Consider the following 57,671-nt stretch of genomic DNA (forward strand, 5'->3'; position numbering starts at 1 on the left):
TTTGCTCTTCACTGAAACGGCTTCTCTTCATCGTCTGTCTCCTTGTTGGAGAACAGGCTAACTCAAAACACCGGACGTTTCAGGGGAGCAGGTCACCAGCAAACTGACATTTGTACACACTGCAGTGTAGCTTTTGGTGGATTGGGCTCTCTGCCGCCATAAAATCGGTCGGAGCATGTTCACAACCTACGCGCGCCATCACCGGGAAGGGACGGCCCATTCCCGACCTTGACGGGGTTGCTAGCCGCCGCAGTGCCGCGTCCCAAAGCAGTCGTTGTTCGACGGCGCAGCATGAACCAGCAACAGATGATTAGATGCTTATAAATCGGCATTGCTCCCGTCAGCCCGCTAGTTTTTCGGTTCCCAAAGCTCGATGGCGTTACCTTCAGGATCGGTGATATGCGCAAAACGCCCAACGCCTTCCATCTTGGAAGTATTGAAAGGCTCGACACCGCCCGCATGTAACTGTGCCAGCATTGCTTTCAGGTCAGAGACCCGAAAGTTGACCATCATCTGCTGTGATTGAGGGAAATATTTGGTATCTGCCGAGAAAGGTGCGAAAACTGTCACACCTCCTTCGCTGATCCAAGGTGGCGTCTCCATATCGGTTGGTGCGAGGTCGATGCCAAGCATATCGCTATACCACGCCGCAAGTACCTCCGGTTCCTTCGCCCGAAAAAAGAGCCCGCCAATCTCTTTAACTCTTTCCATGTCATCACCTGTTTGTTTGTTTCGGTTCAGTAACGTGACTTAGTAAGGTCAGGCAATTCTAAGTTGCACCTGTCGAAATGAGGTGATCGACACAACTAAAACAGAGCCGACATGCGTAAGTGTATCAGATTCGCTGTTTGGGAATGCTGATTGCCTAGTTACCTCCGGCCCTCACCGGCAATTCATCTGACTTTCACGGTGCTGCGGTGCGGCACGTCGAACCAGCCATTTGCGGCGATTTCGAACATCCATTCGCTGGAAACATTCACAATGGCGTCGATCTGTAAGGTCTTGGCAAGTTCTCCCTCCGTAGCCATGTTTGTTGGGCCGCCCATTGGAAGGAGCCCGACTGATGTCCGTTCTACCCAGCAACCTCTCCTCTAGTTATGCTCTTGAGGTCATCGATGTGCCCGGTAACGTCCGCGCACTGCGTGGTGACACACTGCTCGCGCATAGCCGAAACGCTATGGTGGCATTTGAGACACGGCTGGCGCCAGTGGTCTATTTCCCGCCAGAAGACGTCATCGTCCCATTAGGTGAGATAACCGATCTCAAGACATTCTGTCCGTTCAAAGGAACAGCCCGCTACCGTGACATTATTTTGCCTGACGGGCCCGTTCCCAACGCGGTGTGGACCTATTCAAATGCTTTGCCTGAAAGCGTGCGGATTGAAGGCCAGCTCGCGTTCACCCCTGGGGTTGCCGACCAAATTCTGACCGAAACAGGCCCGATTGAGCAGCCCGGTTATGCTTCTGCATCCGGCCCGGTGATTGACTGGTTGCTGAGGGAGGCCGGATTCATTCCAACGCCGGAGGCGCTGACTGCGGCACTTGGTGAGAAGCTGCGCGAACAAGGGGTACACGTTACCCGTATCAGCGTCATGATCTGGTCGCTTCACCCTCTCATCGCGGGCAAGAACTATGTTTGGGACCTTGACGCTGAAGAGGTGTCTACCTTTGCCCCGTCCTATGAAATTCACGACCACCCGGCGTTCGTGAACTCACCTCTCCGTCATGTTTCTGATGGGCTTGGCGGTGTACGCCAACGGCTCGGAACCGACTACGCTGAAAACAGCTTTCCTATTATGGAGGATCTCCGCGCGCAGGGTGCAACTGACTATGTTGCTATGCCGCTGCCATTTTCGGATGGACGCATGAACGTCCTTTCCGTTACCGGCGACCACCCGAACGGGTTCTCCACCGCCAACCTAGGCCTCATTTTCGAATGTATCTTTGTTATCTCGCGCTTTTACGAAGTGTTTATGCAGCGAGAAAACGCCCAGTCTTTACTGGAAACATACGTCGGCAAAAGGACCGGCGCGCGTGTTTTGGGGGGGGAGATCAGGCGCGGCGATGGCGATGAGATCGATGCCGCAATCATGTTTTGCGACTTGCGCCATTCTACGCGACTGGAAGAAGAATTGAGTAAGGTCGCCTATCTGGAACTGCTCAATCACTTCTTTGAAACCACTTCGAGCGTAGTTCAGGATTGTGGTGGCGAAGTGCTGAAGTTTATCGGCGATGCGGTTCTGGCAGTGTTCCCAGCTGGGGACAACGCAAAAGCGGCTTGCGCCAAAGCACTCGCATCTGCGCGTGGAACCATTGATGCGCTCCGCAGTCATTCGCATTGCGAAGGCGCAGTTGGGATCGCCTTTGGCCGTGTCACTTACGGTAATGTCGGCTCGAAAGAACGGCTCGACTTCACCGTCATTGGCCATGCCGCCAATGTTGCGGCGCGGCTCTGCGATCAAGGCAAACACACAGGACATGCGGTCGTTTTTACTGAGGAAGTGCTGGGCGATGCGACGGATGCCGACGATCTTGGATTGTTGCCGCTGCACAATGTCGGCGCACCTGTCCATTGCTACGGGATGTGACAAAGCCTCAAAAAACTCCTAAACCTAAACACGCTGGACCTTGCTCACGTAAGTGCTTCTTGCAAAAATGATCCAGCGCCAACTTTCGGCCACTCCAATAACGGCCCTGAACCGACCTTGGGCGCGGTCTAAGTATGCCGCATTTGCAGCCGGTTTTGCGGCCATTCGTTCAAGTGCGCGATGACGCTACTTAGTGTCGGGAACGCGGACAAACTGGGCTGTCGCTGCGGCTGGCCAAAGGCTTCTTTGGCGTCAGGTCGGAAAAATGCCTTTGTGATATGACGTCAGGTGAATGGGCAAGGACTGAGCGAGTACCAATTTTTCTGACATTTCAAGATTGTGGTTTCCGACATCGAGAAGTGAGCATCATTGCCGCGGCAAACCCAAGTCTATGAGGCGCTCTGTCATGCCACTGCTATCTCCAAGCGCCAATAGTTTTTCTGCAGCGGGAAACTTGAAAACATGCCGGTAAGTTTCCATGGTTAATGTTGGCAACAAGCTTAGCGCTGTCTCGATATGTTTGCGCGCAGCGCCTTCGTCACCTGCTAGTGCCTCGACCTGTGCCGCCTGGAGGTGGACATACCACGGCGCACCGGGATGCCGAGCCGCCGCCCGCGCGGACTCTTGATACGCCGGATGGCCATGATCAAGATGCGCAATTAGATGGCCGATTGTAACGATGTTCTGAAAAGTATGCGCTGTTGGATCTTTGGGGCTCAGACGCATGGCTGTCTCGCCCCCAGCGACCATTTTTGTGGTATCGGGCCGCGCTTTAAACATCTCCGCCAATGCTGTCGCATGATGGCAGAACGCATTGTTTGGATTCAGTGCGATAGCAGTTGCCGCAGCGTCTGCGGCCTCTTCGGCCTGACCGGACATCGCCAACAACACAGCCAAGTTTCCATGCGCGACTTCGAGCCGGTCATCTATTGCAAGCGCTTCACGTGCCCAGACAAGGCCTTCGGCAATTGTTGTCGATGGGTCGGGTAAGCCTATGGCAACCCTTACGTTTGAGACCCGTGCCAGCAGTGCGCGCGGCAGTGCGAAGTTTGGATCAGTCTTTGCGGAAGCTCGAAGAAGAACCGCTGCTTCATCGAGGCTCTCGGGGTTGTATTCCGCCAGCTTTGGCCAACATCTTTGGCACAACTCCCAAGACGTAAGACTATCTGTCGGTCTTGAGCGGGCTAACCTTCGCTCATGCGCTCCCAGTTCCGGCTCGACCGCCGTTACAATTGCGTGTGTCAATTCGTCTTGCAAATCAAAGATGTCTTCCAACGTTCGATCCCACTTGCCTGCCCAGACATGCATGCCACTGGAGGCTTCGATCAATTGCGCTGTGACCCTTAGCCGATCGCCGCCTCTGCGAACGGAACCCTCAACAACATAGCGCGCGTCCAGTTCTTTGCCGATCCGGCGCACGTCCTGAGACGCGCCTTTGTAAGCAAAGGTTGAGTTGCGCGCGATCACCATTAAGGACCTGAAGCGGCTTAGCTCTGTGGTCACATCTTCGACGATGCCGTCGGCGAGAAACTCTTGATCCTGATCTGCCGACATGTTTGCGAATGGTAGCACAGCAATGTAAGGGCGTTCGGCGGCCACCTGCGCCGGCTTTGATGCTTCAGCGCCCTCGACCTCCACCCGCCAGACGTCCACCGGTTCCGGCATATTCTTAACCGCCTGCAGACCAAGTGTCGTCATTTCCGCATCGATCCGATCCTTTACCTGTTCGAACACAGCTCGCGAAATGCAAATCCCACCAACCGGTGCAAGGCTTTCCAGCCGAGCTGCGATATTGACGGCATCACCAAGGACGTCCTCGCCATCGATAACAACGTCGCCCAAATTTATACCGATGCGGAATTTGAGCCGACTTTTCTTCAACTTCTGTGTTCTCGTGAGCGTGCATTTCACGCTGTATCCCAAGTGCCGAACGTAATGCTTGCACTGGAGAGACAAATTCAACGAGTAACCCGTCCCCCATGGTCTTGATTATCCGACCATCGCAGGTCGCAATCGCAGGGTCGATGATCTCTTTACGTGCTGCACGCATCCTATTGATGACGCCTCCCTCATCCGCGGCCATAAGGCGCGAATAGCCTACCAAATCGGCGGCAAGAATAGTCGTCAGCTTTCGATCCATAAGTGGCGGTCGCCGTGTGGAAAAATCAGAGGAGACATAACCTAAAATGAAAGAATGCTGCAAACTTATTCAGAGTTGCCCAATTTGGCCGTTCGCGAACAGCTGACATTTGTGCATCGTGCCGTCTTTTGTTCTACGGGCTCACAACCTCCTCATTGCGGGGACGCAATCTGCGTCTCTTTACTACCAGGGGCTTCGGCAAGAACAGCCTAACGCAGTCTTGAGTAATCGATCTCGGCGCCGCAGCACTGCGCCACGTATGTAGCAATTGGTGTCATAAATTCCCGAGCGTCGAAACTCCCGCGGCGGAGTTGTTCGAATCTCCAAACCGTCGCATGCTTGATGCTTTCATCGACGACCCTTTCGTTGACTTCGCTCAAATACATAAGGAATGCTCAGATGCCTCTCTCCATGAATCGCCGCTATTTTCTTGCTGGAACTGCTGGTCTTGTCGCCATGCACCCGTTTTCGGCCTCTGCCGCCGGCAACCAAGCGCACCTGCGTCTCATGGAAACGACCGATCTGCATGTGCATGTTTTCCCCTATGATTACTATGCCGATAAACCTCGCGACACGGTCGGCCTTTCACGTACTGCGTCCCTGATCCAAGGGGTGCGGGCAGAGTCGACAAATTCATTGTTGTTGGACAACGGCGATTTTCTTCAAGGGAACCCGATGGGCGACTACATTGCATATGAGCGTGGTATGAAAGAAGGCGATAGCCATCCTGTGATCAACGCGATGAATGCACTCGGGTTTGATGCTTCAACTTTAGGCAATCACGAATTCAACTACGGTGTTTCATTCTTGATGAAGTCCTTAGGAGGCGCGGACTTCCCCGTTGTCTCCGCTAACGTGGTCAAAGAAATGGGCGCATCTGCGACCGCCGATACCACGTTGGTAAAACCCTATGTGATTATGGAACGGAAGATCACCGACGGCAGCGGCGCAAAGCATCCGATCAAGATTGGACTAATAGGATTTGTGCCGCCCCAGATCATGAATTGGGATCGCAAGCATCTCGAAGGCAACGTGCAAACCCGCGATATCGTCGCGACCGCCAAAGCTTACGTTCCACAAATGAAAGAGGAAGGCGCAGATCTGATCATCGCACTTTGTCATTCTGGCATTGGTGGCGCGACTGCGGAGGATGGAATGGAGAACGCAGCCATTCCGCTAGCGAGTGTTGAAGGCATCGACGCGATACTTACGGGGCATAGCCACCTTGTTTTCCCATCTTCAAAATACGCTGACTTTGCAGGTGTTAACACCGAAGCAGGCACAATTGGCGGCAAACCTGGGGTTATGGGGGGGGTCTGGGGAAGCCATATGGGTCTTCTCGACCTATTGATCGAGCGGGATGGCAGCAGCTGGCGCGTGCTTTCACATACGGCCGAAGCTCGGCCAATTTCAAAACGAAATGAGGATCGCTCATATACTGCACTCGCGGAGGATTATGCACCCGTTTTGGCTGCTGCAACGAAAGAGCATGAAGAAACTCTCAATTACGTGCGCACAGCCGTTGGTAAAACCGATGCACCATTGCACAGCTACTTCGCACTCGTGGCGGATGATCCATCGGTTCAAATCGTCTCCAACGCACAAACGTGGTACATCAAAGAGCAGATGGTCGGCACAGCATATGAAAGTCTGCCAGTCTTATCCGCCGCAGCACCGTTCAAAGCGGGTGGCCGCGGTGGCCCTGAGTATTACACTGACGTCCCTGTCGGGGATGTGGCAATTAAGAACGTATCTGACCTCTATCTCTACCCCAACACCGTGCGTGCGGTGAAGGTCACGGGGCGACAGGTCAAAGACTGGCTGGAGCGTTCAGCAGGAATGTTCAATCAGGTTGAACCAGGTGCGCAGGATGCGCCTTTGTTGAATCCGAGCTTCCCGAGCTACAACTTTGATGTGATGGATGGTGTGAATTATCAGATAGACCTTTCCCAACCGTCCAAATTTGACAAAGACGGTGCGGAGACCAATCCAGATGCCAACCGCATCACCAACCTCATGTTCAACGGCGATCCACTGGACATGGAAAAAGAGTTCATCGTAGCCACCAACAACTATCGCGCGTCAGGCGGCGGCAGCTTTCCTGGAGCCAAGGGCGACACAGTGGTCTTCGAGGGCCCCGACACCAACCGCGATATCATTGTGCGCTACTTGGTAGATCAAGGCACAGTAAATCCCAAAGCAGACGCCAACTGGTCCTTTGCGCCGCTTGCGGACACTACAGTGATCTTTGAAACAGGTCCTGCGGGAGCTGGGTATGCAGATAGTGTCGAAGGAGTTTCAATTGAGCCTGCAGGTGCATCTGATACAGGTTTCGCGAAATTTCGTATAAAGCTCTGAGATGCTGAAATAGCCTTTCTTCTGCTTCCACCTATATGCAACATCATTCAGCGCATCTCAAAAACATATTCGGCCAATAACGGCCCAAAGCCGCCATTCGAGAGGGTACTCAAATGCCGCGCCAGCACCCCGCATTGCGGACATTCGTGCAGGGCGCAGCATTTCGGCCGACCTGAACTCACAATTCGCGGGACGAAGTGTGAATTCAAAGCTTTCGTTGGAATGTCCGCAACTAAAAGGGCTTGTGGCACAAGAGCGAGTTAAAACCGCGGTCCAGATGTTTCATCGAAAGGTGCCGCAATTCATATTGTTTTGCTTCAATTCCTTCTCGTCTCATGCGGACTTTCTCCAAAACGGCGTTTGTACTCAACCGAGAACCGTCCGAAATGGCCGAACCCGCAGCGTTCGGAAATGTCGCCGATGGTATCGGAGTCCGGTGAAGTGGCCAGAGCGTGACGTGCCTCGCGCAGCCGCTTTTCACGCAGGTATTGCATCGGGGTCAGGCCAAGCTCCGCCTTGAAACCCAATTGCAACGAACGTGGTGAAATCTGCAGCACCTCCGCGATCTCGCCCACCGTAATCGTTTCGCCAAAGTTGTAATGGATATACTGAATCGCCCTGCGCACATGCACGTTTTTCGCCTTTTCGACATCCTCCGATAGAAGCCCGCTAACATTACTTGGCTGGCACAGCAGAAATCCTTCGATCAATTGCTCTTCAACAAGCGCCTGTGTATGCAGATTGCCCTTGGCATAGATTGCGTCTTTCTCGGCAAGGGTGAAGCATGTTCGCAGTCTGCTGACCCATTCGCCGACATTTGAACATTGCTGGTCCACCGATGTTTGAAAGGTTACCGGTCCGGAAAGATCCCGGCCGACAAGACGTTCGGCGACGCGGTTCAACTGCTGCGCATTGATCTGTAACAGCAGTTGCGAACAACCCTCTCGCCAACGCATTGATGTATGACGGTGCGGATTCAGAACACTGCCCAATCCAGGGCCAGTATCGACGTAACCAGCAGAGTTATTGATCCGGGCTTGTCCGGTCAGCGGGATCTGGATGAGATAAAAAGAGCCAAGTTCGCCCGGCTCGATCTCCACATCAGCTCCGTACTGAATGTAGTTGAGCGACGTGACCTGACCTTCAGCACGGTTGTGCACCGCATCGAAACTTCCCGACCGCGAAGCTCGGTCTAGGCGGTGGTCGCAGAATTTCCGGGCGACAACAGCCCGCGCCTCGTCGAGATCGCTGGATTGGAAAAGACGGTTTCGCCCCAAGGGCAAAACGTTGTTTGCGGGTCTTGTCATGTTTTTCGCGCGCTCCTTCGCCCAGAAATATAGCACAAATCCCGACCTGTGCGAATTTGGCGCGCAATTTTGTTTCGCTTTTTGGATAACGGATCCGCGCCGATCTCCGATAGCGTTCTTGCCACCAACAAACAGGGAGGAAGAAATGCAAAACGGAGAAGGGGTCACCAATGCGACCGAAGGACTGGACGGAACCGTCTGGAACGTCGTGGGCCACACCTATACGCCAAAACTTTTGTCGGACAACGCGATGATCTGGCACGCGGTCATTCCGGCCGATACATTCGTGCCACCGCATGTCCATCCGACCCAGGATGAATGGATCTACGTGCTCGAGGGCGATCTCGAGGTCGATTTCGGTTTCGAGTCCGGGAACGTCACCGCCAACAAGGCCGGGCCCGGCGACATGGTGCGGATGCCCATGGGCATGGCGCATGGGGTCTACAACCGGTCAGGCAAAGAAGCGACCTGCGTGTTTGGCGTGTCGCCGGCGCGCAAGCTGTTCGATCTGTTCGGCGCTTTGCACAACGTCACGGATCCCGAGGAACTGGTGCGGCTCTCGGCACTGCACGAAGTCGATTTCCTGCCGCCCCCGCCGGACGCCGGCTAAGGAGGCAGTGACATGGTAAAACGCAAAACTGTCGCCGTCATCGGCGGCGGCGTCTCGGGGCTTGCCGCAGCGAAGGCCTTTGATGAACGTGGCCACAGGGTGATCGGGATTGAACGCAGCCTCGATTTCGGGGGGGTTTGGGAGCTTAGCCGCTCTTACCCCGGGGTCCAGACACAAAGCCCAAAGGATCTCTATCGCTATACCGATATGGCAATGCCTGACGATTACGCCCAGTGGCCCAAAGGGCCGCAGGTGCATGCCTATCTGCATTCCTATGCCGACAAGCATAAACTTGGGCGGTTGTTCCAGCTCAACTCGGATGTTTTGGGTATGGAACGCCGCGCCGACGGGCAACCGGGCTGGACCCTGACGCTGCAAAGCGCCGGACGGACCCGCAAGCAGGATTTCGACTTTGTCGCAATCTGCACAGGGCAGTTTTCCTACAAGAACATCACCAGCCATCCCGGTCAGGATGAGTTCATTGCCCAGGGTGGTCAGGTGATGCACTCGTCGGATTACACCGATCCCGAGATCGCGCGGGGCAAGCACGTCGTGGTGTTGGGCGGGTCGAAATCCTCGACCGATATCGCCGTGAACGCTGTGCAGAATGGCGCAGAACAGGTGACCATGGTCTACCGCAAGAACGTATGGCGGATCCCCTATTTTGTCGGGGGCATCAACTTCAAGCGGCTCCTCTACATGCGGGCGCAGGAGATGCAGTTCAACAGTTGGGATCGCGGGCCGTTGAAACGCTTGTTCGCAGCGATCACCAAGCCGCTGGTCTGGGCCAACTTCCGCGGGTTGGAAACCATGCTGAAGATGCAGCTCGGCCTGAAAAAATGGAACATGGTCCCCGATACGCCGATCGAAAAGGAGGCATCGTGTTCGCTGCCGCTGGTCACTCCCGGCTTTTTCGAAGCCTTGAAAAGCGGTAAGCTCAAGCTCGTGCAGGGCACCTATGATCAGTATGTCGGCGAAGGCATTCTGCTCTCGACCGGCGAAAAACTACGCTGCGATGTGTCGGTATTGGCCGTCGGGTGGAAACTTGGTGTGCCGGTCCTGCCCGAAGAGTACCGGCAGAAGATGATCGAGCAAGATGGGCAGTACAAGACCTACCGCCTGTCGGTGAATCCGGACCTGCCGGACATGGGTTTCGTCGGGTTCAATTCCAGCTTCTGCACGATTCTGTCGGCCGAGATGATCGCCAATTGGCTGGTGCGCTATGCCGATGGTCAACTGGCCAACCAGCCAACCGAGGCAGCGATGCGCAGAAACATGCAGATGATGCTGGATTGGCGGCGCAAGGAACGCCCTGCAGCGCAGGTCTATGGCGGTTTGTGTTCAGCGCCCTTCCACTTCAAGCATTTCGACGAATTGCTTGCGGACATGGGTGCGAAAAAGAACAAGCGGTCCAACCCGCTGGCCGAGCAATTCTCTTATCCGAACGCGGATGCCTATGGAGAGTTCCTGGCCTCTACCCCGCAATACACGGCTGGCTAGCCCCCGTCACAGGAGCCTTCGGCAATGCACGATTGGGACGATGCGTTCAACAATATGGGCCATGTCGAAGGATCCGACGCTTTGCCCGGCCTCTGGGCCGGGCAGGCTGCGGCCTACCGGGAAACCGTCAGGGTTGACACGGATCTCGCCTATGGCCCGTCCGTTCGCGAAAAATTTGACCTGATCTGGCCGGTTGATTCGCCAAAGGGGCTGGTCGTTTTTGTACATGGCGGCTTCTGGATGCGGCTCGATAAATCATACTGGAGCCATTTGGCCGAAGGAGCACGGGCCCAGGGCTGGGCGGTTGCCATCCCAAGCTATACCTTGACGCCCGAGGCTCGGATTTCCGAGATCACAAAGCAGATCGGCACGGCCATCGAAGCAGCGGCCAGCCTGGTTGAGGGCCCGATCCGCCTGATGGGGCATTCCGCCGGTGGCCATCTGGTGACCCGCATGACCTGTGACAATACCCCGTTGTCCGGCGCTATATTGGCCCGTATCGTTCATGTCCTGTCGATCAGCGGCTTGCATGACCTGCGCCCTTTACGGCATACCGCGATGAACGACACCCTGCACCTGACAACCAAAGAGGCGACGGCGGAAAGCCCGGCACTGTTGGTCCCTGTCCCAGGTTCGCAGATCAGTGTCTGTGTCGGTGGCGGCGAACGTCCCGAGTTCATCCGACAGGCACGCCTTCTGGACATTATCTGGAACGGTCTGGACGCGAAGATCGAATTGACGATAGAAGGTGACCACAATCACTTCACACTCCTAGAGGGATTGAAGTCACCGATATCCCAAATCTGCGCAACGCTCCTCAAAACGAAAAAGCAGTTCTGCCCCGAGAAAACCCTATTCTAAAGCGCGGTTGATGGCCAGGGAACGGGCGCCTCGTTGGCCTTGACGGATAGCTGGAATGGAAGCGATCCTCGGATTTTCCCTTTTCCGGCTACTCTTCCTGAATCTCCTTCAATGCCCATTTCCGACCTTCGTACACAGTGCAGAAAAAGGGAGTCTGGGCTCACTGCCGCCATCGGAGGCGGCGCAGCAATCCCGTGATATGGTACCTCGTCAACGTCGGGTTGTCGTTTTGGGAGGGCATGGCGGATCGGAGGATCAGTCATGGAAACACCAAACCTACCAGCCATTCGGGCTCTTCGCCCTGCATGGAACAAAGGCCGCATCGTCGGTCAGAAGCGGCCGCTGAAGCCAAAGCATGTCTGGGCAATCCGTGTGCGGCTTGAACTGGCAGAAAACCATCGCGACCTCGCATTGTTCAACATGGCGATTGACAGCAAGCTACGCGGTTGTGATCTGGTGAAGATGAAAGTCGTCGATGTAATGGCATCAGGTCAGATCAAGGAGCGGGCCTCTGTCCTGCAAAGCAAAACACAGAAACCCGTGCGATGTGAGATATCCGAAGGCACACGCGCCTCAGTCGAGAAGTGGATGGAAGACGAACTCATGGTTGGCTCCGAGTACCTTTGGCCTGGTCGCTTCCACGAGCGTTTGCATATCTCGACACGCCAGTATGCTCGGATCGTCCGCGACTGGGTCACATCTATCGGTCTGGAGGCGAGCGCATATGGTACTCATTCGATGAGGCGAACAAAGGTAACCCAAATCTACAAGAAGACAGGTAACTTGCGGGCGGTTCAGCTTCTGCTTGGTCACACTAAGATGGACAGCACAGTCCGGTACTTGGGCGTCGAACTTGAAGACGCACTAGCAATCGCTGAGGCCATTGAGATCTAATGAAACGGGCCGTCTGCAAGGGCGGCCCGGTCCGGCCATTGCCGATGTAGTCAAACGCTGCGGCGCAGTTTCACCAGACCGGACTTTCGCTGCAGCCGCGAAATCGAGCGTGTGGCGAATTGCTGGTCTTGAGGGACTTTACTGGCAATAGCTGCTTCCGCGCAAATGACCGCTTTCAGTGATTAACCTTTACCGGGTACGACACCAGACTGTTCCTGCGCGGCCTGACTTGCTGCGGCAGAAATCGTTGCTTTGTCTTCTTCACTAAGTTCTGTGACCTGTTCGATACTGGGCAGCGCCACACGAACTTCACGACGCGCAAATTCAAGACCGGCTTCGGCAAAGGCGGCATTCACACGGTTGTAGATTTCTTTGCGGATCATAAATTGTGTGCCGGGTTTACACATAAATTTGCCGCGGATCACCATGCCGACGTCGTCAATTTCCAAAACCCCTTGGGATTTGAACGGGGCTAGGAAATCATCCTTGAATTCCTCCATGACCAGCATCTCTTGACCGATCTTCTTAAAGATCTTCTTGATCTTGTTGGGGTCTGAATTGAACGGCACAGTAAAACGCAGTTTCATGATCACCCAATCGCGGGAAAAGTTAGTGACTTTGGGGATTTCACCGTAAGGGATGGTATGCACTGGCCCCTTGTGGTGGCGCAGCTGCATGGAACGGATCGAGATTTTCTCAACCGTGCCCATGGTGCCCTCGACCTCCACATATTCACCCGTTCTGAAGGCATCATCAATCAGGAAGAATATGCCAGATACCACGTCGCTGACCAGCTTTTGCGCTCCAAACCCAATGGCCAGACCGACGATACCAGCACCAGCCAGCAGCGGGGTTGTATCCACGCCAATGTTGCCGAGGGCCAACAGCAGGAAGATCACCACAATCGCGGCGCGCGACACCACAAGGATCAGCGGCAAAACCGTAGACAGGCGAGAGCCGCCCGCGCCGCCGCCATCCCCGCCCCCAATCTCTTCGCTGTCGGGGTTATAGCCAGAGGCGGTGTATTCTGCTGCCAACTTGCGGTTGATGAACAGGGATACGGCCTCATAAAGGATATAGCCGATTGAAAGGATGATTAGGAATTCCATGCCATTGGCGGCCAGTCGTGCCCCAATACCGGCTGTAGCGATGGCTGTTGGGCTCATCCCCCAAAACTCAGCGATAGCCATGATTACCCCCGCAAAGATTACCACGCGACCAATGCGGATGTAGGACCGCTTGGTAGCGTAATAAGCTTTCTCAGCTACCGGGCCCTCACCGCTCATCGCTGGGGTTAGATGGCGTACCAACCCACGAATGCCGGTGTCCATAGCAGGCGCGAACATCAGCAATATCATGGTCTTGTAGTGCGGTGCAGATCTGAGCAAATCGAAATTGCCGTAGCTCACCACGATGTTAATGATCCACCAGACCGCGACAAACATGAAAATGTTGAAGTAGGGGTACATCTGCGCTGTGCGTTCTTCGGCAGGTGTCACATCTGGGTCAGCGCCGCGCATCATGGTGACGCCGTCCGCGCGGTACTTCCAGAAGATCACGATCAGATAGATATGCATGGCAAGGTTGAGCCAAAACCCGATGCGGGTTTCACCCGCGGGAACGCCATTGGCGGCATTGAAAACCTGGATCGCGGCAGAGAACCCGAGCAACATGGCCAGCCAGAACTGGTGAAAACAAAATGCCTTGGCTGCAGGGGTTGCAAGATTCAGCAGGCGATATTCCGGGTTCAGTGGTGCAAAGAAAAAGAAGGCGACAGCCAGCATCAAACGAGGAAAGGCAATCAGATAGATGCCAACCAGTTGCACCGTCGGTAATAGCATTTCAGGCACAATGCTGTGGTTGACGATACGGGCAACCAGAATGAAGATCAGCACGGCGACCACTTGCGTGCCAAACCGCTGCGCCAACAATTGCAATGTTTCGCGCAGAGTCATGTTCTCTGGGTCTGCAGGGGGTAGAATGCGCCACCCGCTGGTAAAGCGACGGAAGGCCAATTCCGCCAGGCCACCAGCACCAAACACAAGGATCATGTACCCCAACATGACCAACAGACCCTGCCCGTGGCCGATTTTTTCATAGAAGTTGGAAAATGCTCGCGACTGGCCGCTGAACAGGTTCCCTATTCTTTGAAAGGGGACAACAACCGACGACCACGCCCCGCTGGTGGCGTGATAAAGAAAGTCTGAGGTGCCGTCATCTTGCTCAGCCTCAGTGGCCAAGGCTTGGGTGTTCAGCTGATCAATCAAAAGTGCGCGCACTTCGCTGTCTGACAGCCGCGAAATCAGGGCATTTGCAGCCTCCGGCGTCAGCGGGTTGGGCAAGACAGGAGCAGCAGCTTCAGGGACGGCTGCTGTGGGCAGGCCTATTTGCGCCTGTGCCTGCGGTGCGACCAGCAGCCACATCACACACAAAAGACAAATTTGGATCAATCGTGACATATCATTCCCCATGCTGATCTATGTACAATGAAGGTATTTTCATCGGAGAGACAACGGTTGTTGCGATATCCGAACTTGGTAGTGCAATCATTTGTGTGCGGGGACATTCGTTGCCTCCCCCAAATGAGCGGTTGGGTTCAATGCCGCCGTTGGATCAGTCACAGCATGTATGCTCAGGGCATAGTGTAGCATCAGCAGGGACGGCCCTGACCGGACATCCAGCGACGGCCTCGGATGCTGCAACGCGGCCCTTATTTGCAGACCTTCGCTGCGACCGCAAAATTCGGGGGAGGCGAATTTGCAAAGTGCGGTAGAAATGGACGCTCTCATTGCATCCAATCTTGTTCATTGGAGTTTAAATCAAACAGCGGCCAAGTTCGCGCGCTTGCCCGACCGGGCCAGCCACCAACCCAAGAGCGGGAAGGCGACAATTTCCGGTGCCAGAGAAGGGAGGATTGCAGCGCTGAAGATGGCTCCACCTTAGAGGCCGCTCACACTACAGCAGCATTTCCCACGCCGCAGGCGCACGCAGCATGAAAACCGGACTCACAAAATGTGCTCTCTGCTGTCGTTAGCCTTCTCCGCATCTTACAACTCAAAGAACCGTCTCCATGACAGCAAACGAGTTGGTCTGGTGGATGCCTGGCAACTTGTTGATTTTGTCGCCAAGCACCTCACGAAAGTGAGAAATATCACGAGTACGGACAGTCAATAAGTAATCAAATGATCCGGCCACCATAAGACAACACTCGATTTCCGGGATGTCTTTCACAACGCGGTTAAAGGCATCCAGCGAATTGTCTCCGGCGGTCGCAGCAAGGGACACCTGAACAATTGTCAGATGCCCCAGCCCAAGTTTGTCCATGTTCAAGGTGGCCCGATAGCCGCTGATGTAGCCGGATCTTTCGAGACGCTTCACCCGCTCCGAACAGGGCGTATTCGTCAGATTTACCCTTGCCGCAAGATCAACAATCGATAGCCGTCCATTTCCCTCCAGCTCACTCAGTATTTTTTGATCGATTCTATCTAAATCCCCATGCATTAGGTATTTCTCCTGCCATTGCTCGGTATAACACGAAATTCACCTGCTAAATACCTACTTTAATGCACAAACTCTAGTGATTATAACTACACTTATAAGTAGCGGTGTGTCGCTTTTTTGTATCGCCACCTGCCAAAACCGCTGGGAGCATTGCCTCTCTGCTAAGAAAAGAAAATTAAACAAGGAGGACAAAATGACAGCCAAGATTGTCATTGGACTTGATGGGACAGACACAGGCGAACGCGCACTTGCGTTCGCAAAAGATCTGGCGGCCAGAATGGATGCATGCGAGCTGATCGCCATCTATGTCATTGAATGGTCGCCGTTCACGTTTCAAACAGCCGAAGAAAACGCACAACGTCACAAACGACGCGAAGAAGAAATCGCGTTAGCGAAATCTCGGATCGTTGATCCTGCCATTGCCGCACTGACAGATGCAGGTTTCAAGGCCACTGGTCTCGTACGGCACGGTGACGTGGCTGAGACGTTAAATAGGCTTACTGTTGAAAATGGTGCCTCTCAGATCATCGTTGGTCGAGGTTCATCAGATGGTTTCGCCAAACGCGTTTTTGGTAGCTCAACACAAAGCCTTGTGATGCACGCAGACGTGCCTGTCACTGTAGTGGGATAGGAAAAATCATGAATAACAGATCAACCTTCTGGCTGACCTCCGCGGTTGCAGCCATGGCGACAAGTCCACTCGCGGCACAGGAAGCGATGGGCATCGATGAAAAGGTGAACCAAGCCTTTGCAAGTTTGACTGGCCCGTTTGTCAGCCTTATATTTGCGCCCTTCCCGGGAACCAGTTTTCCCTGGATCGTCATGTGGCTGGTTGTCGCCGCTACAATTTTTACACTGTACTTCGGCTTTGTTCAGTTTCGCTTTTTCAAACATGCAATCCAATTGGTCAAAGGGGACTATTCAGACCCGAACGACGCAGGCGAAGTAAGTCACTTTCAAGCGCTTGCAACAGCCCTTTCGGGTACAGTTGGTCTGGGGAACATCGCTGGTGTTGCGGTTGCTGTTGGGATTGGTGGGCCGGGCGCTACTTTCTGGATGATCCTTGCGGGTCTTTTGGGCATGGCGTCAAAGTTTACCGAATGTACGCTGGGTGTTAAATACCGCAACGAATACGAAGATGGGACTGTGTCCGGCGGCCCGATGTATTACATCTCGAAAGGTTTTAACGAACTCGGTCTTCCGGGCGGCAAAATCCTTGCCGTGGTTTTTTCTATCTTCTGCATCCTCGGCGCGCTTGGTGGTGGCAACATGTTCCAGGCCAATCAGGCACATGCACAGATTTCAGGGATCGTCGGCGACTATCCTGGTTGGATCACTGGCATTGTCTTTGCGGCTGTAGTGTTTGCCGTGATTGTTGGCGGGATCAAGTCCATTGCCAATGTGACGGAAAAGGTCGTGCCGTTCATGGGCATCCTTTATGTCGGTGCTGCACTAATCATCCTGCTTGTGAACTATGATCAGATCGGCTGGGCCTTTGGCCAGATCTTTGCCGGTGCTTTCACGGGTCTTGGCGTTGCTGGCGGTTTCGTGGGTGCGTTGATCCAAGGCTTCAAACGGGCGGCGTTCTCGAACGAAGCAGGCGTTGGTTCTGCGGCGATTGCACACTCAGCGGTGAAAACCAAAGAACCGATCACCGAAGGATTTGTGTCCCTGCTGGAACCACTGATCGACACAGTTGTGATTTGTACGATGACCGCCCTGGTGATCGTGATCTCCCAGCAGTTGATCATTGATGAGGCCACAGGCAACTACATGCTGAACGAAGCAGGCACGGCGATTGCGACCATTGACGGCAATTCCGGCGTGTCCTTGACCTCAGCCGCCTTTGCGTCCGGCATCAGCTGGTTCCCCTATGTACTCGCGATTGCCGTGGTTCTGTTTGCCTTCTCAACAATGATCTCGTGGAGCTACTATGGCTTAAAAGCATGGACCTACCTGTTCGGTGAGGGCAAGACGTCTGAATTGGCGTTCAAGGTCATCTTCTGCGTTTTCATCGTGATTGGTGCCGCGGCTTCGCTTGGCCCTGTCATCGACTTCTCAGATGCTGCGATCTTTGCGATGGCTGTGGTGAATATCTTCTGCCTCTACTTCCTGATGAAGTTAGTGAAGAAAGAACTCGCCTCCTATGCTGCACGCCTTGAAAGCGGTGAAATCAAAAAGTACTCGCACTAAGTCAAACAGCCCCAACGCAGCCAAATTGCGTTGGGGCATCCTCGTTTCAACTGAGCTGAATGGAACCTGTTGAATTTAGGGTGTTCGAAAGTCGACACTAGTGCAATTCCGCCAACGAATGTTGCAGCTGCAGCGAAGGCCCGCTTTCCGCCGATTCTGCAGAAAAACAACCTGTTGCGGGCGCAGAAAGTAGCGATCTAGATGGAGCGCAAGCGCTTTTCCTGTTAGGCTCTGCGCGCCTGCTGCGGTGCAGGAACGATCCTGGCTAGTTTGCTGAGGTTTTAGGCGGTGGCGGCGAGAAGGAATTCATCATTTGCGCCACATGGTCCCGGTAATCGCAATCGACCCAACCCGAGGATGCGTTTGAGGTGGGCGAAGAGCATTTCCACCTTCTTTGCAACCGCCTTGAGTTCGCATATTGCTTTGTCTTGGCAATATCATGAGCAACCTATCGGGCATCTTCATGTTCTTCGCGAGTGATCTTGCGCGCATCGACATTCAGGCAGCAATTCATCTTCGATTGGCAAGTGTGTTTCAGAGCGTGGTACTTGGCAACACCTTTGCCTGTGGGTTGGCGTCCGGTCGGTCATGGTCTGGTTGTCAAAAGCAGAACATGACCTAACTCGACAAAGTCGCTTGAGAAGAACTAAACAATCTCGGGCAAACACGGGGCGTTTCTCATCCTTGGTCTTCCGCTTTGTTAACTCTTGGGGGCGGACCACTTCAAAGGGGACGCCCACAAGGAACGACAACTCTTTCAGCGGATGCGCCAAGAGACAGCTACACTAAAGAATACAAACGATAGCCATTATGGCCAAGCTTTAGACTTTCGCGAGGCTCACTTAAGTCGATCCAAACAGGCATCACTTTCACACCGGTCAGTGTGAGGATTGAATGGTGTTTGTAGCGAATAGACTTAAGCTCGTAACCTATGCGCTGAGCGTTGGGTTGTTGTCTGTTCTGGCGTTGCCAGAACAGGCTCTTGCCAAGAAAAAACCACGGGATCATTCGCACCTCGCTTTTGATGCGGACAAGCGCAAAAAGACGAAGTCTAGTATCGGCCAACGCCTGTCCTATTCAGGTAGCATTGGCATAAGCCGCTTGGATGAGCATAATCTAAAGCTCAACGACGGTGTCGATGATCGCTCCCTCCAGATCATCGGCACGCTGAGCTTTGCGTTCAAAGCACAGATTAGCGAAAAGATCCGCGGCTTTGCACATGTTGAGTTGTCTCAGACTGACAAAACCACACATCGGCAGAACTACGGCAGCTATAGTCGCGTCAAAATCAAAGAAGCTCATCTGAGTTTCGGGCTGGCCGACAAGCACACGCTTTCATTTGGTCGGATGCGCTTTGCTGAACCGCGCCGCTGGGGCATGGATGCGTCAGTTGACGGCATACATCTTGGGTGGAGAGACGACAAAACCGCTTGGGAAGCGGCGCTCTTTCGCGATGCCTTTGAGAAGCGCGGCGCCTATGCATTTGTGCACGCGCAGCGGTTTTCTAAGAAATTCGCGATTGGTGCTTATGGTCTGATTGAAAGCCTTGAGGGCAAGCAGCGCCTGCATATCGCTGGGTATCTCGCGACCCTGGGCAAAGAGCGGGGCGGGTACGATCTTTATGCCGCCAGCGTTTTTGGTGATGCGGCAAATGGTCGGTCCTCGGGCTTTGCTATAGACGCAAACCTCGTTAGCCGATTTTCAGGTGTCCGTTGGAAGCCACAATTGATACTGGGCCTGGCAGCGGGAAGCCCCGGCTACGTTCAGCCCGACCTGAACTCCAACAAGGCACGTGATGGGGGCCAAGCCCAGTTCCATCGGTTTGGAACGGTGTTCCAGCCTGACATGTCAAACCTTGTTGTCGCCACCGCAGCGTTGGGGCTGCGACCCTCAAAGACATTCTCCGTCGATCTGCGTGCCCATGCCTATGCCCAGATGCAGGCATCCAATTTTGCGCCAGTCGCCCGCGTTCAAGGGCTGACAACCGGCCAGTCCCGGCATGTTGGCCACGAGTTCAGCATCGTTGGGGCGTGGCGCCCGAACAAGAAAACCAAGATCGAGTTGAGCGCGGGCGTGTTCAAGCCAGGTAATGCCTACTCTGACCGTTCATCTGTCAAGCGCGTCTATCTGCGTATGACCAAATACTTCTAACCCTTTGAAAGGAATGGACCGTTGATTAGTTTGGAATTCAGAATTCTGTGTATCGCTGTCGCCTTTTGGGCGGCCTCCTCGGCACTGGCGCAAGACAATAGCCTCTACACCGAAGCGGCGTCGGATGACGCGAGTTTTGTTCGTTTCGTCGGATTTCAAGGAGGGACCCTAGCATCCTTTGCTGGCAAGACCTTTGATCTTTCACTTGTCGACGCAGGTGCATACATCCCTGTCTCCTCATCCACTTTGGAGGACGTTCCGGCAGGGCGTTTTCAGACAGTGCTGCGAAAAGTCGACGGGTCAGTAGTTACAGTTGTTGAGGCCGCTCGGAACAGACAAACAAAGGTCTTTCTCTTCTTGATCAACACAACCCAGCAACCATTGGAGCTTCGCCTCGCGGACAACTCCGCGACGGTTATTGAAGCTGTCCCTTCTGGTGAGAGCGGCCAGCGCGGGGTTAACCCGGTCAGCGTATCGCTGGGTGTTTTTGCGCAGGGTGCTGATAACCCGCTTGGCGCGTTCGATGTTCAACTGCAGCGCGGCCAAAACCTGTCCTTTGTCGCTACAGAGCAAGGCATCGAACTGATCGAAAACAGTTTTGGTCCCGTGGCCAAATAACTTTCAGACGGACGGAGCATCACCATGATCTTTTCTAGCGCCATCTTTATCTTCGGATTTCTGCCGTTCTTCCTGGCAGTGTATTATCTTGCCCCGCGCCGGGCGAAGTCCTACGTGATCCTGCTGGGCAGCTATGCCTTTTACGGCTGGTGGCGGGTGGATTACTTAGCGGTGGTGTTTGGCATGTCGCTGATCAGCTATCTGGCAGCACAGGTCGCGTTGTACGGCGCAACAGAGCAGCGGCGCACCTGGGCGCTGCGGTTCGGCGTTACATCTGTTCTGCTTGTGCTTGGCTACTTCAAATACACCATGTTTATTCTGGGTGGGTTGGGCGATCTGTCACAAGCCTTTGGCGGCGTCGGTATCACAATGCCGCAGATCATCTTGCCCATCGGGATCAGTTTTCATGCATTTCAGTCGATCAGTTATATCGTAGACGTGAGCCGCGAAGACGCACCGCCAGCGCGCCATATCGTTGATTTTCTCGCATTCGGGTCGTTGTTCCCTCAACTGATCGCAGGGCCCGTGCTGCGCTACAAAGACCTTGCCGATCAGTTTTGCTCGCGCGCGCATTCGGTTGAGATTTTTGCCAACGGCATTGCGCGTTTTGCGCAGGGTTTGGCGATGAAGGTGCTGATCGCTGACAATGTGGCCCCGCTGGCGGATCGTCTGTTTGCCTTGTCAAACCCAACCGCAGCCGAAGCCTGGCTCGCCGCCGGGGCCTATTCCATCCAGCTCCTATTTGATTTTGCCGGGTATTCGGCCATGGCCATTGGATTGGGCTTGATGATGGGCTTCCGTTTTGTCGAGAATTTCGATGCGCCCTACACGAGCCAGTCCATTACCGAATTCTGGCGTCGGTGGCACATCAGCCTGTCGCAGTGGCTGCGTGATTACCTTTATGTGCCGCTGGGCGGCAATCGTCGCGGCACGCTTCGTACCTACGTTAATCTGATGCTGACGATGGTGTTGGGCGGGTTATGGCACGGGGCCAACTGGACCTTCATTCTCTGGGGGGCATGGCACGGTGGTTGGCTTGCCGTTGAGCGGATGTTCGGGGCCAAGGGCACAAAAAGCGTCTGGCCCAAGTCCATTGCATGGCCCGCCACGATGCTGATCGTGATGATTGGTTGGGTGATGTTTCGTGCCCAAGATGTCGCGCAAGCTATCGCCATTTATCGCGGTATGCTGGGACTTCACGGTATAGCGCTGAGCGAGGAAAATTCCTGGCAAATTCAGAACACCGAAATCACCGCCCTGCTATTGGGTTTTGCGCTCAGCCTATGTGGCGCGACGCTGGTCAGCATGACAGCACATTTGCCCGCAATTGCACGGCGCTTTGGCGCAGCGCTGTTGATGAGCTGCGCTTGCACCGCACTGATAGCGCAGACCCATTCACCATTTTTGTACTTTCAGTTTTGAGGAATCCGGCGATGACACATTCAATTTCTTCAGCAGCCTTTGCCTCGGCAACCCTGCTGGCATTGTCAGGCATCGGCCTCTCAGGTCACCTGCAACAATCAGAAAGACTTGCCTTCGGCGATCTTTTGAACGGGACCGCACAAACCGCATATGAAGCCGGCTTCGATGGTGCTAACGCCGCCAGCGCATTTGCCGTCGATGCCGTCGGAGCATTAAAGCTTGCCTTGTTCGGGCAAAGTTCAGACGGAGCTGTTCTCGGGAAAGATGGTTGGATCTTTACCAGCGAAGAGTTTGAAAGCGCTGAAACGTTTGATGCGAACATCATCGCGAGCGCAGAACGTGTGGCGCGCGCAGTGAGTGCGTTGAGGCGTAAGGGCATCACTGTTCTGCCTGTGGTTATACCCGATAAATCTGACGTCTACGTTGATGAATTGGAGTTTGTGCGACCCAGCGCGGTTGAGCGCCGTTTGGATCAATTTCGTATGGCGTTGTCGGTGCGCGACGTTGCATTTCTGGATGCGCGTCCCACGCTGAAGCAGGCCGCACAGATCGGAGATGTGTTCGTCAAAGACGACACCCATTGGTCCCCCCCGGGCAGCCGAAAGGTCGCAGAAGCCATCGCCTCCAATCTGGCACATCTCGACTATTCAAGGGTGGCGGTTAATACGACACAGGGCCCAAGCGTCGCTTACGACGGTGACCTACTTTCGTTTGTGCCAACGGGCCGATGGCGATCACTGATTGGACCAGAACAGTTTGCCATAGAGACCTTCAAAACTGAGGTCGACACCCAGGGCGACCTGTTTGATGCACCGGGGGTTGAGATCGCCTTGGTAGGCACCAGTTTCAGCGCGCGCGCCGCGTTTCATTTTGAGGGCTTTCTCAAGCAAGCGCTGCAAGCCGATATCTTGAACTTTGCGCAAGAGGGCCAGGGTCCCTTTGCCCCGATGGATGCCTTTCTGGCTTCCGAATTTTTGAAATCAACTCCACCCAAAGTCGTCATCTGGGAAATCCCAGTGCGCTATGTTTCAAAGGACCTGTAACGATGAATTTTTTCACCAAGATAATCACCCTAGGCGCTGTTGTTGCAGCAAGCACCGCGGCGGCCGATCCATTTTGTGCAGCGTTGATGGACAAGGATCAGCTGCCCAAGAAATACGCCAAACGTGGCCCATTTTATGCGGATGCCCAAAGCGGTTGGATCGTTGGCGCAGATCAACTGAAGGGCAAATACGAAGTAACTGAAGAGGTGAGTACCCTGTGGCAAGCGATCAATGCGGAGTTTGCCGAGCGTGGTGTGACACTGAGTGTGCTTGCCGCGCCACCTCGACCGCTCTTTGCGCCCTCAGTTGCACTGCCGGAAAGCTATGACCCTGCAGCAGATCGTACTGCGTTCAGTGCGTATACCGAAGAACTGAACGCAGCTGGCATCGTTGCGCCGGACCTGACGCAGGTGCTGGAGTCCGTTTCATCTAGCGACTTTTACTTTAAGCGCGATACACACTGGACGCCCACAGGGGCCTATATGTCTGCCAAGTTCCTGGCAGGAAGCCTCGGCGTTAACGAACCAATAGCCGCTGATTTCTCCTTTGATGCCACCTATAATGAGAAGGGGTCGTTGAGCGCGGTCGTCGAAAAGGTATGTGGCACGCGACCAGAACGCGAAACCGTAGCATCACCCAGTTATGCGAAATCTGGCGGCGCTGACGCCTTACTTGGCAATACGAGCGCGCCCAGTCTCGCGCTTGTCGGGACCAGCTTTTCAGATCGCTACAAGACCGACAGCTATCAGGTCGCCGGCGCGCTGGCGCACGTATTTGGTGAAGAGGTCCAGAACTTCTCGGCCACAGGTGGCGGCATGGTCGGCGCGATGGAGGCCTTTATCTTGAGTGGAGCCCTAAAGACTGGCGATTTCAAAACCGTTGTTTGGGAAACACCTTATACAACCCCCCTGACAAACGTCTCGGGCTTGCGGCAAGTGCTTGGGGCGTTGCAAGCACCAGAAACGCGTGAAAATATCTACTCAGGAGCGATAGGGGATGACTGGCAATCCGCGAAGTATGAAATCGCATCAGATAGTGATGTATCCCTTCAATTCACGACGCCGCGCGTAAAGACCGGAAAGCTCTCTGTCGAACTCTACAGTACGACTGGGGAAAAGCTTCGCATCAAACTTGTCAAATCCGAACGCATCGACCCAGCATTGCAAAGTAACGTCTGGCGGCTCTCGCTTGCTGCTTTGCCCTTCAAAGATGTTAACCGGATCAAGTTTAAGTTGGATCAAACCGTCGCAGGGGTGGAAATCGATCTGTTAAACTGATTAATCACAAACACTTAAAAGGCTCCTATCCTTTCGTATAGGAGCCTATACCCATGCGCGTTCGCGATGTGATCCGAAGCCCGATAGATCAACATTCAACAACTGTGTGAGTTTGGGATATCAACATGAAACTGTTTTGCCTTTCAGCCGCGATCGCCTTTTTCGCTGTCACCTCAGCAAGTGCCGAACAATTGCCAGCACCTGAAGGTGAAGTGCTTTTGACCGTTTCTGGCGCGATTGAAAATGAGACCGCTGATGGCGTCGTTTCGCTGGATCTGGCCCAACTTCAGGCTTTGCCTGAGCAAGTCTTTACGACGTCTACGATCTGGACCGAAACCCCCGTTGTCTTCACCGGGGTAAGCCTGCGCGATGTGTTGGATCATGCGGGCGTTGAAGCAACCAAGATCAAAGCCGTCGCCCTTAACGATTACATAGTGGAAATTCCGCTGGACGGCGTGTCCGATCAGGCACCGATCATTGCCTATCTGATGGACGGCGAACAAATGTCGCCCCGCGACAAAGGTCCGTTGTGGATTGTCTATCCCTATGATGCGGACCCGGACTATCGCACAGAGGTGGTCTTTTCCCGTTCAATCTGGCAACTCAACCGCATCGTCGCCGTGAAATAGACGGATTTATCAGGCATACTGGCAAGATGAGAGTGAACACACTGCGTCGGAACGTCCCGTCAATCATCATCGCGATCAGCATTACCGCCTTGGTGGTGTTATTTGTTCTAATTGGGCAGAAAGTGAACCTGTTACGGGACGCACCTGCGGACAATGTGACGTGGGGGTTGTCCCAGGTTGAGGTAGACCTGCTCACGTTGCGTTCCACTGTGCTGACGGCAACGGAGCAGGCTGACGCAGATGTCGCTCACATCAAACGGCGCTTTGACAACGCTTACAGCCGGGTTTCGAACTTGGAAAAAGGCCTCGTGTTCGCCGCGATGCGCGAGGATGCTGCGTTTGCCGAGACACTTGCAGACCTTCAAGGCGCTATGGATGGGTTGATCCCACTGATCGACGGGCCTGATGATGCCTTGCGGGCAGGACTGCCGGACATGTTGCCGGTGCTCGACAGGCTTGATCAAAGCGCGCGCGCCTTGGCCCTGTCTGGTATCGCGCTGAATTCGCAGTCCTCTGATGCAAACCGAGAGAGCTTTTACCAGCTCTTGACAATCGCTGCCGCGATTACCTTTGCCTTGATCGTCTTCCTTATCGTCATGAGCTATCTGCAGGTCCGCCAGTACCGAGCCTTCCGCAGAGTTTCCCGAGATGTTGAAAAAGCGAACACCCGGCTAAATTCATCCTTTCAGGCCTCGCTGGATGCGATCGTCGTGGCCGATGACCAAGGTATCATTCTTGAGTTCAACGAAGCAGCTGAAGCCGTGTTTGGCTATACACGTCAAGAGGCGGTGGGCGGTCAGATGGCCGATCTGATTGTACCCCCACATCTGCGCGACGCGCATCTAGCAGGTATGCAAAGGTTCCTCGATACGAAAGAACCACACCTTGTCGGCAAAGGGCGTATTGAGATCGTTGCGATGCGGAAATCCGGCGAAGAGTTCACGGTCGAGCTGGCCATCGGGCAGGCGGATGATCCCGGAGGAACGATCTTTATCTCTTACCTGCGCGACATCACAAAACGGCTGCAATCGGAGAGCGATCTCAAGCAGGCCCGCGACGATGCCCTTCAGGCTGAACGCGCCAAGTCAAACTTCCTCGCGGTGATGAGCCACGAGATGCGCACGCCGCTGAATGGCATCTTTGGCACCATCGAATTGATGCGAAAAACGAAGCTGGAGCCAAACCAGACCGAATACCTCGACATCGCGCAGCAATCCGGTGAAATCCTGTTGAACCACGTCAACGACGTCCTCGACATTACGCGCATTGATGCAGGTGAATTGGCGCTTTCTGAGAATGTGTTCAATCTCAGGAAATTCTTTGAAAACGTGATAAAGACGAATGAGCCAACGGCCATTTCGCGCGGAAATCAGCTGGTGTTGCAGGCGGACAGCCTTGATCATCTTTGGGTGTCAGCGGACGAACAACGTCTGCGTCAGGTGGCCTTCAATCTGATCAGCAACGCGTTGAAGTTTACCGACAAAGGCTCAGTTACGCTGAGCGCAGGTGCCACGGCCAGAGACCGAACCGTTGATCTGACGTTCAAAGTCGCGGACAACGGTGTTGGTATCCCGGATCAGGATCAAGCCAAGGTGTTTGACCGCTTCTTCACACAGGAAAAGTCCTATGACCGCATGGCGTCGGGCACGGGCCTTGGCCTCGCCATTTGCAAGCAGATTATTGAGAGGATGGATGGCGTGATCAGCGTGGAGAGCGCGGTCGGGCAGGGCTCGACCTTCACGGTCACGGTGCCCTTGCAGACGGCACAGGAACGATCTCACGACGCGGCGCATCATGTGCCGGAAGCACAGAGGCAAAACCTGAGTGGTGCGCAAATTTTGTTGGTCGAAGACAACGAGATCAACCGCACCATCGTCCGCGAAATGCTGGAAAGCGAAGGGGCGCTGGTCACAGAGGCCATCAATGGGCAAGAGGCGGTGCGCGTGGCCGGTGGTGATCGCTTTAGCGCCATTTTGATGGACATCAGCATGCCGGTCATGAATGGCGTCGACGCAACGCGCCAGATCCGCAGTCAGGTCGGGTTGAACAAGGAGACGCCGATCCTCGCACTGACCGCGCACGCGATGGCGAAAGAACATGAACAGTTCATGGACGCCGGGATACAGGGCTGTCTGAACAAACCCGTTTCGCAATCAAGTCTGGCGTTTGCCCTTAGTGATGTCATCGGACGCATTGATGCCGCGCAAGCACCAGATCATGCGCCCCATCATCACGGTCTGGTTGACGCAGACATCTTTAACGGGCTGAAGTCGGTCCTCAAGCAAGAGAAGCTCGAAACCCTCATCCACAAATTCGACGCTGAAGTTGTGAAGATTATGGCCGATTTGCCTGCGCATCTGGAGGCGGACAGCCTGACGGCCCTTGGCGATCTTTGTCACCGGTCGGTTGGTTCGGCGGGCATGATGGGGGCGTTGTCGTTTCAGGCAGAGCTGCGCAAGCTTGAGCAGGCAGCGCGCAATGGGGATGTCACCGCCGCACAAGACGCAGCGCAGGACGTGACCGAGGCATGGCCCCAGACCCGCACGGCCCTGATGAACCAACTTTAGGCGCTATCCTTTAGGATAGGGGCGCTAGCCTTATTAACTGGTGCTTGACCGCTTGGTACAGCCATCGTGCAGGCGCTCTTTGATAAACAATCCAGGTGAGAGAGCACCAGCGCCGCTGGTCAAAAACCTGGAGTATGCAATGAACATTCGCCACGAATGTCCGCTGCCCGATCTGTCGTATGCAGTCGTTGCCCCGCTGTTTATCCAAACAGCGGACGGGACGATTCTGATCAGCAAAAAGTGGTCGCTTGCGGGCATTTGGATTGATCCCGCTGGTCATGATTTGACCCAAGGCACGGCGATGGCGGTGCCGTTTCAGGGTGTGGATATCTCATTCAACGTAAAACTCGCCCCGACAAGCGATCCAGAACACTTTGTTTTTGCAAACCTTTCGGTCAGACAACGCGAGACGCTCTCGCTGTTTTATCAAGGTGTGTTGTCGGGCAAAATGGTTGCCACTGGCGATATGATTTCCAGCCTCGACACACCTGTCGATCTCGTGCCGATGGGCGAAACCGAAGAGGAAGAAGCAGCAGGAGTTAAAACCGCATCACCCCGCCTGCGGCGGGTCATCTGGAATGTCGTGTTCTATCTGTTCCTCGCCGCCTTTATGGTGCTCTTCGTGGGCGGGCATATTTGGGATCGACTCTCAACAATCCGGCTGGATCATGGTCGCTTTGTCGCGCCGACAGAGCATTACCTGGCCCCAGACACCGGTTACATTGATCGCCTATACGTACGCCCCGGCGAAATGGTTGCGCGGGGCGACATCATCGCACGACTGCAAGATCCAGACCGCGAAAGTGACGTCGAAGAGGTGCGTGCCGAGGTCCTTTTGGCGGAACGGGCGTTGGAAGTCGCGCAGACGGCGTTGGCCGACCACCTTGCCCGGAAACCTGACTATCGCGCGCCCCTTTTGGAGGCGGTTGAGCGCGCTTCGCAGCTATTGCACGACCACCATCCGGGCACCCGCCATGTTTCAGTGGCGCTCTTGCGTGCGCAAAATCGTCTACAGGATTTTGATCAGGGGATCGATGTTGGCACAGCTCGATACCACGCGCTTGCCGCTGACTTTACACGTCAGGCAGAAGATCAATCGCTGATCTTGCGGCGCTGGAAACGCGAGCTGCGCCATAGAAAGTCCGCCGCGAACAAATACGTCATTCGCGCCAAAACGGACGGGACTGTCTTTGCTGTTCATGTGGAAAAGGGACACTTTGTCGGACGCGGTGACCTGGTCGCCGAGGTTGAAGAAGACACGCCGCGAACTGCGGTGGGTTGGCTGGATGACAGCATGGTCACCTCCGTTTCACTTGGGATGACAGGCACGGCAAAGTTCAACTTTCGCGGTGAATATCGCCAGATGGCGGCGACGGTGGTTGATTTGCAGGCGGGCAGCGATACCGCGCGCCCTGATCGGTTCGGCATGATTGTTACGCTCAAGATTGAGGGGGCCGGGCTAAAGACATCCCGCAAACTGTTCCGTCCGAACGCGCCAGCACAGCTTGAGCTGGACCGCGATCTTTTCGCCGGGTCGCGGGCAGGGGGCAACGATGCAGGCTCCTGACAGTGTTTACGGGTTCGAAAAACACTTGGACGCCTGGCTTGCGACACTTGCCGGACCATCTCCCAGTGGTTTGAAGAAATGGACACCCTTGTTTCTGGCGCAATTTACGATCCTGTTCTCGGTCCTAGTCGGGGCGCTGGTTTTCTGGCCCAACAACTTCTTTGATCCGCAACTTGTCCACTTCACCTTTACCCTCGGGTCTTTAGGGGTTTGGCGTTTTGGCTGGTGGTTCACCCATGCGGTACGGGCCGAGATTTACGCGCGGTGCGTCTGGCCCGGCATGCGCGCCAGGGCAAACAGGCTTTGGCGTGAGGGCTGGCGCCCCCAGATGCTGCATATCCAGATGACAACCTATTACGAAGAACCCGCGATCACGCGCCGGGTTATTGGATCAATCATCGGTCAAATCAGGCGGGAAGGGATACCAACGACGATTTATATCGGCACGGGCTCATCCTATGATGAAGAGATCATCACCCAGTTTGTCAAAACCCACGCTCAGGATGTCGACGCGGAGCTTGTCTTTCTCCGCCAAAACCAGCCGGGCAAACGTATGGCAATCGGGATGATCCTGCGCGCGATGAACCGCGCGCAGATTGCCCCGGACGATCTGGTGATCTTTATGGATGGCGATGCGGTCTATGGCATTGATGTGCTGGAAAAGACCTGTTCGATGTTTGGGGCCGACCCTGAATTGCAGGCACTGACCACGAATGAAGAGGTCATCTGCTATGGGCCGCGCTGGATTCAAAGCTGGCTGTCGATGCGGTTTGCGCAGCGGCGGCTGGCGATGCAAAGCCACGCCCTGTCTGATCGTGTATTGACCCTGACGGGTCGGATGAGCGTCTTTCGTGCGCGCAACATCACGAACGAAAAATTCATCCGCACGATTGAGGCGGATCATCTTGATCACTGGCTGTGGGGGCGATTTCGCTTTCTCTCAGGAGACGACAAAAGCACGTGGTATCATTTGCTGTCGTGTCGATCCAAGATGACCTACGTCCCGGATGCCTGCGTCTATACGATTGAACAGATCGAAGGATCAGGAACCGGGCGCATGGTGCAGAATTTTCGCCGCTGGTCCGGCAACATGCTGCGCAACGGCGCACGCGCGATTGCGCTTGGTCCTCGCATTGCAAGACCATTCATCTGGTGGTGCCTTGTCGACCAGCGCATTGCCATGTGGACAATGCTGGTCAGCCCGACACTTGCCATCCTGACCCTGTTTGTCGAACCCATGTATCTGGCGCATTGCCTGATCTGGATTGTCCTGTCGCGCACGATCTTGTGCCTATTCCTGTACCGCTATGCGCGCAGCACCGATCTGAGCTGGCCGTTCATTCTGTACTTCAACCAGATCATCAATGCCTGCGTGAAGGTCTTTATGATCTTTCACCTTAGTAAACAGAAATGGTCAAACCGCGGCAATCAAACTGCGGGCAATGGCACATCCTTTGCCGATAAAATGCAAAACGCGATGGCCAAGTTCCAGTTGGTGACAACAGTTGCTGCATTCATCCTTGCGCTGGCGATCATGATTGACCTGCTGCCTAGCCCGATGATTCTGCGTGTCTTTTTGCCTTGAGGTCAGAACCTATACCACTGGATAGGTCACCCATCCCAAATGACGCCGAACTGTCCAGTTGGGCACAGGCCAACAGCCACACGCCTGCGCTAAACCCATCACATCGGTTTTTAAGAGTGTGAGGACAAGGAGACCAACATGATCTATCCGGTAATTCTGTGTGGGGGCAGTGGCACCCGTCTGTGGCCATTGTCGCGCAAAAGCTTTCCCAAGCAATTTTCGACCCTGAACGGCGACACAAGCCTGTTTCAGCAAACCATCGCACGTGTTAAAACACCTGCCTTCCAATCGCCCATCGTGCTGACCAATGCGGACTATCGTTTCACCGTGTCAGAGCAATTGGCCAACGAAGGTGTGGACAACGCCACTGTCATGATTGAGCCCGAGGGCCGCAACACTGCCCCTGCAATCCTGGCAGCGGCCTTGTTGCTCCAAGATCAGCCAGAGGCAACGCTGCTCGTCATGCCCTCCGATCACGCGATCCGCGACGAAGAGGCCCTGTCAAAGGCCATCATGGCCGGATACGATGCAGCGGCGGCGGGCAAGTTGGTCACATTTGGCATCACGCCGGATCGCCCAGAGACAGGCTATGGCTATCTCGAAACCTTCGATCCCATTGCAACGCAAAGCACGCATGCACAACCGCTCAAGGCCTTTGTCGAAAAGCCAAGCGTGGAGCGCGCCGAGGAATTCCTGACCTCAAAGCGCCACTTATGGAACGCTGGTATCTTTATGTTCCGCGTTGCCGAAATTCTTGAAACGTTTGAGGTGCTCTGCCCGCAGCTCATGATGCCGGTGCGTCGCGCCGTTCAGGGCGCAAAGCAGGATATGAATTTTCTGCGGCTAGATCCAACACCCTATGCCAGCGCGCACGACATCTCGATCGACTATGCCGTGATGGAATGCTGCGAAACGCTATCTGTTGTGCCCACCGATTGCGGCTGGACGGACCTTGGCAGCTGGGCCTCGGTCTGGGAAAGCGGTGCTGCGGATCAGGCGGGCGTCGTACAAAGCGGCGCAACAACGTCGATTGATTGCAAAGACACGCTCTTGCGCTCGGAAACCGAGGGCGTCGAACTTGTCGGCGTCGGGCTGAACAACATTGCAGCCATCGCAATGGGTGACGCGGTGCTGATCGCTGATATGAGCCAGACCGAGACGGTAAAGACGGCTGTCTCAAAGCTGAAGGCCAAGCAGGCCAAACAGGCCGAGAGCTTTCCCAAGGATCACCGTCCATGGGGTTATTTTGAAACCCTGTCGCTGGGTCAGCGATTTCAGGTCAAACGGATTGTCGTAAAGCCTGGTGCAGCCCTGTCCCTCCAAAGCCACATGCACCGGGCGGAACATTGGATCGTCGTCGCAGGCTCTGCGAATGTGACGATTGATGACAGCGTCAAGATGATCTCGGAAAACCAATCCGTCTATATCCCGCTGGGTGCCATTCACCGGCTGGAAAACCCCGGCAAAGTCGAACTTCATTTGATCGAAGTGCAAACCGGTGCCTATCTCGGAGAGGATGACATCGTGCGTTACGAAGATATCTACGCACGTGACAGAGCTGCATAAACCAAGAAAAAAAAGCACTCTCACACCACCTTGGGCGGCGCGTCATGCGCCGCCTCTTTTCGTTTCAAAACAGACGTTTCAGAAGCTCTATCCGAAAGGATAGCGGGCCTATCCAAAGTCTGATAAACCTATACGCCCAGTCAAAAGATCATTCGAAAACAATGGGCTAAACATCACTCAACCCATTAACAAAGGACGAGTGACATGTTTGATCTTGACTCAACCACCAGCCAGGGCAGCGCTCTGGCACCGCTTCGCATCATTGAAGAAAAACCCGCCATTTCAGTCGTCGGCCTTGGTTATGTCGGTGCTGTTTCAACAGCCTGTTTGTCGAGCCTCGGACACAAGGTCATTGGTGTCGATCTGGACGCTGACAAAATCGCCGCCATTGGTGCAGGCCGCTCACCCATCCATGAAAAAGACCTTGATGGCCTGCTGTTTGACGGCGTTGCCAACGGTTTGGTTACCGCGACCGACGACTTGGAACAGGCGGTCATCGACAGCGACGTCACATTTGTTTCGGTGGGGACACCGACAGCTGCGGACGGCGGTTGCGATCACAGCTTTATCGCCGCAGCGGCACGGTCGATTGGCCGAGGGCTGGAGCAAAAGAACGACTTCCACATCGTCGTGATGCGCTGTTCGATCCCGCCCGGTGTCACGATGGGGTTCATGGCCCCGATCATCGAAGAGGTATCGGGCCTGAGGGCGGGCGTTGATTTCGGTGTCTGTTTCAACCCAGAATTCCTGCGCGAGGGCGTCGCGGTTGAGGATTTCTACGCGCCCCCCAAAACCGTCATCGGCGCAAGTGATGATCGCAGCGCAAACACCCTGCGCCGCATCTACGAAGCGGTCGATCCCGCGCCGATTGTCACGCCGATTGAGACGGCCGAAATGGTCAAATATGTCGATAACGTCTGGCACGCCACAAAGGTCTGTTTTGCCAATGAAGTCGGGCGCTTGTGCAAGCCTCTTGGTGTAGACAGCCATGACGTGATGGATGTGTTTGTTCAGGACACCAAGCTGAACCTGTCGCCTTATTACCTCAAGCCCGGCTTTGCCTATGGCGGTTCTTGCCTGCCCAAAGAAGTGCGCGCGGTCGCCCATATCGCGAAAGAGCAGGGAGTGCATCTGCCGATGATAGAAAGCCTGGATGTCTCGAACAAGACGCACATTGATGCGGCTCTGGAGATGGTGCGCAAGACAGGTGCCCGCAAGGTGGGTGTGCTTGGTCTTGCCTTCAAACAGGGCACTGACGATCTTCGCGAAAGCCCGATCCTCGAAGTGATTGCCGCCCTGCACGATGAAGGCGTGAAGGTCACGATCCATGACGCCGCGATCACCGTCGATACCCCGCTTGCAGGACAACTCGCATATGTGCGCAACGGAAGCCCAGGCCTGCAAAAGATGGCGCACGCCTTGCCACACATGCTGCGCAGCGATCTGAGCGAGGTTGTCGACACCGCTCAAGCGCTGATCGTGACACATAAAAACGACCTTTACGCAGATGCCATTCGCACGGCGACCGATGTGCCTGTCATCGACGTTGTGCGCGCCGTTTCTAACGACGTCGAGCACGCAAACATCAACGGAATTGGCTGGTAACTAGCTTCTCCATATGACTTTCAAAAGGAAACGAAATGTCTGGTAACGAGTACCCCGCCGACCTTCTCGGCACGCATGCTTCTGAACTGATCGAGGGCGACGACGCATCGGAAATGATCGTCGGGCTTTCTGGGGATGATACGATCTCTGGTGACGACGGTGATGATGTCATTCATGGGGATTTCCTGAGCGGAAATCTCCTGACTGGCACCGATGGCGCGACGAGCTTTGCCCAATATGGCGACACCGATGCCTGGTCGGTTCAGCAAGAGGCAAATGGTCATTCCAGTATGACCCAAACGGTTGAAACCATTCAGGGCGAAACCTATTCCGTCAGCTTTGACCTTGCCGCGAACTATGGTTCTGGCAGCATCAGCGGCGCGGTTGAAGTCCTGTGGAACGGTGAGGTGATTGGCAGCTTTGACACCAACAGCGCCGCGTTCTCTGTCAAAGAGCTTGAGTTCGAAGGTGTCGAGGGCGAGGGCTCATTGACCTTCCGCTCCATCGACAGCGATGCCCCAGAGGGTCCGCTGATCAACACCGACGGCCCTGTCTTTTACTACACCGCGCAGAAAGAGATTGGTGGGCAAAACGTCAGTGCAGAGGCCTTCGCGGAAGCTCAATCGAACCTCTATCAGGTGCTTGATGGCGAATTGCATGTCTTTGACCCCGAAACCGCGACCTATACGCCAGCGGGTGTGGGGGCGACGGTGACAACCAATGCCATCGGTTTTAACGCTGAGGATGATCTGCTTTATGGGATCGCCGTCAGAGACGGCACAGACAGTCTGGGCAACAGCATCGCGCAGGCGGATCTTGTGATGATTGACGCCACGGGGGCAAGCTATCGCGTCGGATCGACACCCTACCGATCCTGGACCGGCGACTTTGACAACGAAGGCAATCTGTGGGCGTTCCATTCAAGTCTGGATCGCGTCACGAAAATCGACGTGGATCAGGTTTCTAGCACTGGTGCCGTTTCCAGCGAGACTTTCAAATTCGATAAATCGCTTGTTACCGATCAGCTCTGGGATGTGGCCTATGACGCCATGAACAACAGCTTTTATGGCGTCACGCGTCCATCGTCAGAAGGGGCGCAATCAGTTCTTTACCGCATCGACATCTCTGCTGTGTCAGAAGGCGGCGCGCCGGTGATTACCACTCAGACAATCGTCGGGACGATGATCAATGGCGATTTACGCAATGGCGTGCCTGCCGTCACCTTTGGGGCCGCAATCAACGACGCAGACGGCAACCTCTATGTTGCGGGCAACAGTGGCGATCACGACATGGATGATGCGACCGCCAGTGCTGGCGGCATCTACAGGGTCGTGCAGCATCCCAGCAATGGCACAGTCACATTGGAACTGGTCAGCGAAAGCCCGCGGTCCACTTCGAACGACGGGGCGGCAGACCCCCGCGCCGCCGACCCCTTTGCCGAAGTGGATAGAACCGCCTCGGTTCTGATCCGCAGCCCGGAACTTCGCATCACTGACGAAGGCGATTCAACCTTTGATGATGTCATCGAGGGCGGACAGGGTGATGACGCCATCGACAGCGGTATCGGTGATGACCTCAGCGCGGGTCAAAGCGGCAATGACTTTCTAAGCGGTCAAGAGGGCGACGATCGCCTGTTTGGCGGAAATTCGGTTCAGGTACAGCCCCGCCGCGACGAACACTACGACGCCGCAGGCAATCGCTTTGACAGCGATGGCAACCTGCTGGCGGCGGACAACGATATGCTGATGGGGGGCGCGGGACGCGACTTTCTGCATGGCGGAGCAGGGCACGATACGCTCGAGGGCGGTACCGAAGCCGATGCCCTGATCGGTGGTAGCGGCTTTGACGAACTCTGGGGCGGTGAGGGCAGTGATAACCTTGCGGGCGGGTCAGAGAGCGATGAATTGCATGGTGGCGGCGGCAATGACGTGCTGATCGGAAGCTTTGGGGCTGACATGCTCTTTGGTGGCTCCGGCGCGGATACGCTGCGCGGCGGCAGCGAAGGTGACACGCTCGACGGCGGACTCGGTGATGATTTGCTGCAAGGCGGAACTGGCGATGACATTTTGCGCGGTGGGGTCGGCAACGACATCTTGCAAGGGAGCACGGGTAATGACCGACTCTCTGACACATCCGGCGCAAACGAATTGAGCGGCGGCAGCGGCAATGACGAACTGAGTGGTGGCTCGGGCGCGGACACATTGGTTGGCGGATCGGGGCATGATGTTCTCAGCGGCGGCGGCGCGCGTGATGTGCTGAAAGGGGGCACCGGCAATGATGTCCTGAATGGCGGCGGTGACAAAGACCAGCTTTACGGCGGCTCAGGGAACGACATCATCAACGGGGATCAGGGCAGCGATTACATCAACGCCGCTGCGGGTAACGACATCATCAACGCGGGTGGGGGGCGCGACAAGATCCTGATGGGTGAAGGTGCCGATACCGCGTCTGGCGGCGCTGATACCGATTGGTTCATGTTCAATGCGCGCGACCTCGATGGTCGCGACAACACGATCTTGGATTACACGAACAACGTGGATGAGGCCGACCGTCTCGACTTTCGTGCGCTCTCCTTGGTGGCGGACGCACTGTCGGTGGAGGATTGGATTATCAACCACGTAATCCAGCAAGGCGATGAGGTTCAGATCTCATTTCAATCGTTCGATCTAACCTTATACGATCACCAAAGACTGGGTGATGGCTTTTACGATCAGGTCGTCGCAGGGATTGAGCTTATCTAGAACAATCGAGGGCGGGTCAGAAAAGGCCAGCCTCTTTGGCAATGATCGCCGCATGCGTCCGATTCTTTGCCTCTAGCTTGCGGCAAAGGGTTTTTACGTGCAGTTTGATCGTTACTTCCTGAAGCTTGATCTCGCGCGCAATCTCTTTATTAGCAAGGCCTCGTACTAGACCCGAGAGCACCTGCATCTCGCGCGCTGAGAGCACATCCTGAAGCGGGTGTTTCTCAGTTTCGGTCTCTTTGGTCATGAAATCGACTGGTGCATATTTTTCGCCCATCGACATAAATCGCACCGCGTTTACAAGGCTCCCGGCGGCCATAGTTTTGGGCAGAAAACCCGCTGCGCCTTGATCAAGTGCTTGTTGCGCGACGGACTTGTCTGCCGCGCCAGAAATAAGGGCGACGGGTTTGGGCGAGACCAAACTGATGATTGCTTTCATACCTTCTAGTCCATTCATTCCAGGCATTTCAAAATCTAGCAAGTAGAGATCAAAGGGGTCATGGCTCTTTATGGCGCTTTTCACCCCATTGAGGTCTGCCGATTGCACCACCTTAAAGCCGTCTTCGTTTTCAAGGAATACAGCTATGGTCTCGCGCACGAGTTCGTGGTCATCTGCAAGTAATATCCTCAATGTATTTCCTTTGTTTGGATCTTATAGGTAACTCTCATATCGTTTTACTAGATTTCATAGAAGCTAAGAAATTTGTTGAAGCGATTGGAGAGGTGTCGCCTGTTCTTTCATTTAGCATTAGCCTGAGTTTTCTTCCGTTCGTGTGCGGAGTATCAGCTCCATTTGGCCGCCGAGACCAGCGAAGCCGAAGATCAATCTAGAGGACGATTATACTGCCTTATGGGCTGTTTCTGGAAATCCAGATTTGTAACAAATCATGATTGTGACAAGCAAAGCACGGTTGCCGAACTACGCTAAGCCATGGCTCCGGCCTGAATTCATCGATGGTGCATTAGGAGTATTGTGAGAACATAATGATTTTTTATCGTACATCCGCAAGTGGAACAGGATTGCTATCATATTGGTAGATAAGGTTCGTGCATTCAGAGACCAGTTTTTGGTACCAGTAGGGCGATCGGAATGAACGTCTTTCTTTAAAATAGGGATAAACAAGATCTTCGTGTGGTGTTTTATGAGGTATTTATTAATTATGGATACATCATTTATAAATATTTCAATAGCTTAACGGGAAGATATGACGGACTGAGCCTCCGCCATCATTCATTTTGTCTACGATGTTATCTGGTCGCCTTGCGCGGCGATTTTTGCGTTTGCTGATTTGGGGTTCTGTTCCCGGATCGCGCAACCTCCCCGAAAGTTATCAAAAAACACTGTCTCGCCCTGTTGGGACGGACGACCCGAGACGGGATTGCAGGCTAATTGATCGGGTCACAACGGATCAGACGTCACTCAAAAGCCAACTCACCCAGATACCTCAAGCGATGAACACCAAAGGAAAGTTCACGTTGCCTGCGATGGCTCTGCACCGGTTGTGGCCGCCGAAGATGTCGGCGGAATATTGCGATAACACAAAGAAAGACACGACATGAAACGATATCTAATTCTGGCCGTTCTTGGTCTCAGTGCCTGCGAAACGCCTGCTGAAATCTCCGCGCGGGAGCAGCTTGATGCCGCTTGCCTTGCGGGAAATCTCCAGGCTTGCGCGGCAGTTCAGCAGCGCGTTGCGGCAGAAAACCTTGCTCTTGCCACAAGTTCTTTGGCGTTTTGATGTGTTGAGGGATGGGGGGCAGGGCCAATCTCGATGACACCCGAAGATGGCACTCAGTTTTGTAAGATACGGGCGGGCGCAGGAAAAACCATTTTCCTTGCGCGGCGCCGCCACCCTTTCAATGCCGCCCCTCTCACACCCACAAGGCTGGGCAAATGTCATGCCCAATCCAAGATGCCGAAACGGCAGGGGCGCATATGGGAGCGATATGTTCGGTTGCCGATCTGCCAAAGCACTGTCATGCACAGGCACCCGATCTGCGCGCGTGCAATAAAGAGTTGTTGAATGACCTTCGAAAGTACTGATCTGTTTTTTAACATCGTCACGACGGGTATCTGCCTGTTTTGCGCACATCTTTTGATGCTCAGACGCCGCGATCCGGGCGTCTATTTACCACTGGCACTGCTGTTCCTGTTTCAAGGCGTTTCCACCGGCGTCGCGGTTATGACCGAGGCCTATGATCCCACTGGGGCCGGGCTTTTGTCTCGCTTCAATTTGATCACCGGCGCATTGGAAATCGCCTGTCCGTTCCTGTTCTGGATCTATGTGCGTGCCTTGACCACCGAAGGCGAGCCAGAGCGCATTGCGAACCTCCGAAACCACATTGGTCCGATCATCTTTGTGACCTTGTGTTTCTGGTCTCTGTTTTTCTTTCCAACCGAAATGTCAGAGACCCAACTGGAAGAGGATGTTCCGCAACTGGTGGTGGTTTTGCTTGTCGGCTTGGCGGTGTTGATTGCAGATATTGCCTTCAAGATCATGATCGGCACCTACGTCTATCTCACGGTGCGCCGATTGATGGCTTATCAGACCCGGCTGAAAGAGGTTTTTGCCAGCACCGAGAACAGGGAATTGACCTGGGTTTGGGTCATCCTCGCAAGTGCCGGTTTTTACCTCTGCGTCAACTTCGCCTTCACCGGTTTGATCGGGGTCGGCGCATTCACCGAAGACGCAGTTGGCCCGTGGATCAACACCCTGAGCAGTTTTTCACTGCTGGCGTTGTTCTGGGTGATTGGCGTCTGGGGTTTGCGGCAACGCCCCGGACTGGTCCGCATGGCGGTCGTTGAACAGCAGGTGCCGGACATGCCGCCGGTGCAGAAATACGAAAAATCCGCCCTTGATAAGGACCGCGTTGAACGGATCGCCCGCAAGATCGAAGCGGCGATGGCCAAGGATTTGCTGTACCGCGATCCGAACCTGTCGCTGTGGGATCTGGCCAAACATATCGGTGTGACCTCGCACTATGTCTCACAAACCCTCAATACCCATCTGGGCAAAAGCTTTTTTGAGCTGGTGAACGGCTGGCGGATCAAGGATGCGATCAAGCAGCTGACAACGACGGACGCAACCATCCTCGTGATCACCTATGATGTCGGCTTTAACTCGCGCTCGGCGTTTTACAAAGCGTTCAAGCGCGAGACCGGAAAAACCCCCACTGACCTGCGCAAATAGGCCGGACACTTTTTCCAAAGCAGATCGGAGACCACGGCCCTGCGTTTCCGCGCGGCGGTCGGTTTAGTTCTTTTGGCGATAGCTTTCGTGGCAACTGCCACAGGATTTGCCAACCGCGCCGATGGCTCCGCGCAATGCATCGAGACCCGCACCGGCAGATTGCTCCATTGCGATGGCCGCCTCGGCCAGTGCCATCCCCTTTTCGGCGGCGGTGCTGCCGGGTTGCCAGATCGCGGGGAGGGCGCTGGTGGTCTCAGTGCCAAGGGCCTCGTTGTCGGACCCCTGCGGCCACATGCGCGACTGATCCATTTGCGCCAATGCTGCCAGATTGCTGGCCGCCGCACTTGCCGCCTTCGCATCATAGGCGACATCCCCCTTGGCCATGCCGCCCAGAACGCTGATGTTAAATGCATAGAGCGTCATCTGTGATTGCCGCGCTTTGACCGCCGCCATGATGGCCTTGTCCGCATGGCCATCACCCATTGCCGTTGTGGCAACAACCGCCGCGGCGACAATCCCGCCAATAGCGCAAATACTCCGTTTCATTCGCATTCCTCCCAAAAACATATATGCGGATCAGTCTAGCTGTGAGAATAATCAAAGGAAGTCGGAATATTTGCATAGGGTTTTCGAAATTATGCACAGCTCAAACTGGGACAATCTGCGGTATGTCCTGTCCGTGATCGAGGCCGGATCCGTCAGCGCCGCCGCCCGCGATCTGGGCGTGAACCATGCAACTGTGCTCAGACGTGTCGCGGCATTCGAAGCTCAAAACGGTGGTGCCCTCTTTGACCGAAACGCAAACGGCTACCGGCTGTTGCCCGGCAAAGAGGCGTTGGTTCAGGCGGTACGGGAAGTTGAAAACGCTGTCCTGAGCGTTGAGCGGCTGATGCTGGGGGCAAATCCGCAGCTCAGCGGCGTGGTGCGCATTTCATCCACGGATACCATTTGCCAATATCTGTTGCCCGATGTTCTACAGAGCCTCAAGGCAGAAGCGCCGCAGCTTGAAATCGAATTGCTCAGCAACAACAGTCACCTCAATTTTGCAAGGATGGAGGCCGATCTGTTTGTGCGCCCCGCGATGACACTGCCGGAAGATATGATTGCAACATCCGTGAGACCGCTTGTGTTCAGGGCCTATGCCGTCTCGCCGGAACAGGACAAATGGTTCAGGTTGCAAGGCCCATTGGCGCGATCCGCCCCGGCAAAATGGCTGTCTACCAATGTGCAGGGCGATAGTCTGAGGTCCGGATCGGACAGTTTTGTCGTCTTGTCGCGCATGGCGCAATCGGGCGCCGGGATCGCGATACTGCCGTCGTTCGTTGGCGAGCAGGTCACCGGGCTTGTGCATCTTGTGGACAGAATGCCCGACATCGAAGTGCCCATCTGGGTGGGTTCCCATCAGGACTTAAGGGACATTCCGCGCATTCGCGCTGTCAGGAATTGTGTGATTACCCATCTGTCAGGGTCGCAGACCTGAGGCCAACACCCTCTCGCAAGCTGACCTTCTGGCCTGCGACCGGCCCGTCATTTAGGCAGAGCACGAGCAGCCCCAAAACCCAACATGCGAAATTCGGCTGTGTCCTGTTTGGCCGGACAGGACAATCCGCTGTCCTTCCAACTTGGAAGAGACCGTTCTTGGGGCGGGGTCCGCTAGATCAGTCCGGTCAGGCGATACAGCCCGGCGGATTTTCTACACGGAGACCACAAGATGACAATGATCGATCCCAGCCCGTTTCTGGCACCTTTAGAAACGGCCATCGCAAACTTCGAAGGGCCTGCGCCAGCGGCCCTTGTGGGCGTGGCACGAGGCGGGCTCAGCGCACAGACTGCCGCCGGGGTGAAGACAGTTGGGCAGGATGCACCAGCCGAGGCCGACGCAAAATTCCACATTGCGTCACAAACCAAGATGATGACCGCAGCCGTGGTCCTTCAGCTGGCCGCTGAAGGGCGGTTCAGCCTTGATGACAAATTGTCCGATGTAATGGATGTCAGTCCGCTGGCCGGGATCGCAAATATCGAAACGGCGACGATGCATCAGTTGCTAACGCACAGTTCCGGCATTCCCGATTACGTCAGTGATTTTATCGGCGAGGCCGGAATTCCGGCCCTTTGGATGCGCTTGTTGATGAACCCGCCTCAAAAGGTCAGCGTTGATGAAGCCATCGAATTTCTGATCGCCCAGAACGCCCCAGCCGAATTTGAACCCGGGCAAAGCACGGAATACTGCAACACCGGATTTTTGCTGTTCCAGCTGGCGATCGAACATGTGACCGGCCAACCGCTTGCCGAGGTGTTCCAGAACCGCATTTTCGATCCGCTGGGCATGAATGACACGTCCTTTCCCGGTATTGGTCGGCCTGACGGGATCATCAGTTCCTACAACACAATGGCTGGCCAACTGTTTGATGTGACCCATCTGCCCATTGACGATGCCGGTGATGGCGGCGTTGTCTCGACAACTGCCGACATGATCAAATTTATGCAAGCGCTCGTGGTCGACAGAACCTTGGTACCCGAAAGCCAGCTTGACGGGTTGGGACATTTCTTTGATGCGGTCGGTTTTGGGCAAGGAGACTTTGTTGGCCACAATGGCGGCACCGTGGGAACCACCAGTGTCACCGTTGTTCATATGCCGACCGGAACTGTGATTTCAGTCGCCTTGACCCATGCCGATCAAAACCAGAACCTGTCGTCGCTGTTTGAACAGGTCAAGAACAACGTCTTGTCCGATGAAGGATGGTCCAATCCTGACATTGGCGATGGCCCGTTAGAGTTTGCGTTCACCGCGGCGGACCTTGGCATCAGCGAAGCCCCCGGTTCGGACGCTACGCCACAGGTTCAGTTGGACATGGACGGCGTATCGCTGTTTCTGGATGGGCCGCTTGCGGAACTTGATACGGGCAATCTGACGTTTTCCGATGGGTCGATCCTTTTTGTGGCAGAGCATTCCGCGGCGCAATTTTCCGTGGCGCAGCACGCGGCAGAGGCGATGAGCGCGGACAACCAGTTGATCGGGCAAAGCGGGAACAATTTGCTGATCGGAGCTCATGGCAATGACGCGCTGAGCGGCGGTGCAGGGGATGACTGGCTTGATGGTGCAGGGGGGCATGATGTGGCCCGCTATGACGCGGATCAGTCGCAGTTCACACTGACCATTGGCCGCGATGGCACAGTATTGATGGACCGATCCGGCGTGTTGGGGGCAGACAAACTAATCTCGATCGAACAGCTGGATTTTGCCACTGGCAGTATCGATGTGCAGGCTTTGGAAGGGCTCGCGAATGTACCTGCCTCTGATCTCTTGGGTATCATTGAGCTCTACACCGCCTATTTCAACCGCGCCCCGGACGCGGCGGGATTGGCCTTTTGGGGGGCGGCCATGGCCAATGGAACGACGCTTGCCGATGCGGCGGCTTTGTTTATGGATCAGGACGAAACCAGAGCGGCCTATCCTGACGGATTGTCGAACGAAGCGTTTGCTGATGCGGTTTACCAGAACGTGCTTGGCCGGATGCCGGATACGGAGGGCAAGGCGTTTTGGGTTGAGGTTTTGGATGACGCCGCCAGCGGCGTTGGACGCGATCACTTTATCCTGGCCGTTTTGGACGGCGCAAAAGCAGCTGCACCGCCGGATGCATCTGCGGAATTTGCAGCGCAACAAATGATTGATCAGGCCTATCTGGAGCACAAGACCGACATCGGCGCCTATTTCGCCGCGACCCGGGGCATGTCAGAGCTGAGCGGCGCCAAGACGGTCATGGAGATTTTCGACGGCTCGCTGTCCAGCCTGAACGCCGCGCGCGTGGAAATTGATGCGCTTTATGAAAGCGCGGTTGCAGCTGAGGGCGGCGCGTTTCTGGTTCCCATCGTCGGGATCTTGGATGATCCGTTCCTTTAGGGCCAAACCTATTCATCCTGCACTGCGGTTTCGCCGTGGAGATTCGCAAGCTATTGAAGCTATTGAAGCTTTTGGACTTTGGCGCTTTCCACGCTGGATGAATGGGGCCCACCCATGCGCGTGGGAGTATCAATCTTTGACGTCACTCTTTGGGCTGTCAGCAAAGGACTTGTCACCATGGCACCCGGATTTCGGGAGATCTTGCGAGTGGAAATTTCCACAACCCGACTGCCCTGAGTTGTGGTAGGCTGGTGCTATTGAAAGATGTTAATTTCCCAAACCACATAAGGATAGCGCCAGTGCCTTACCCAAGCAGAACCGCCGAAAGTGATCTCTATGCATATCTCGTTTCAAAATATCTCGATGAGATACGGGCGCCAAGGAATTACATGGTTTGTGTTGTGACGGCCGCCTCTGGTCATGTCTTCGTCGCGACCTCGGGCAGTGGAGATAGCATGATCGGGACCAAAACCGTCCCTGACTTTCTGACCAAGGCCAATTGGTGGGGTGATCTGGACGAGGATAAAATGGGCAAGAAAAAGTTTCAGAAAGCCACAAGATACGCGCGTGATGTCGGTTCTGATGATGCGGAAACAGCCGAGCGGGGGCGCGAGGCAGTGAGCCTGTTGGCGAAACACAAGCTGGCGACCGAAGCACCGGCCCGCAGTTCACCTGTCGGGTTAGGCGTGGCAAGTGCGGCAATTGCGAACAATTTGACGGCGCCGGATTATGCCTACAGCAAGCCCGGTTCCTCTGTGATCTATAACACAAGCGGAGGCCGCCGCGACTGTGCCGAACCACGCGCGCTTGAATTGGCGGGAAACGCGGGCGGCAAGATCACCGGAATGACGACAATCTGGCATGGATCACCTGATCACAAAAACTACCGTGGCTATGTGGACGACAGGAAGTTTGCAGATGTCACAATCAACGCGGCCAAACCCTGTGATTTCTGCGTTGCCAACGAAGCAAGGGTAATGGCCGAGGTCGCCCGTGCGACGACGCAACCTATTGGAACTTTACGGCGACGCCATTCAATTGGCTGAGGGGTGCATCGCGCAGATCGCAGCCGGCATTGGTTTGGGCGCTGAAAGGTAACTTGGGGCAGGTCGCGGACTGGGCTTCGGTCAATCTTGTAGCAGTTCAACGAAGCGTTTTGGGTATGCTCAGGCAGATAGGCCGCCTGACGTAATTGGCTTTGTGGAGCGTAGAAGACTTGCGAAAATGGCGGCTGACCGCCCCGTTGGCGCCTTGATCAAAAACGCAGCGCCATCTGAAACACAAACACTAACGGATGTAGCTTGAAATCCAAAACCGACCTCAGGCTGGCAAACCGCGGGCCAAAAGGTCAAAGACGATCCGGATGCGCCGGCTGGTCAGCAATTCCCGGTGCGTGACAAGCCAAATCGGGAATTCAAGAGGGGGAAAATCAGGCAAAACCTTTTCCATGCCCGGCTCGGCATCCCCCAAAAACTCGGGTTGCATTGACACCCCATAACCGGCTTTTGCCAGCTCCCACGCGACGGTGCCGCTGGCGCTGGACATCACAAAACTTTCCGCACGCAGGGGAATGCCCATATTGTGCATGGGCGCCATCATGCGTTCGGGATCTGCATTCCCGACAAAGTCATGATCGGCAATGTCGCGCAGAGTGCGGGGGCGACCGGCGCGGTCGAGGTATGAAGTCATGGCGTACAGATTGGCGCGAAAATCGCCAAGATGTCGCGCAATCAGATCGGGCTGTTCCGGGCGGACATGGCGGATCGCGATGTCGGCCTCGCGCTGGGTCAGGTTTTGCATGTCACTGGAGGCGATGATCCGGACGCGGATGCCGGGGGCGATCTCTCGCAGGGGCCTCAACACGCCCGGCAAAACCTCAGTTGACAACAGGTCCGTGCCGGTCACTGTCACCTCGCCGATAACGTCCTGTGATTTGCCCTCAGCCACCACCGATATCAATGACGCGGCCTCGCCCATGGCACGCACGTGATCAAGCAGATCGCGGCCCGCTTCCGTCAGGGTCAATCCACGCACGCTGCGCTCAACCAAGGTCACGCCAAGTGCCTCTTCCAAGGCACCGATCTGACGACCGATCGTTGGCTGGGTGGATTTCAAAACCCGCGCAGCGCCGCTGAACGTGCCCTCCTCGGCGGTGGCGAGGAAGGCGCGTACCTGATTCCAGTCAAAGGAGATGGCCTGCCAGTTCATTCATGGGCGTATAGCAGATACACGGATTTTGGCAATTCACCATTCACCCACGCATAGTAGAACCGCTCAGAACCCGTTAACGCCGCTCAAGTTCTTGAGGGGCAGATGCGCGAGGACCATTCACCCGGTGCCGCGCCAAGCCTGAAAAGTGAAAGAAAAAACATGCGAAAGATCGACCCTCATACGCTGCTTTCGGCGCTCTGGCTCTTTATCCTGCTCAACATCATCTTTCGCGACATCCATCAATTTGCCCTGAAGGCTCATTTGGAAATGCTGTTGACGGGGCGCTACAACGGCATGCTGATCACAGAGGAACTGATGCTGTTGGGCGGTTTTCTGGTGCAGGTGCCCATCGCAATGGTGCTGTTTTCGCTGGTGTTGACCCGCAGAATTGTCCGCCCCGTCACCATCGTCGCGGCGGTCATAACCACCGGAACGCTTGCTTCGACGCCGCCCTCGGACATGGATGACACATTTCACCTCATTATTGAACTTGCCGCCATGACGGCAATCGTCTGGACAGCCTGGCGTTGGCCGGACGCAGATCGGGTGCCGGTTTGAAGTTAGGAGCGTTGTGGAACAACCAGATGTTTGCGCAGACGCCCTTGCAGGACCGCGCCGGACATTACGACAGGCTTGCGCCTTATTATGACAGGTTACATCACCGCTGGCTGCGCCATGCGGGCGGAGAAGCTCAGGCAGCTTTGGAGGCATTGGTGCGGGTGCTGGCCACCCCGCAAACCACGCTGCTGGATGCGGGATGCGGCACCGGACATCTGGCACGATCCTTGATCGCCGAAGGCATGCTGCCGCAGTCAATGACCCTGCTTGATCCGGCGGCGGCGATGCTTGCACTCTGCGCGGACATACCAGCGGAAAAGGTCAATGGTCGCCTTGAGGCCCTGCCATTTCAGGACGACACCTTCGATCTTGTAACATGCGCCTGGGCGTTGGAGACGGTTCCCGATCCCTTTGTGGCCTTGAGCGAGCTGTGCAGGGTTGTTCGGCCCGGCGGCGCATTGTGCCTTGCGTTCTGTGCGGATCGACCGGTTCGTGGTGTGGCAGATCGGTTGATGAGGCAGGCGCTTTTGTGTCGGGGCACGGGCCGCTTTTTATCCTGCGCCGGGGTGCTGCGGGATATTGAACGTTTTGACGGTTTTGAGGCGCGTGCTATTCCGAGCCACGGACCGGCGGCCACCATTCTTGCAAGGCGGGCGGCCAACAAGACCTAAGTGACTTGAAGGTCTGGCGTGAAATTTGACGAGGAAACCACCGATGATTGGATATGTCACAGTCGGAACCAATGACTTTGAGGCGGCACTGGAATTTTACGACGGCCTGTTCTCCAGCATTGGTGTGGATCGCCTCTGGAAACACGGCCACATGGCGGCTTGGGGGCAATCGAGAGAAACGCCCACATTGTGCATTGCTTGTCCATTCGACGGGGCGCCGGCAAGTGTTGGCAACGGTGTGATGATCGCCCTGAGGATGGCCGACACAGAAACCGTTGACACCATGCACGCCCAAGCTGTTGCGCGTGGCGGCGCGGATGAGGGATCACCCGGACCGCGCGGCGATCATGGGTTTTATGGCGGTTATTTTAGGGATCTGGAGGGCAACAAGATCTGCGCCTACGTCCCGGCTTAACCCCGGCTCACGCCAGACCTTACCCCTCAAGCAAGGCCTGTTGCACAGCCTCATCCCAGCCAAGGTAGTATGAGTTCTGATCGCGGATCACCGGGCGGGCCATGACCTTGGGCTTGGCCGAGATTTGCGCATCCGCCTCTGACTCTTTCAACCACGCGCTTAGCCCGCGATAGTCATTGGTGCTTCGATCCACCAAACGATCTCCGAACTCGGCAATCAGTTCCGCCAATTCCGCCTCGCTCAACGGCTCTGCCCGAACGTCGCGAAATTGCACGTCTTTGCCGTCCGCTTCCAAGGCCTTGAGGGCCTTTTGGCATAGCGAGCAAGTGCTCAACCCGTAAATTATCATGTGGTTCGCTCCTTGGGGTTTGGTCTTGCACACATCGCATTCTAAAGAACACAAGGCGGCGTCTTCATTTTTGGGGCAACCTCAGGTTGGCCCGATCCCTCAGGCCATCGGCGCGAGGACCTTGCACCGCGTGATGGCGGCATCAACATTAAAGAACGCCTGTTCAATCGCCTTTTTCCCCAACCCGTTGAGCCGAATTTGAAAAACCTTCTCGGTCCCGGCTTTGCATTTGACCGTCACCACACCGTTTTGAAGCGGACCGCGAAAGGTCACGGTCGCGTCCACCTCTGGCGGGTTGGCAAGGTTCTGCGCTGTGCGCTTGGCCGCGTCCTGGCCTTCGGCATTGAGCAAACCATCTTTGCCCAGTTTCACCTCGGCATGTCGAAAGGCAGTGACCTTGGCGCTTCGATCATAAATTGTGGCATGCGGAAACCGTTTCATCGCATGGGTCGGCCAGATTTGAAAAAGCTCACCATCTCCGGTAATTGCAATCGATAGCCCAGCCATGGTGACACTCCTGTTTCAATCGGCACGTGCCCCTCGCTAACATGCCCGCCTCGCATGATCCACATAGCAAGCATTTTAGCAAAGCGGGGCCAAAGACCATCAGCCGCTTAAGGCCGGTTCACCTATAAAGAGAACTCAACTTGCTGGGGGGGACTATTTACACTTGCCCGTCGCCCAGGCCCGCAGCCCCTGTTTGAACACCCCGCCAAAGGGATGCGCCTTGGACAGCGCCCGGACGTTGTTGTCCTTGGTATAGGTCGTACCCTGATCACAAAGCGCGGCATAGGTCCATTCGTGACAATTTGAACAGCTCTGATCTTTCCACAATTCTTCGGGAATGCCCTCGATAGGTGGGAACATCGGCGCGAGTTGAACGATTTCGGCGATGCTCAGCCCTTGGATGGGCGCACCGCCAGTGGGGAAAGGGGTCTCAAAGGTCAGGCCGGACAGATCCACAACTGCGGGGGTGGCGGGCACCACAGCGGCGGTTTCTGCCGGGGCTTGTGTTGTGGATTGCGCAACCGCTGCCCGTTCGGCTTTTTCCTTGATGATTTTCAATTCAAACGCGGCCAGTTCGGCATATGTGCCCTGGGGGAACACATCCAGATAGGCTTGATAGTCAACCGCTGATCCGCTGCTTTGTGCGGCGCCGATCAATTCGTCTTCGCTCACGCTGGGGGGTTGAGGGGCAGGGGCCTGCACGGTTGGCGTGGCGGCGGCGATCACTTCGGTTTCGGGCGCCTCTTTTGTGCCGCTGTCCGGGCTGGCGGCAGGGGCGGTTCCCAATTCCTTTTCCATCATCGCGGTCAGTTGCACGCGCGCCTCTTCTTGATAACGGCCCGCGGGGTAGCTGCGCAGAAACAGCATCAACTGCACCGGATCTTCGCTTGTCTTGACGGAATCCCAAAGCTGCTTTTCCTGCAATTCTTCGGCTGTCAATTGCGCCTTGGCCTCAAAAAAGAACTCCCCCGTCAGCGACGAGGTATCCCAGGGTGTCTGGCGTCCGTTGGTTTCTTGGATGACCTGCACACGGGTGCGTTTGAAGGTCTGTTCGATGGGCAGGCCAGCGGTGTTGATCTGCACGGCCAAGGCTTTGGTAAACGGGCTGTTGCCATCCAAACCGTCCAGCGCGACCGCGCCGGGCGCGGTGGAGTAGGACAGGAAGGTGCCTGTCGGCGCTTTCATCTCGGCCAGTCCATTGTCGTTGAGGTCGCGAATAGCCTCAAACGGGTTGTTCCGGCAGGCGTCCAGAATAACGATATTGGTTTTGTTCTGCGCTGAACGCATCTGCCGCAAGACTGCCTCGGCCTGAACGGCGACCAAGGACAAATCCGCAGCGTCGGTCAGACTGGCATCTACCGGCAGCAGATAGTTTTCGCCAAACGACTGCACTGCGTGACCGGCGTAATAAAACAAACCGGTGGCGTCCTTGCCCGCAGCCCGCAAATCACGGCCAAACTGCGCGATACCGCGGTTGAGCGCACCTTGCCCAACATCCGTCAACACCGTTACCTCAAAGCCCTTGCTGGTCAGTGCCTTGGCCATCAATTCAGCGTCATGAACGGGATTGTCCAACTGCGTGACCGCAGAGTAACTGCCGTTGCCAACAATCAGCGCCAGACGGGTCTCGGCCAATGCGGCATTCACCCCAAAACACAGAACCAGCAGCGCCGCCCACAGTCGAAAGATATGTCTCATCTAGTTCTCAAGCACCTTGAATTCGATTCGGCGGTTGTCCCAACGCCCTTTTTTGGTGTTGTTGTCTGCAATGGGCTGTGTCTCTCCGTAACCCTTGGCGATCATTGTGTCTTTTGCAAGACCCTTGCCCTGTAGATAGGTGACAACAGAGGCCGCGCGGGATTCCGACAATCGTTGATTGGACGCCGCTGAACCAACGCTGTCGGTGTGCCCGCCAACCTCGATGACCATGCCGGGGCAGCGCAGAACGATATTGGCGAGGCTGTCCAACAATGGGCCGGATTTGTTTTCCAAACGTGAAGATCCGGATGCAAAATAGATATTTCCGGTCCGTGACAGGATTTCGAACCGTCCCTTGCAGGCTGCCTTGTCAAAATCCCCCTCAGCTTCAAGCGCGGCATTGGCAGGCTGTGCGGGGGCGGCGGCGGGGGCCACTGCAACGGTTGATGTGTTGCGGGCAAAGACCCAGTCGAATGAAACGGTCGCCGATGGAATGATCGTGACGTTTGCCGCATCCTGCAACTTGCCCAACCCTTCGGTCAGGTTGAAATCGGCCACTGGCACTGAGATCGGCGTGGCCGAGGCGATAGAGACCAGATCATCGGTCAGCAAGGTCGCGGTCACGACAGATTGGTAGGATTGTGTGACGCCGTGCAGGTCGATGGTATAATCAACAGCGACCTTCTTGCGCCGGACCGTGGCCAAATCAGCGATGTCATCGGGGTTGATCTGGGCGGTGATTTTGGCCTCTGGAAATTTGAACGTTTCAAAGAACAGAAACCGCATACGCACATTGCGCAGGTCGATCTTGGTGTCGACGGAATCGAGCAGGACCGTGACATTGGCCATCCCGCTTTCGTCGATTGTCCCTTGAAAAGTGGCAAAACCGCTTGATTCCACCACTGTTTGTTTCTTGACTGATTGAAAGCTCAGGTTGGACATCTCGGTGTTGAGCGTCCAGCCCCCCTCAAACGGTGATTGCGCGGCAGCGGGCAGGATCGCGATCAAAGAGAGTAGCAGCGCGGCATAGATCGTGTTGAGCCAGAGTTTACCGTGAGTCATCTTTGATAGCCCTTCTTTTGCGGCTGAATGCCCCGCCCGGCGAAAAAAAATATAGAAAAGTGAACCGCGTGATGATGGCCCTATCTTGCCCACTGATCAAGGCTTTAGGGCAGGATTTGTAGTTTTTATGGGTTTAATGGCCCGCGGCGCGGGCAGGCAATGTTATCTGCGCAGGCTCATCGCCGCTTTGCGCAGGATATCCAGCACATGATCAAGCTGCCTTTGGTCGTTGAGGGAATTGACCGATGCCGTGGTCGCCAAGACCGCCTGCGTTTGGGAAATCTCTTGAACGGGCACCGCGACACCGGCGGCGCCCATCTCAAATTCGTTTGCGGCATAGGCAAAGCCTTGAACGGCGGCTTTTTGAACTTTGGCCTCAATGGTGGCGTGGTTCAGCTCCGTCTTTTCGGTAAAGCGCTGGATCTCGCAATCTGCCATGATCTGAGCCCGCTGCGACGCCGGGCAACTGGCCAAAAGCATACGCCCAACCGCAGTGGGCAATAGCGGCAAGGTGCTGCCGACGGACAGCCCCAAGGACAAGCGGGCCGAGGGCACGGCAGATCGCGCCACATAGATTGCGCGGCTGCCGTCCCGCACCGCCAGTGCAATCTCTCCGTCCAGTTCTTTGGCGAATTGATCCAGTGTCGGCTGCACAGTTTTGCCGATGTATTCCGCCTTGAGATAACCACCCGCAATGGCCAGCACTTTGGGCGTCAGCCGCAAAACCTTTTCGTGTTTGTAAAGATAACCGCTGCTTTGCAAAGTCAGGCACAACCGGCGGGCCGTGGCGCGGTCATATCCGGTCAGCCGTGCGATGTCCGCCATGGTCAAATCACTGCGTCCGCCTTCAAAGCAACTCAGGACAGCCAGACCTTTGGCGAATGTCGATGCGGTGTCACGCGGGCTCATGTTGACGGCGGTCCTCATGTCAGGCTACGTTCATATTGCGCATTATTGTTCGTATATCGCACAAATAGCAAAGGTTCAACATCCATGACAACGCCCCAAGCCACTGCGCACAACAAAGTCGAGGGTCATTGGAAAGTCATTGCGCAGTCCAAGACGCTGGATGCGGGGCGGCCGCTTTTGCCGATCACCCTTGGCAATGACCGCTTTGTTCTGTTTCGTGACGAAGAGGGCGGATTGGGGCTGATTGGCCGGAACTGCCCGCACCGGGGCGCCGATCTGTGCTTTGGCCGGCTCGAAGACAACGGGTTGCGTTGCCCCTTTCATGGCTGGCATTTTGACCGGACCGGCCAATGTGTAGAACAGCCCGCCGAACCGGAAGGGTCAAAAATGTACACCCAGATCAAAGTGCCGATGGTGCCCGTGAAAGAGGAAAACGGCGTGATCTCGGCATGGTGCGAAACAACGGGGGACAAGACATGATCAGCCAAGCCTTGAACGACCAGATCACGCGCATCGGGCCAAACACGGATGCCGGCAATGTGCTGCGCCAATACTGGCAACCCGCCGCGCTCAGCGATGAGTTGGCGGGCGAATTTCCAGTCGCGGTGAATTTGCTGGGGGAACGGCTGGCCTTGGTCCGGTCCGGCGACGGTGCCTTGCAATTGAAAACGCGCATCGTGCCGCAGGGGGAGCCAGCTGCGCATTGCCCGGCGGCTCAGGAAATCACCCTAGATCCGGATGGGGCGACCTATCCAGCCCACGAAATCAAAGGCGCGGTATTTGCTTATATGGGGCCGGGTGATCCGCCGGAGTTTCCCAATTTCGATTGTTTCCGCGCCCCGGATAGCCATGTGTTTGCGTTCAAAGGTTTGTGGCGCTGCAACTGGCTTCAGGCGCTTGAGATCGGGATTGACCCGGCACATGCCTCGTTCCTGCACAGGTTCTTGGAGGACGAAGACCCAAGCGACGGCTACGGGAAACAATTCCGCGACAAGGCGGCCCATACGGATATGCCGATGACGCAGGTTCTGCGCGATTATCCACGCCCCGAGATCCAGGTGGATGAGACCGACTATGGTCTCAAGATCACCGCCCTGCGCCACATGGAAAACGATCTGACCCACGTGCGCGTGACCAACCAGATCTTCCCCGAGGCGATCTGTATCCCGATGTCGCGGGAAATGACGATCACCCAATGGCATGTGCCGATCGATGATGAAAACTGCTATTGGTTCACGATCTTCACCAGTTTCAACAACCCGGTGAACAAGGATCTGATGCGCGATCAAAGGCTTAAGGAACACCGTTTGCCCGATTATGCCCCACTCAAGAACCGCGAGAACAATTATCACTACGACCCCGCCGAACAGGAAACCCTGACCTATACAGGCATGGGTCTGGACATTAACGTGCATGACCAATGGGCGGTTGAAGGGATGGGTGCAATTCAGGACCGAAGACAAGAACATCTGGGCCGCAGCGATGTGGCGATCATCCGTTATCGGCGGATGCTGCGAAAGGCGATTGCCGATCTGGCGGCAGCGAGACCCGAGGAATTGCCAATGCAGGGCCGCGCAGATGTTTCCGCGATCCGCGGGCCACTGTCGAATGACGCTATCGCGCCCACCGAAAATTGGCAAAGCGCCAGCCATGCGGCAGATACCGCGCGGCGGGCAGAATGCCCTTGGGACGCATCGGTTTAAGGCATTATGAACACCCGCGCAGACCAGATTTCGCATGTCCTTGAAACCGTTGCGGAGCAGGGCATTGAGACCCTGCGCATTTGCTTTGCCGATCAACACGGCATTTTGCGCGGCAAGACCATCGTCGCCAGCGCGTTAAGCTCGGCCTTTGAAAAGGGCATCGGCATCCCGTCGACCTTGCTGCTTAAGGACACATCCAACAGCACCGTTTTCCCGGTCTGGGCCGAAGGGGCACATGTCGCGGATCTGCCTTTGGCGGGGGCGGGGGATGTTTTGATCCGCCCTGATCCGGCGCGATTTTTCATCCTGCCATGGTCGCCGCATTCGGCGGTCCTGCTGTGCGATGTGATAGACCGCAGCGGCGCCGCGGTGCCTTTTGCATCTGGCGCGGTGCTGGCCAAGGCGGTGGCTGATCTGGACGCTGCGGGCTATCAGGCAGTCTTTGGCCTTGAGGTGGAGTTTCAGGTCTTTCACCTGCGCGATGCCGCTCTTGGGCATGATCAAGCCACCATGCCGCCTGCACCCGTTCAAACCTCCAACCTGACCCAAGGCCATCAATACCTCAGCGAAACCCGCTATTCCGAGGCGCAGGATCTGCTGGATGATCTGCGCCGCCACGCAGATGCCTTGGGGCTTGAGCCGCGTTCGATGGAGATCGAGATGGGGCCAAGCCAGTTTGAGTTTACCTTTGCCCCATCGGACCCGCAAACCCAGGCGGATCGGTTTGTGCTGTTCCGCACGATGGTCAAAGAGGTCTGCCATGCACGGGGGCTGCACGCGACGTTCATGGCCAAACCCAACCCGCCAAACGCAGCGGCGAACGGCTGGCACATCCATCAATCCCTGATCGCAAATGACACAGGCCAAAACGTGTTTGTGCCAGAGGCAGATGGCGGATTGACGCCGCAAGCCGATGGCTGGATCGCGGGTTTGTTGGCACATGCCACTGCGTCTTGCTTGCTGACCAATCCGACGGTGAACAGCTACAAACGGTTTACGCCCTTCCAACTGGCCCCGAACCGCATTCAATGGGGTTGGGACAATCGCGGCGCTATGGTGCGGGCGTTGATGTATCCCGGTGATGCCGCTTCGCGCATTGAAAACCGTGTGGCTGATACCACCGCAAATCCGCATTTTGCCTTTGCCGCGCAGATCTATGCCGGGCTGTCAGGGCTCAGATCCCAAACACCCGCGCCGCCCGCGACGGAATCCCCCTACGGTGAGGGTGCAGACCGGTTGCCGCAAAGCTTGTTGGCCGCAATTGAGGCCTTTGACGGATCAGACCACATCAGGCAGAACTTTGGCGATGCATTCACATCCTATCTGGCCACCCTCAAACGCGCGGAATGGGATCGGTATTTGATGACCGTTTCGGAATGGGAACAGCAAGAATACTTTGGCTTGTTTTGATGGTGGGCGCGACTGTGCCAACACAAACGGACGCTGGGTTCGACGATTTCATTGATGGCTACTTCCCGCTGGCGGTCTCGATCTCGCACCTGATGCAGCGGCGCGGGCTGACCTTTGCGCGGCTGACGCTGACCCACGCGCCGATCATGCATATTGCCGATCTGCACCCTGATGCACCGGTCCCGCTGAATATCACCGCCGGGCGGGCAGGCATGATTGACCAGATGGTGCTGATGGTGCAGGCAGCGGGCCAAACATGCCGCTTGCAGGGCCATGCATCATGGCGTTGGCTGGATGGGTCAGATACAGGCCGGATCTTTGATCCGCAAACGCGGCTCGCCGAACCGGCCTATTTGCAAGGCAATGCGATGCGCGCCGACGAGATGCCACCCATTGATGGTGCGGCCATTCTTCGGGTATAGATTTCACGCAAAAGCGGCAGGCCAAGGGCCAACCGCCCCGATCTTAGAAACCCAGCATCGGGTCTTCCATTTCCTCTGGGTCATCCTGCGGGACCATGCCATCGTCGGCACCCTCTGGCAGCGCAAGCGCGGCCATAATCTCTTCCCCCGTCATTTCTTCGGGGTCAGCTGCCGGGCCAGGGGCATCTTGCCAGAAACTATCAGTTTCGGTGACCACCAGTTGCAGTGCATCGCGCCCGATTTCTTCGCCAACCTCGTCAAACTCCACCACCGACACGTCATAGATGTGATCGCCGTTGGTGTCCCACAGCTGATCATAGGACGGGGTGAACCAGCTTTTGTTGCTGACCGCGCCTGTGTCATTGTCGACGTCGAAATGCCCCGCGTCCGGCCCTTCGAGAGCAAATCTCAGGACAGTCTCATCGGGGCCGCCGCCGATGCCTCCACCAGTATCGCCGCCTGTGCCGTCATCGGGATCAGTGTCATCGCCAGTGCCCGGATCTTCCCCCGGATCGGTATCGCCGCCATCGTCCAATGGCGCATCGCCAACCTGCCAGAACGTATCTGCCGGGGTTACAACCAGTTCGAAATGGTTGGCGCTGATCTCTGCGCCGTTTTCATCAAGGCCCAGCACGGAAACCTCATAAATGTGATCGCCGTTGGTGTCCCAAACCTGATCGTAGTTTGGCGTGAACCAGTCTTTGTTGGTGACTTCGCCGGTGTCGGGATCAAGGTCAAAGTGACCCGCATCCGCACCCGACAAAACATAGCTTTCGCCTGCGCCCGTGCCGCCGTCAAGCGGATCGCCGCCGTCACCGCCACCAACAGTATCGTCGCCAGTGCCGCCATCGACGGTATCGTCGCCAGTGCCGCCATCGACGGTATCGTCGCCTGTGCCATCGTCTACTGTGTCATCGCCGCTTCCGTCATCGACGGTGTCATCACCCGTGCCATCATCTACGGTGTCGTCGCCACCCGTTAAATCAATCGCATCGCGCCATATGGCTTCGTTCGGGGTGACCACCAGTTGCAAATCGCTGCGGCCGATTTCGGCGCCGGTTGCATCATGTTCGATCACGGAGGTTTCATAGATGTGATCACCGTTGGTATCCCAAACCTGATTGTAGTCAGGGGTGAACCAATCTTTGTTGCTAACCTCGCCGGTGGCTGCGTTCACGTCAAAATGCCCGGCGTCTGGTCCGCCGAGTGAATAGAAGGGGCCATCGCCGCTGCCGCCATCAACGGTGTCATCGCCACTGCCGCCGTCTACGGTATCATCACCATTGCCGCCATCGACAGTGTCATCGCCGCTGCCATCATCAACCGTGTCCTCGACCACCTCGGGCAGAACCAGATCACCGGTCAGACCAAAATCACCCGCGCTTAGCGGCGCATCGGACAGAACTGTGACCGTCAGAACCCCATCGGTGACAGGTAGCGTCACGGTCATTTCACCATCCACCCAAGACAAGGCGTCCGATACGTCTTCAGCCGTATCAAAGCCTGCAATTTCAGACAGGTCGATCTGGTCTGCCGCGCCATTGGCACCAAAATCGGTGATGCGAACGCTGCCGGGCAGATCCTGCAAAAAGAACACATCATCGCCATCGCCGCCGGTTACAACATCGCTGCCGCCGCCCGCATAAATCTGATCATCGCCCGCGCCGCTGTTGATCTGGTCATTGCCCGCGCCGCCCAGCAAGGTGTCATTGCCAACGCCGGAGTTCATCAGATCATTGCCATTGCCGCCTTCGGCATAAAAGCCGGATCCGGCGCTGCCGCCGTCCAGAATGTCATTGCCATCATCCAGGAAAATCCGGTCAGAGCCTTCAGGCGTGCCGATAAACACCAGATCATGGCCATCACCGCCGTGAATTTCGTCATCAAGCTGGCTGCCTGCGATCAGGTCATTGCCCGCACCGCCATAAATCGTGTCGGTGCC

Annotated in this window: 47 protein-coding genes and 1 pseudogene (1 of these 48 running past the window's edge); 31 read left to right on the plus strand and 17 right to left on the minus strand. The window is 55.7% G+C overall.

Annotated features, from left to right (window positions below; all coding sequences use genetic code 11):
* Positions 1–348: 348 nt before the first annotated feature.
* Positions 349–711: a VOC family protein gene (locus C8N31_RS05290; protein ID WP_025048501.1), complete on the minus strand. Its 363-nt coding sequence runs from the start codon at positions 709–711 to the stop codon at positions 349–351.
* 182 nt (positions 712–893) lie between these two features.
* Positions 894–1,028, minus strand: a complete 135-nt coding sequence (locus tag C8N31_RS20630; RefSeq protein WP_269146525.1) for a hypothetical protein — start codon at positions 1,026–1,028, stop codon at positions 894–896.
* Positions 1,029–1,063: 35 nt separating this feature from the next.
* Here C8N31_RS20630 and C8N31_RS05295 point away from each other — a divergent pair, with 35 nt between their 5' ends.
* Positions 1,064–2,587, plus strand: a complete 1,524-nt coding sequence (locus tag C8N31_RS05295) for a DUF427 domain-containing protein (RefSeq protein WP_051544609.1) — start codon at positions 1,064–1,066, stop codon at positions 2,585–2,587.
* Between the two features lie 366 nt (positions 2,588–2,953).
* On the opposite strand, the gene C8N31_RS05300 is transcribed toward C8N31_RS05295, so the two are convergent.
* A complete protein-coding gene (locus C8N31_RS05300) occupies positions 2,954–4,498 on the minus strand; it encodes an adenylate/guanylate cyclase domain-containing protein (protein ID WP_051544608.1) in 1,545 nt (514 codons plus the stop codon).
* Between the two features lie 628 nt (positions 4,499–5,126).
* Between C8N31_RS05300 and C8N31_RS05305 the strand changes: the two genes are divergently transcribed.
* On the plus strand, positions 5,127–7,085 hold the full coding sequence (locus tag C8N31_RS05305; protein WP_025048500.1) for a bifunctional 2',3'-cyclic-nucleotide 2'-phosphodiesterase/3'-nucleotidase: 1,959 nt from the start codon (positions 5,127–5,129) through the stop codon (positions 7,083–7,085).
* Between the two features lie 317 nt (positions 7,086–7,402).
* Here C8N31_RS05305 and C8N31_RS05310 read toward each other — a convergent pair whose 3' ends face one another.
* A complete protein-coding gene (locus tag C8N31_RS05310) occupies positions 7,403–8,392 on the minus strand; it encodes an AraC family transcriptional regulator (RefSeq protein WP_025048499.1) in 990 nt (329 codons plus the stop codon).
* A gap of 145 nt (positions 8,393–8,537) precedes the next feature.
* Between C8N31_RS05310 and C8N31_RS05315 the strand changes: the two genes are divergently transcribed.
* The 4 genes from C8N31_RS05315 (at position 8,538) to C8N31_RS05330 (ending at position 12,257) form a co-directional block, all read left to right on the plus strand.
* The gene (locus tag C8N31_RS05315) at positions 8,538–9,002 is read left to right on the plus strand and encodes a cupin domain-containing protein (RefSeq protein WP_025048498.1); all 465 of its coding nucleotides are present in this window, start codon (positions 8,538–8,540) and stop codon (positions 9,000–9,002) included.
* 12 nt (positions 9,003–9,014) lie between these two features.
* Positions 9,015–10,502 carry a flavin-containing monooxygenase gene (locus tag C8N31_RS05320; RefSeq protein WP_025048497.1) on the plus strand — a complete coding sequence of 496 codons (1,488 nt, stop codon included), beginning with the start codon at positions 9,015–9,017 and terminating at the stop codon, positions 10,500–10,502.
* A 24-nt stretch (positions 10,503–10,526) separates the two neighbouring features.
* A complete protein-coding gene (locus C8N31_RS05325) occupies positions 10,527–11,363 on the plus strand; it encodes an alpha/beta hydrolase (RefSeq protein ID WP_025048496.1) in 837 nt (278 codons plus the stop codon).
* 261 nt (positions 11,364–11,624) lie between these two features.
* Positions 11,625–12,257 carry a tyrosine-type recombinase/integrase gene (locus C8N31_RS05330; RefSeq protein WP_025048495.1) on the plus strand — a complete coding sequence of 211 codons (633 nt, stop codon included), beginning with the start codon at positions 11,625–11,627 and terminating at the stop codon, positions 12,255–12,257.
* Positions 12,258–12,439: 182 nt separating this feature from the next.
* On the opposite strand, the gene C8N31_RS05335 is transcribed toward C8N31_RS05330, so the two are convergent.
* Positions 12,440–14,716 (minus strand): mechanosensitive ion channel family protein, encoded by a 2,277-nt coding sequence (locus C8N31_RS05335; protein WP_025048494.1) that lies wholly within the window; start codon positions 14,714–14,716, stop codon positions 12,440–12,442.
* A gap of 595 nt (positions 14,717–15,311) precedes the next feature.
* Positions 15,312–15,758 (minus strand): Lrp/AsnC ligand binding domain-containing protein, encoded by a 447-nt coding sequence (locus C8N31_RS05345; RefSeq protein WP_025048493.1) that lies wholly within the window; start codon positions 15,756–15,758, stop codon positions 15,312–15,314.
* Positions 15,759–15,951: 193 nt separating this feature from the next.
* Here C8N31_RS05345 and C8N31_RS05350 point away from each other — a divergent pair, with 193 nt between their 5' ends.
* Both C8N31_RS05350 and C8N31_RS05355 read left to right on the plus strand, forming a co-directional pair.
* Positions 15,952–16,389: a universal stress protein gene (locus tag C8N31_RS05350; RefSeq protein ID WP_025048492.1), complete on the plus strand. Its 438-nt coding sequence runs from the start codon at positions 15,952–15,954 to the stop codon at positions 16,387–16,389.
* Between the two features lie 8 nt (positions 16,390–16,397).
* The gene (locus C8N31_RS05355; RefSeq protein WP_025048491.1) at positions 16,398–17,951 is read left to right on the plus strand and encodes an alanine/glycine:cation symporter family protein; all 1,554 of its coding nucleotides are present in this window, start codon (positions 16,398–16,400) and stop codon (positions 17,949–17,951) included.
* 281 nt (positions 17,952–18,232) lie between these two features.
* Here the strand turns inward: C8N31_RS05355 and C8N31_RS05360 are convergent.
* A pseudogene (locus tag C8N31_RS05360) lies at positions 18,233–18,519 on the minus strand (transposase); the annotation flags it as partial.
* A gap of 329 nt (positions 18,520–18,848) precedes the next feature.
* Between C8N31_RS05360 and C8N31_RS05365 the strand changes: the two are divergent.
* The 12 genes from C8N31_RS05365 (at position 18,849) to C8N31_RS05420 (ending at position 36,722) form a co-directional block, all read left to right on the plus strand.
* Complete coding sequence (locus C8N31_RS05365) at positions 18,849–20,102, plus strand: alginate export family protein (protein ID WP_170116152.1); 1,254 nt, start codon at positions 18,849–18,851, stop codon at positions 20,100–20,102.
* 21 nt (positions 20,103–20,123) lie between these two features.
* Entirely contained in the window at positions 20,124–20,720 is a 597-nt protein-coding gene (locus C8N31_RS05370; protein ID WP_025048488.1) for an alginate O-acetyltransferase AlgF, read from the plus strand.
* A 24-nt stretch (positions 20,721–20,744) separates the two neighbouring features.
* Entirely contained in the window at positions 20,745–22,142 is a 1,398-nt protein-coding gene (locus tag C8N31_RS05375; RefSeq protein ID WP_025048487.1) for an MBOAT family O-acyltransferase, read from the plus strand.
* An 11-nt stretch (positions 22,143–22,153) separates the two neighbouring features.
* Positions 22,154–23,185, plus strand: coding sequence for an alginate O-acetyltransferase AlgX-related protein (locus tag C8N31_RS05380; protein ID WP_025048486.1), 1,032 nt, complete (start codon positions 22,154–22,156; stop codon positions 23,183–23,185).
* A gap of 2 nt (positions 23,186–23,187) precedes the next feature.
* The gene (locus tag C8N31_RS05385) at positions 23,188–24,462 is read left to right on the plus strand and encodes an alginate O-acetyltransferase AlgX-related protein (protein ID WP_025048485.1); all 1,275 of its coding nucleotides are present in this window, start codon (positions 23,188–23,190) and stop codon (positions 24,460–24,462) included.
* A gap of 125 nt (positions 24,463–24,587) precedes the next feature.
* Positions 24,588–25,091 (plus strand): putative pterin-binding protein, encoded by a 504-nt coding sequence (locus C8N31_RS05390; protein WP_025048484.1) that lies wholly within the window; start codon positions 24,588–24,590, stop codon positions 25,089–25,091.
* 26 nt (positions 25,092–25,117) lie between these two features.
* Positions 25,118–27,658 carry a PAS domain-containing hybrid sensor histidine kinase/response regulator gene (locus C8N31_RS05395; protein WP_081785688.1) on the plus strand — a complete coding sequence of 847 codons (2,541 nt, stop codon included), beginning with the start codon at positions 25,118–25,120 and terminating at the stop codon, positions 27,656–27,658.
* A gap of 139 nt (positions 27,659–27,797) precedes the next feature.
* Positions 27,798–29,225, plus strand: a complete 1,428-nt coding sequence (locus C8N31_RS05400) for an HlyD family secretion protein (protein WP_025048482.1) — start codon at positions 27,798–27,800, stop codon at positions 29,223–29,225.
* Positions 29,212–30,810, plus strand: a complete 1,599-nt coding sequence (locus tag C8N31_RS05405) for a glycosyltransferase (protein WP_025048481.1) — start codon at positions 29,212–29,214, stop codon at positions 30,808–30,810. The genes C8N31_RS05400 and C8N31_RS05405 overlap by 14 nt, the downstream gene beginning before the upstream one ends.
* A 138-nt stretch (positions 30,811–30,948) precedes the next feature.
* Positions 30,949–32,376 (plus strand): mannose-1-phosphate guanylyltransferase/mannose-6-phosphate isomerase, encoded by a 1,428-nt coding sequence (locus C8N31_RS05410; protein WP_025048480.1) that lies wholly within the window; start codon positions 30,949–30,951, stop codon positions 32,374–32,376.
* 204 nt (positions 32,377–32,580) lie between these two features.
* Positions 32,581–33,981: a nucleotide sugar dehydrogenase gene (locus tag C8N31_RS05415; RefSeq protein ID WP_025048479.1), complete on the plus strand. Its 1,401-nt coding sequence runs from the start codon at positions 32,581–32,583 to the stop codon at positions 33,979–33,981.
* 35 nt (positions 33,982–34,016) lie between these two features.
* Complete coding sequence (locus C8N31_RS05420) at positions 34,017–36,722, plus strand: calcium-binding protein (protein ID WP_025048478.1); 2,706 nt, start codon at positions 34,017–34,019, stop codon at positions 36,720–36,722.
* A 16-nt stretch (positions 36,723–36,738) separates the two neighbouring features.
* On the opposite strand, the gene C8N31_RS05425 is transcribed toward C8N31_RS05420, so the two are convergent.
* Positions 36,739–37,353 (minus strand): response regulator transcription factor, encoded by a 615-nt coding sequence (locus C8N31_RS05425; RefSeq protein ID WP_025048477.1) that lies wholly within the window; start codon positions 37,351–37,353, stop codon positions 36,739–36,741.
* Between the two features lie 937 nt (positions 37,354–38,290).
* The gene (locus C8N31_RS20295) at positions 38,291–38,623 is read right to left on the minus strand and encodes a hypothetical protein (protein WP_156026896.1); all 333 of its coding nucleotides are present in this window, start codon (positions 38,621–38,623) and stop codon (positions 38,291–38,293) included.
* 123 nt (positions 38,624–38,746) lie between these two features.
* On the opposite strand from C8N31_RS20295, the gene C8N31_RS05435 reads away from it, so the two are divergent.
* The gene (locus C8N31_RS05435; protein ID WP_025048475.1) at positions 38,747–39,913 is read left to right on the plus strand and encodes a helix-turn-helix domain-containing protein; all 1,167 of its coding nucleotides are present in this window, start codon (positions 38,747–38,749) and stop codon (positions 39,911–39,913) included.
* A 63-nt stretch (positions 39,914–39,976) separates the two neighbouring features.
* Here the strand turns inward: C8N31_RS05435 and C8N31_RS05440 are convergent, their stop codons facing one another.
* Complete coding sequence (locus C8N31_RS05440; RefSeq protein ID WP_025048474.1) at positions 39,977–40,459, minus strand: c-type cytochrome; 483 nt, start codon at positions 40,457–40,459, stop codon at positions 39,977–39,979.
* A 91-nt stretch (positions 40,460–40,550) separates the two neighbouring features.
* On the opposite strand from C8N31_RS05440, the gene C8N31_RS20205 reads away from it, so the two are divergent.
* The 3 genes from C8N31_RS20205 to C8N31_RS05460 all read left to right on the plus strand — a co-directional run bounded on the left by C8N31_RS20205 (position 40,551) and on the right by C8N31_RS05460 (position 44,860).
* Positions 40,551–41,393 (plus strand): LysR family transcriptional regulator, encoded by an 843-nt coding sequence (locus C8N31_RS20205; protein ID WP_025048473.1) that lies wholly within the window; start codon positions 40,551–40,553, stop codon positions 41,391–41,393.
* A 231-nt stretch (positions 41,394–41,624) separates the two neighbouring features.
* On the plus strand, positions 41,625–43,814 hold the full coding sequence (locus C8N31_RS05455; protein ID WP_025048472.1) for a serine hydrolase: 2,190 nt from the start codon (positions 41,625–41,627) through the stop codon (positions 43,812–43,814).
* A 455-nt stretch (positions 43,815–44,269) separates the two neighbouring features.
* Positions 44,270–44,860: a hypothetical protein gene (locus C8N31_RS05460; RefSeq protein WP_146173106.1), complete on the plus strand. Its 591-nt coding sequence runs from the start codon at positions 44,270–44,272 to the stop codon at positions 44,858–44,860.
* Positions 44,861–45,134: 274 nt separating this feature from the next.
* Here the strand turns inward: C8N31_RS05460 and C8N31_RS05465 are convergent, their stop codons facing one another.
* Positions 45,135–46,022, minus strand: coding sequence for a LysR family transcriptional regulator (locus C8N31_RS05465; protein ID WP_025048470.1), 888 nt, complete (start codon positions 46,020–46,022; stop codon positions 45,135–45,137).
* 162 nt (positions 46,023–46,184) lie between these two features.
* Here C8N31_RS05465 and C8N31_RS05470 point away from each other — a divergent pair, with 162 nt between their 5' ends.
* From C8N31_RS05470 to C8N31_RS05480, 3 genes are read left to right on the plus strand one after another with little or no spacing between them, the layout of a single operon-like run.
* A complete protein-coding gene (locus tag C8N31_RS05470) occupies positions 46,185–46,583 on the plus strand; it encodes a DUF6326 family protein (protein WP_037918526.1) in 399 nt (132 codons plus the stop codon).
* Positions 46,584–46,609: 26 nt separating this feature from the next.
* Positions 46,610–47,254: a class I SAM-dependent methyltransferase gene (locus C8N31_RS05475; RefSeq protein WP_025048468.1), complete on the plus strand. Its 645-nt coding sequence runs from the start codon at positions 46,610–46,612 to the stop codon at positions 47,252–47,254.
* A 43-nt stretch (positions 47,255–47,297) separates the two neighbouring features.
* A complete protein-coding gene (locus tag C8N31_RS05480; RefSeq protein WP_025048467.1) occupies positions 47,298–47,669 on the plus strand; it encodes a VOC family protein in 372 nt (123 codons plus the stop codon).
* A gap of 19 nt (positions 47,670–47,688) precedes the next feature.
* Here the strand turns inward: C8N31_RS05480 and C8N31_RS05485 are convergent, their stop codons facing one another.
* From C8N31_RS05485 to C8N31_RS05505, 5 genes are all read right to left on the minus strand, one after another.
* Entirely contained in the window at positions 47,689–48,018 is a 330-nt protein-coding gene (locus C8N31_RS05485; RefSeq protein WP_025048466.1) for an arsenate reductase family protein, read from the minus strand.
* A 99-nt stretch (positions 48,019–48,117) separates the two neighbouring features.
* Positions 48,118–48,525, minus strand: coding sequence for a hypothetical protein (locus tag C8N31_RS05490; protein WP_025048465.1), 408 nt, complete (start codon positions 48,523–48,525; stop codon positions 48,118–48,120).
* A 153-nt stretch (positions 48,526–48,678) separates the two neighbouring features.
* Positions 48,679–50,223, minus strand: a complete 1,545-nt coding sequence (locus C8N31_RS05495) for a caspase family protein (protein WP_025048464.1) — start codon at positions 50,221–50,223, stop codon at positions 48,679–48,681.
* Complete coding sequence (locus C8N31_RS05500) at positions 50,224–51,285, minus strand: OmpA family protein (protein ID WP_025048463.1); 1,062 nt, start codon at positions 51,283–51,285, stop codon at positions 50,224–50,226. It lies immediately after the preceding gene.
* 162 nt (positions 51,286–51,447) lie between these two features.
* A complete protein-coding gene (locus C8N31_RS05505) occupies positions 51,448–52,194 on the minus strand; it encodes an IclR family transcriptional regulator domain-containing protein (RefSeq protein WP_025048462.1) in 747 nt (248 codons plus the stop codon).
* Between the two features lie 84 nt (positions 52,195–52,278).
* On the opposite strand from C8N31_RS05505, the gene C8N31_RS05510 reads away from it, so the two are divergent.
* Genes C8N31_RS05510 through C8N31_RS05525 form a run of 4 tightly spaced genes read left to right on the plus strand, consistent with a single transcriptional unit; the run spans position 52,279 to position 55,729 of the window.
* The gene (locus C8N31_RS05510; RefSeq protein ID WP_025048461.1) at positions 52,279–52,674 is read left to right on the plus strand and encodes a Rieske 2Fe-2S domain-containing protein; all 396 of its coding nucleotides are present in this window, start codon (positions 52,279–52,281) and stop codon (positions 52,672–52,674) included.
* The gene (locus tag C8N31_RS05515; RefSeq protein WP_025048460.1) at positions 52,671–53,897 is read left to right on the plus strand and encodes an aromatic ring-hydroxylating oxygenase subunit alpha; all 1,227 of its coding nucleotides are present in this window, start codon (positions 52,671–52,673) and stop codon (positions 53,895–53,897) included. The genes C8N31_RS05510 and C8N31_RS05515 overlap by 4 nt, the downstream gene beginning before the upstream one ends.
* Positions 53,898–53,903: 6 nt before the next feature.
* Positions 53,904–55,307: a glutamine synthetase family protein gene (locus C8N31_RS05520; RefSeq protein WP_025048459.1), complete on the plus strand. Its 1,404-nt coding sequence runs from the start codon at positions 53,904–53,906 to the stop codon at positions 55,305–55,307.
* Positions 55,308–55,321: 14 nt separating this feature from the next.
* Positions 55,322–55,729, plus strand: a complete 408-nt coding sequence (locus C8N31_RS05525; RefSeq protein ID WP_146173107.1) for a hypothetical protein — start codon at positions 55,322–55,324, stop codon at positions 55,727–55,729.
* A 43-nt stretch (positions 55,730–55,772) separates the two neighbouring features.
* On the opposite strand, the gene C8N31_RS05530 is transcribed toward C8N31_RS05525, so the two are convergent.
* Positions 55,773–57,671 carry the 3' portion of an FG-GAP-like repeat-containing protein gene (locus tag C8N31_RS05530; RefSeq protein WP_025048457.1) on the minus strand. The gene runs 2,199 nt beyond the window's last position, so the window shows 1,899 of its 4,098 coding nt (coding positions 2,200–4,098); its start codon lies off the right edge, out of view; its stop codon occupies positions 55,773–55,775.

Source organism: Sulfitobacter mediterraneus (assembly GCF_003054325.1).
Classification (GTDB): domain Bacteria; phylum Pseudomonadota; class Alphaproteobacteria; order Rhodobacterales; family Rhodobacteraceae; genus Sulfitobacter; species Sulfitobacter mediterraneus.

What these genes read in the sequence shown, in the direction of transcription:
- C8N31_RS05290 (WP_025048501.1), bottom strand. Translation starts at nt 711, where the DNA reads ATGGAAAGAGTTAAAGAGATTGGCGGGCTCTTTTTTCGGGCGAAGGAA.
- C8N31_RS20630 (WP_269146525.1), bottom strand. Translation starts at nt 1,028, where the DNA reads ATGGCTACGGAGGGAGAACTTGCCAAGACCTTACAGATCGACGCCATT.
- C8N31_RS05295 (WP_051544609.1), top strand. Translation starts at nt 1,064, where the DNA reads ATGTCCGTTCTACCCAGCAACCTCTCCTCTAGTTATGCTCTTGAGGTC.
- C8N31_RS05305 (WP_025048500.1), top strand. Translation starts at nt 5,127, where the DNA reads ATGCCTCTCTCCATGAATCGCCGCTATTTTCTTGCTGGAACTGCTGGT.
- C8N31_RS05310 (WP_025048499.1), bottom strand. Translation starts at nt 8,392, where the DNA reads ATGACAAGACCCGCAAACAACGTTTTGCCCTTGGGGCGAAACCGTCTT.
- C8N31_RS05315 (WP_025048498.1), top strand. Translation starts at nt 8,538, where the DNA reads ATGCAAAACGGAGAAGGGGTCACCAATGCGACCGAAGGACTGGACGGA.
- C8N31_RS05320 (WP_025048497.1), top strand. Translation starts at nt 9,015, where the DNA reads ATGGTAAAACGCAAAACTGTCGCCGTCATCGGCGGCGGCGTCTCGGGG.
- C8N31_RS05325 (WP_025048496.1), top strand. Translation starts at nt 10,527, where the DNA reads ATGCACGATTGGGACGATGCGTTCAACAATATGGGCCATGTCGAAGGA.
- C8N31_RS05330 (WP_025048495.1), top strand. Translation starts at nt 11,625, where the DNA reads ATGGAAACACCAAACCTACCAGCCATTCGGGCTCTTCGCCCTGCATGG.
- C8N31_RS05335 (WP_025048494.1), bottom strand. Translation starts at nt 14,716, where the DNA reads ATGTCACGATTGATCCAAATTTGTCTTTTGTGTGTGATGTGGCTGCTG.
- C8N31_RS05345 (WP_025048493.1), bottom strand. Translation starts at nt 15,758, where the DNA reads ATGCATGGGGATTTAGATAGAATCGATCAAAAAATACTGAGTGAGCTG.
- C8N31_RS05350 (WP_025048492.1), top strand. Translation starts at nt 15,952, where the DNA reads ATGACAGCCAAGATTGTCATTGGACTTGATGGGACAGACACAGGCGAA.
- C8N31_RS05355 (WP_025048491.1), top strand. Translation starts at nt 16,398, where the DNA reads ATGAATAACAGATCAACCTTCTGGCTGACCTCCGCGGTTGCAGCCATG.
- C8N31_RS05375 (WP_025048487.1), top strand. Translation starts at nt 20,745, where the DNA reads ATGATCTTTTCTAGCGCCATCTTTATCTTCGGATTTCTGCCGTTCTTC.
- C8N31_RS05380 (WP_025048486.1), top strand. Translation starts at nt 22,154, where the DNA reads ATGACACATTCAATTTCTTCAGCAGCCTTTGCCTCGGCAACCCTGCTG.
- C8N31_RS05385 (WP_025048485.1), top strand. Translation starts at nt 23,188, where the DNA reads ATGAATTTTTTCACCAAGATAATCACCCTAGGCGCTGTTGTTGCAGCA.
- C8N31_RS05390 (WP_025048484.1), top strand. Translation starts at nt 24,588, where the DNA reads ATGAAACTGTTTTGCCTTTCAGCCGCGATCGCCTTTTTCGCTGTCACC.
- C8N31_RS05395 (WP_081785688.1), top strand. Translation starts at nt 25,118, where the DNA reads ATGAGAGTGAACACACTGCGTCGGAACGTCCCGTCAATCATCATCGCG.
- C8N31_RS05400 (WP_025048482.1), top strand. Translation starts at nt 27,798, where the DNA reads ATGAACATTCGCCACGAATGTCCGCTGCCCGATCTGTCGTATGCAGTC.
- C8N31_RS05405 (WP_025048481.1), top strand. Translation starts at nt 29,212, where the DNA reads ATGCAGGCTCCTGACAGTGTTTACGGGTTCGAAAAACACTTGGACGCC.
- C8N31_RS05410 (WP_025048480.1), top strand. Translation starts at nt 30,949, where the DNA reads ATGATCTATCCGGTAATTCTGTGTGGGGGCAGTGGCACCCGTCTGTGG.
- C8N31_RS05415 (WP_025048479.1), top strand. Translation starts at nt 32,581, where the DNA reads ATGTTTGATCTTGACTCAACCACCAGCCAGGGCAGCGCTCTGGCACCG.
- C8N31_RS05420 (WP_025048478.1), top strand. Translation starts at nt 34,017, where the DNA reads ATGTCTGGTAACGAGTACCCCGCCGACCTTCTCGGCACGCATGCTTCT.
- C8N31_RS20295 (WP_156026896.1), bottom strand. Translation starts at nt 38,623, where the DNA reads ATGACATTTGCCCAGCCTTGTGGGTGTGAGAGGGGCGGCATTGAAAGG.
- C8N31_RS05435 (WP_025048475.1), top strand. Translation starts at nt 38,747, where the DNA reads ATGACCTTCGAAAGTACTGATCTGTTTTTTAACATCGTCACGACGGGT.
- C8N31_RS05440 (WP_025048474.1), bottom strand. Translation starts at nt 40,459, where the DNA reads ATGAAACGGAGTATTTGCGCTATTGGCGGGATTGTCGCCGCGGCGGTT.
- C8N31_RS20205 (WP_025048473.1), top strand. Translation starts at nt 40,551, where the DNA reads ATGCACAGCTCAAACTGGGACAATCTGCGGTATGTCCTGTCCGTGATC.
- C8N31_RS05455 (WP_025048472.1), top strand. Translation starts at nt 41,625, where the DNA reads ATGACAATGATCGATCCCAGCCCGTTTCTGGCACCTTTAGAAACGGCC.
- C8N31_RS05460 (WP_146173106.1), top strand. Translation starts at nt 44,270, where the DNA reads ATGATCGGGACCAAAACCGTCCCTGACTTTCTGACCAAGGCCAATTGG.
- C8N31_RS05465 (WP_025048470.1), bottom strand. Translation starts at nt 46,022, where the DNA reads ATGAACTGGCAGGCCATCTCCTTTGACTGGAATCAGGTACGCGCCTTC.
- C8N31_RS05470 (WP_037918526.1), top strand. Translation starts at nt 46,185, where the DNA reads ATGCGAAAGATCGACCCTCATACGCTGCTTTCGGCGCTCTGGCTCTTT.
- C8N31_RS05475 (WP_025048468.1), top strand. Translation starts at nt 46,610, where the DNA reads ATGTTTGCGCAGACGCCCTTGCAGGACCGCGCCGGACATTACGACAGG.
- C8N31_RS05480 (WP_025048467.1), top strand. Translation starts at nt 47,298, where the DNA reads ATGATTGGATATGTCACAGTCGGAACCAATGACTTTGAGGCGGCACTG.
- C8N31_RS05485 (WP_025048466.1), bottom strand. Translation starts at nt 48,018, where the DNA reads ATGATAATTTACGGGTTGAGCACTTGCTCGCTATGCCAAAAGGCCCTC.
- C8N31_RS05490 (WP_025048465.1), bottom strand. Translation starts at nt 48,525, where the DNA reads ATGGCTGGGCTATCGATTGCAATTACCGGAGATGGTGAGCTTTTTCAA.
- C8N31_RS05495 (WP_025048464.1), bottom strand. Translation starts at nt 50,223, where the DNA reads ATGAGACATATCTTTCGACTGTGGGCGGCGCTGCTGGTTCTGTGTTTT.
- C8N31_RS05500 (WP_025048463.1), bottom strand. Translation starts at nt 51,285, where the DNA reads ATGACTCACGGTAAACTCTGGCTCAACACGATCTATGCCGCGCTGCTA.
- C8N31_RS05505 (WP_025048462.1), bottom strand. Translation starts at nt 52,194, where the DNA reads ATGAGCCCGCGTGACACCGCATCGACATTCGCCAAAGGTCTGGCTGTC.
- C8N31_RS05510 (WP_025048461.1), top strand. Translation starts at nt 52,279, where the DNA reads ATGACAACGCCCCAAGCCACTGCGCACAACAAAGTCGAGGGTCATTGG.
- C8N31_RS05515 (WP_025048460.1), top strand. Translation starts at nt 52,671, where the DNA reads ATGATCAGCCAAGCCTTGAACGACCAGATCACGCGCATCGGGCCAAAC.
- C8N31_RS05520 (WP_025048459.1), top strand. Translation starts at nt 53,904, where the DNA reads ATGAACACCCGCGCAGACCAGATTTCGCATGTCCTTGAAACCGTTGCG.